At 42.7% G+C, this 46,318-nt stretch carries 45 protein-coding genes; 31 read left to right on the top strand and 14 right to left on the bottom strand.

The annotated features are described in order from the left end of the window. The 3 genes from Xinn_RS12145 to tmaR form a co-directional block, all read left to right on the top strand. The coding region (locus Xinn_RS12145; protein ID WP_169923571.1) for a tail fiber assembly protein at positions 1–262 on the top strand (262 nt) is incomplete at its 5' end. Positions 263–562: 300 nt separating this feature from the next. Next, positions 563–970 carry a GNAT family N-acetyltransferase gene (locus Xinn_RS12140; RefSeq protein WP_086953538.1) on the top strand — a complete coding sequence of 136 codons (408 nt, stop codon included), beginning with the start codon at positions 563–565 and terminating at the stop codon, positions 968–970. A gap of 112 nt (positions 971–1,082) precedes the next feature. Continuing rightward, the gene (gene tmaR, locus Xinn_RS12135) at positions 1,083–1,403 is read left to right on the top strand and encodes a PTS system regulator TmaR (protein ID WP_038260346.1); all 321 of its coding nucleotides are present in this window, start codon (positions 1,083–1,085) and stop codon (positions 1,401–1,403) included. 61 nt (positions 1,404–1,464) lie between these two features. Here tmaR and Xinn_RS12130 read toward each other — a convergent pair whose 3' ends face one another. Beyond that, the gene (locus Xinn_RS12130; RefSeq protein WP_086956444.1) at positions 1,465–2,091 is read right to left on the bottom strand and encodes an SDR family oxidoreductase; all 627 of its coding nucleotides are present in this window, start codon (positions 2,089–2,091) and stop codon (positions 1,465–1,467) included. Between the two features lie 177 nt (positions 2,092–2,268). After that, positions 2,269–5,502: a ribonuclease E gene (gene rne / locus Xinn_RS12125; protein WP_086953537.1), complete on the bottom strand. Its 3,234-nt coding sequence runs from the start codon at positions 5,500–5,502 to the stop codon at positions 2,269–2,271. Positions 5,503–6,069: 567 nt separating this feature from the next. Between rne and rluC the strand changes: the two genes are divergently transcribed. Then, positions 6,070–7,020 carry a 23S rRNA pseudouridine(955/2504/2580) synthase RluC gene (rluC, locus tag Xinn_RS12120; protein WP_086953536.1) on the top strand — a complete coding sequence of 317 codons (951 nt, stop codon included), beginning with the start codon at positions 6,070–6,072 and terminating at the stop codon, positions 7,018–7,020. Between the two features lie 16 nt (positions 7,021–7,036). Here rluC and Xinn_RS12115 read toward each other — a convergent pair whose 3' ends face one another. Further along, a complete protein-coding gene (locus Xinn_RS12115; protein WP_086953535.1) occupies positions 7,037–7,627 on the bottom strand; it encodes a Maf family protein in 591 nt (196 codons plus the stop codon). Positions 7,628–7,771: 144 nt separating this feature from the next. On the opposite strand from Xinn_RS12115, the gene yceD reads away from it, so the two are divergent. The 19 genes from yceD to umoD all read left to right on the top strand — a co-directional run bounded on the left by yceD (position 7,772) and on the right by umoD (position 23,988). After that, the gene (gene yceD, locus Xinn_RS12110) at positions 7,772–8,296 is read left to right on the top strand and encodes a 23S rRNA accumulation protein YceD (RefSeq protein ID WP_086953534.1); all 525 of its coding nucleotides are present in this window, start codon (positions 7,772–7,774) and stop codon (positions 8,294–8,296) included. 12 nt (positions 8,297–8,308) lie between these two features. Beyond that, entirely contained in the window at positions 8,309–8,479 is a 171-nt protein-coding gene (rpmF, locus tag Xinn_RS12105) for a 50S ribosomal protein L32 (protein ID WP_086953533.1), read from the top strand. Between the two features lie 28 nt (positions 8,480–8,507). Beyond that, on the top strand, positions 8,508–9,545 hold the full coding sequence (gene plsX, locus Xinn_RS12100; protein WP_086953532.1) for a phosphate acyltransferase PlsX: 1,038 nt from the start codon (positions 8,508–8,510) through the stop codon (positions 9,543–9,545). Between the two features lie 6 nt (positions 9,546–9,551). Continuing rightward, a complete protein-coding gene (locus tag Xinn_RS12095) occupies positions 9,552–10,505 on the top strand; it encodes a beta-ketoacyl-ACP synthase III (protein ID WP_086953531.1) in 954 nt (317 codons plus the stop codon). Between the two features lie 18 nt (positions 10,506–10,523). Next, a complete protein-coding gene (gene fabD, locus Xinn_RS12090; RefSeq protein WP_086953530.1) occupies positions 10,524–11,453 on the top strand; it encodes an ACP S-malonyltransferase in 930 nt (309 codons plus the stop codon). An 11-nt stretch (positions 11,454–11,464) separates the two neighbouring features. Next, a complete protein-coding gene (gene fabG, locus Xinn_RS12085; protein ID WP_086953529.1) occupies positions 11,465–12,199 on the top strand; it encodes a 3-oxoacyl-ACP reductase FabG in 735 nt (244 codons plus the stop codon). Positions 12,200–12,350: 151 nt separating this feature from the next. Continuing rightward, entirely contained in the window at positions 12,351–12,587 is a 237-nt protein-coding gene (acpP, locus tag Xinn_RS12080; protein ID WP_012989255.1) for an acyl carrier protein, read from the top strand. A 74-nt stretch (positions 12,588–12,661) separates the two neighbouring features. Beyond that, positions 12,662–13,903: a beta-ketoacyl-ACP synthase II gene (gene fabF / locus Xinn_RS12075; protein ID WP_086953528.1), complete on the top strand. Its 1,242-nt coding sequence runs from the start codon at positions 12,662–12,664 to the stop codon at positions 13,901–13,903. A 119-nt stretch (positions 13,904–14,022) separates the two neighbouring features. Next, positions 14,023–14,847: an aminodeoxychorismate lyase gene (gene pabC, locus Xinn_RS12070; protein ID WP_186435686.1), complete on the top strand. Its 825-nt coding sequence runs from the start codon at positions 14,023–14,025 to the stop codon at positions 14,845–14,847. 65 nt (positions 14,848–14,912) lie between these two features. Continuing rightward, on the top strand, positions 14,913–15,938 hold the full coding sequence (gene mltG / locus Xinn_RS12065) for an endolytic transglycosylase MltG (RefSeq protein WP_086953526.1): 1,026 nt from the start codon (positions 14,913–14,915) through the stop codon (positions 15,936–15,938). Then, positions 15,935–16,576: a dTMP kinase gene (gene tmk, locus Xinn_RS12060; protein WP_086953525.1), complete on the top strand. Its 642-nt coding sequence runs from the start codon at positions 15,935–15,937 to the stop codon at positions 16,574–16,576. The genes mltG and tmk overlap by 4 nt, the downstream gene beginning before the upstream one ends. Continuing rightward, a complete protein-coding gene (gene holB / locus Xinn_RS12055) occupies positions 16,573–17,562 on the top strand; it encodes a DNA polymerase III subunit delta' (protein WP_086953524.1) in 990 nt (329 codons plus the stop codon). The genes tmk and holB overlap by 4 nt, the downstream gene beginning before the upstream one ends. Before the next feature lie 22 nt (positions 17,563–17,584). Then, entirely contained in the window at positions 17,585–18,364 is a 780-nt protein-coding gene (locus Xinn_RS12050) for a metal-dependent hydrolase (protein ID WP_086953523.1), read from the top strand. A gap of 18 nt (positions 18,365–18,382) precedes the next feature. Then, positions 18,383–18,733 (top strand): purine nucleoside phosphoramidase, encoded by a 351-nt coding sequence (hinT, locus tag Xinn_RS12045; protein WP_086953522.1) that lies wholly within the window; start codon positions 18,383–18,385, stop codon positions 18,731–18,733. 81 nt (positions 18,734–18,814) lie between these two features. Continuing rightward, positions 18,815–19,384, top strand: coding sequence for a penicillin-binding protein activator LpoB (lpoB, locus tag Xinn_RS12040; protein WP_086953521.1), 570 nt, complete (start codon positions 18,815–18,817; stop codon positions 19,382–19,384). 19 nt (positions 19,385–19,403) lie between these two features. Next, a complete protein-coding gene (locus Xinn_RS12035; RefSeq protein WP_244590192.1) occupies positions 19,404–20,234 on the top strand; it encodes a phosphotransferase in 831 nt (276 codons plus the stop codon). Between the two features lie 77 nt (positions 20,235–20,311). Then, positions 20,312–21,331: a beta-N-acetylhexosaminidase gene (nagZ, locus tag Xinn_RS12030; protein ID WP_086953519.1), complete on the top strand. Its 1,020-nt coding sequence runs from the start codon at positions 20,312–20,314 to the stop codon at positions 21,329–21,331. A 410-nt stretch (positions 21,332–21,741) separates the two neighbouring features. After that, positions 21,742–23,046 (top strand): NAD(P)/FAD-dependent oxidoreductase, encoded by a 1,305-nt coding sequence (locus Xinn_RS12025; protein ID WP_086953518.1) that lies wholly within the window; start codon positions 21,742–21,744, stop codon positions 23,044–23,046. 474 nt (positions 23,047–23,520) lie between these two features. Next, a complete protein-coding gene (gene umoD, locus Xinn_RS12020; RefSeq protein WP_086953517.1) occupies positions 23,521–23,988 on the top strand; it encodes a UmoD family flagellar biogenesis regulator in 468 nt (155 codons plus the stop codon). A 112-nt stretch (positions 23,989–24,100) separates the two neighbouring features. Here umoD and mfd read toward each other — a convergent pair whose 3' ends face one another. Continuing rightward, the gene (gene mfd, locus Xinn_RS12015) at positions 24,101–27,541 is read right to left on the bottom strand and encodes a transcription-repair coupling factor (RefSeq protein ID WP_086953516.1); all 3,441 of its coding nucleotides are present in this window, start codon (positions 27,539–27,541) and stop codon (positions 24,101–24,103) included. 421 nt (positions 27,542–27,962) lie between these two features. On the opposite strand from mfd, the gene lolC reads away from it, so the two are divergent. From lolC to cobB, 4 genes are all read left to right on the top strand, one after another. Beyond that, positions 27,963–29,165 carry a lipoprotein-releasing ABC transporter permease subunit LolC gene (gene lolC / locus Xinn_RS12010; protein WP_086953515.1) on the top strand — a complete coding sequence of 401 codons (1,203 nt, stop codon included), beginning with the start codon at positions 27,963–27,965 and terminating at the stop codon, positions 29,163–29,165. After that, positions 29,158–29,874 (top strand): lipoprotein-releasing ABC transporter ATP-binding protein LolD, encoded by a 717-nt coding sequence (gene lolD / locus Xinn_RS12005; protein WP_086953514.1) that lies wholly within the window; start codon positions 29,158–29,160, stop codon positions 29,872–29,874. Before lolC ends, lolD begins: the two co-directional genes overlap by 8 nt. After that, the gene (gene lolE / locus Xinn_RS12000; RefSeq protein ID WP_086953513.1) at positions 29,874–31,121 is read left to right on the top strand and encodes a lipoprotein-releasing ABC transporter permease subunit LolE; all 1,248 of its coding nucleotides are present in this window, start codon (positions 29,874–29,876) and stop codon (positions 31,119–31,121) included. Before lolD ends, lolE begins: the two co-directional genes overlap by 1 nt. 167 nt (positions 31,122–31,288) lie before the next feature. Further along, positions 31,289–32,110, top strand: a complete 822-nt coding sequence (gene cobB / locus Xinn_RS11995; protein WP_086953512.1) for a Sir2 family NAD+-dependent deacetylase — start codon at positions 31,289–31,291, stop codon at positions 32,108–32,110. A gap of 112 nt (positions 32,111–32,222) precedes the next feature. Here cobB and Xinn_RS11990 read toward each other — a convergent pair whose 3' ends face one another. The 8 genes from Xinn_RS11990 to rluE form a co-directional block, all read right to left on the bottom strand. Then, complete coding sequence (locus tag Xinn_RS11990) at positions 32,223–33,344, bottom strand: ribosomal protein uL16 3-hydroxylase (protein WP_086953511.1); 1,122 nt, start codon at positions 33,342–33,344, stop codon at positions 32,223–32,225. A gap of 185 nt (positions 33,345–33,529) precedes the next feature. Next, on the bottom strand, positions 33,530–34,990 hold the full coding sequence (gene phoQ / locus Xinn_RS11985; protein ID WP_086953510.1) for a two-component system sensor histidine kinase PhoQ: 1,461 nt from the start codon (positions 34,988–34,990) through the stop codon (positions 33,530–33,532). Between the two features lies 1 nt (position 34,991). After that, entirely contained in the window at positions 34,992–35,663 is a 672-nt protein-coding gene (gene phoP / locus Xinn_RS11980; RefSeq protein WP_086953509.1) for a two-component system response regulator PhoP, read from the bottom strand. A 289-nt stretch (positions 35,664–35,952) separates the two neighbouring features. Continuing rightward, the gene (purB, locus tag Xinn_RS11975) at positions 35,953–37,323 is read right to left on the bottom strand and encodes an adenylosuccinate lyase (protein WP_086953508.1); all 1,371 of its coding nucleotides are present in this window, start codon (positions 37,321–37,323) and stop codon (positions 35,953–35,955) included. Positions 37,324–37,412: 89 nt separating this feature from the next. Next, the gene (hflD, locus tag Xinn_RS11970; protein ID WP_086953507.1) at positions 37,413–38,039 is read right to left on the bottom strand and encodes a high frequency lysogenization protein HflD; all 627 of its coding nucleotides are present in this window, start codon (positions 38,037–38,039) and stop codon (positions 37,413–37,415) included. A gap of 2 nt (positions 38,040–38,041) precedes the next feature. Continuing rightward, positions 38,042–39,145: a tRNA 2-thiouridine(34) synthase MnmA gene (gene mnmA / locus Xinn_RS11965; protein ID WP_086953506.1), complete on the bottom strand. Its 1,104-nt coding sequence runs from the start codon at positions 39,143–39,145 to the stop codon at positions 38,042–38,044. A gap of 110 nt (positions 39,146–39,255) precedes the next feature. Then, positions 39,256–39,708, bottom strand: a complete 453-nt coding sequence (locus tag Xinn_RS11960) for an NUDIX hydrolase (RefSeq protein WP_086956443.1) — start codon at positions 39,706–39,708, stop codon at positions 39,256–39,258. Beyond that, a complete protein-coding gene (gene rluE, locus Xinn_RS11955) occupies positions 39,701–40,330 on the bottom strand; it encodes a 23S rRNA pseudouridine(2457) synthase RluE (RefSeq protein WP_086953505.1) in 630 nt (209 codons plus the stop codon). The genes Xinn_RS11960 and rluE overlap by 8 nt, the downstream gene beginning before the upstream one ends. Before the next feature lie 139 nt (positions 40,331–40,469). On the opposite strand from rluE, the gene icd reads away from it, so the two are divergent. Further along, a complete protein-coding gene (gene icd / locus Xinn_RS11950) occupies positions 40,470–41,723 on the top strand; it encodes an NADP-dependent isocitrate dehydrogenase (protein WP_086953504.1) in 1,254 nt (417 codons plus the stop codon). 710 nt (positions 41,724–42,433) lie between these two features. On the opposite strand, the gene yiaA is transcribed toward icd, so the two are convergent. Further along, on the bottom strand, positions 42,434–42,895 hold the full coding sequence (gene yiaA, locus Xinn_RS11945) for an inner membrane protein YiaA (RefSeq protein WP_244590191.1): 462 nt from the start codon (positions 42,893–42,895) through the stop codon (positions 42,434–42,436). A gap of 143 nt (positions 42,896–43,038) precedes the next feature. Continuing rightward, on the bottom strand, positions 43,039–43,635 hold the full coding sequence (locus tag Xinn_RS11940; RefSeq protein ID WP_086953503.1) for a glutathione S-transferase family protein: 597 nt from the start codon (positions 43,633–43,635) through the stop codon (positions 43,039–43,041). Between the two features lie 641 nt (positions 43,636–44,276). On the opposite strand from Xinn_RS11940, the gene Xinn_RS11935 reads away from it, so the two are divergent. From Xinn_RS11935 to Xinn_RS11925, 3 genes are all read left to right on the top strand, one after another. Further along, the gene (locus Xinn_RS11935) at positions 44,277–44,759 is read left to right on the top strand and encodes a hypothetical protein (RefSeq protein WP_086953502.1); all 483 of its coding nucleotides are present in this window, start codon (positions 44,277–44,279) and stop codon (positions 44,757–44,759) included. Positions 44,760–44,812: 53 nt separating this feature from the next. Next, complete coding sequence (locus tag Xinn_RS11930; protein WP_086953501.1) at positions 44,813–45,268, top strand: GNAT family N-acetyltransferase; 456 nt, start codon at positions 44,813–44,815, stop codon at positions 45,266–45,268. 140 nt (positions 45,269–45,408) lie between these two features. Further along, positions 45,409–45,807 (top strand): VOC family protein, encoded by a 399-nt coding sequence (locus Xinn_RS11925; RefSeq protein ID WP_086953500.1) that lies wholly within the window; start codon positions 45,409–45,411, stop codon positions 45,805–45,807. Positions 45,808–46,318: the final 511 nt, after the last annotated feature.

Here is a 46,318-nt window from a genome sequence, read left to right as displayed (position 1 = left end):
CGAATGGGTCTTTGACGGTCAGGCGGTCAGGAAAAAGGTGAAATTACCGGAGCAACACCTGACTGAAGCCGAAGCGAAAAAAAAGTTTCTGATTGCGCAGGCGTCAAGGGTTATCGCCCCCCGTCAGGACGCGGTTGACCTCGACATGGCGACGGAGGAAGAGAAAGCGGCACTGCTGGTCTGGAAGAAATACCGGGTGCTACTCAACCGGGTGGATTGCTCGACCGCACCGGAGATTGACTGGCCTGAACAGCCGGAGTGAGGACAGGGGCGGAGTGCCCCTGATTATGAAGAATTAGAAAGCCATTAATTAAACATTATCGGAATTGATAATTGAGTACAAAATTGAGTACATAAATAAAAATACAAAAATAAATACTATTTAAATACAGGGTATTAATTTCATATTCACATAATCGTGGACGTAGAAAGTGATTTCTTTATTGTTACTCAAGGCAATTCTGTATCCGTTGGTTGTGGTTTTTCGTGAAGTCAGGCAAGGACATGGTAAACCATATTTGAAACAATCTGAACACATTATAATGGGTTCAAGGCAAGAGAAATGATAGAAATTACCGAAGCACTGCCGACACCACACGAATATCTCATGTTGCGAGAATATGCAGGTATGTCACCTAAATCCATTGAGGCTGCAGAGAAAGGATTACCGAATTCGCTGTTTATGATTTGCATTCGTGATGAGGGGAAATTGGTTGGCATGGGCCGGGTTATTGGTGATGGGGCTTGTTTCTTTCAAATCGTCGATATTGCGATTGCTCCTGATTATCAGGGAAAGGGATTAGGGAAAGCAGTAATGACTCGCATTGATGCCTGGCTGGAAACTCAGGCTTTGCCGGGTTCTTTTGTTTCCCTGATCGCTGATGAACCTGAGTTTTATGAAAAGCTGGGCTATAAACTGACAGAACCAGAAGCCATGGGAATGTATCGTAGGTTAAATTTGGTGAAATGAATCAAAAAAATATTCAAATATTATTGAAACTAGCTTGTTTATATATTGCCTGAAATTGTATTGTGTAATCAGCATAAAAAATTGTCGTTCTGATTAAGTAAAGGTGTAAAAAATGGACAACGCGAATAAGCCAACATTCCATAATGTTTTAGAGTTTGTACGTATCTTCCGTCGAAAAAATAAATTGCAGCGTGAAATCGTAGATAATGAGAAAAAAATCCGTGACAACCAAAAACGTGTATTGTTACTGGATAATCTCAGTGATTACATTAAACCGGGAATGTCAGTTGAAGATATTCAGGGAATCATCGCTCATATGCGTAGTGATTATGAAGAGCGGGTTGACGAATATATCATCAAAAATGCTGAGTTATCTAAAGAACGCCGGGAGTTATCTAAAAAACTCAAGGCAATGGATGGCGGGGTAAAATAAAGGTTTTATTGTCCAGTGAATAAATTTGTTAACCACGCCATCATCAGGCGTGGTTACTTTATCAGTTCCAGTTGGGCTTTAATTCCGGATCAACCAGAGCATAAATCTGGGAATAAGTCTTTTGATCTTCAGCCATTTGTGACAATTCTTGCGCGACATCTTCGCGGCTTACCAGACCATGCACTTCTCCCTGATAACGTTGGCAATGCCCAGTGCCAGCCTGATCAGTCAATCCTCCCGGACGAATAATAGTGAAATCTAACCTGCTGGTTTGCAGATAGCTTTCTGCCAGTGATTTAAGTCTGACAGACTGTCCGAATAATGACTTAGCTCGTGCTGATAAAGTATGCCAGCTATCGCCGCATCCGATGGATGTAACTAAAAGCATTCGTGAAATCTGAGACTTTTCCAGTGCATCAATAATAGCCATATTGCCAAGATGATCTGAATTACCTCCACCAATAGTTGAAAAAACAATCGGGTTTTCTCCGGCTTGCTCAATCACTTTTTCTATACTTCTGTTGTCACAGGCATCACCCTGTACCACATTCACACCCATTTTACTCAGTATTGCAGCCTGCTCTTCATTACGGATCAATGCTGTAACGGGACGATTTTGTTTGAGCGCGATATTAACCAGATGACGACCGATACCTTTACCTGCACCAAAAATTAACCAAGGCCTCACAGATGCGACTTCACTCATAATAATCCACCAATTTAAATGATAATTATCTGAGTTTATTGGAATCAGGGTTCAAAGGAAATCAAACAGACAGGCTTTTTGAAATGTTTGTGGCGTCAGGAATAAAAATGGCTCCGAAAACAGGAGCCATTTGATTTTACAAGTAATTACAGCATGTAATTACTCGAAAGCCTGTGGTTTTGACATTGCAGATGTTGCGATACTCGTTGCCGAGTGACCACCTGCTCCACCTTTCCCTTTAAAGAGATGATGAGCTGGGCGTTCCCATTCACTAATAATGACCGGCTGTGCAGCAACCATATCAGGGGCCGGAGCCTTAGTCATTGGGGAGTAAGCGTGATGATTTTTTGCCATGATAACCTGAGGCTCAGTAGCTTTTGTCTCTTTCGCTTTAACTTCTGTTGCCTGAGAGCATGCTTCCGTTGCGACAATCGGCTGTTCTTCATGATGTTCCTGTTCAGCGATAGAGGCCACGAGGATAGGTTCTGCTCCGCCGTGGCTCACTTTTTCCTCAGAGTCATGTTGTACTGTGTCATGTTCGGTTTCAGTCTGATGTGAAACATCATGGCTGACAACAGACTTGGCTGCTTCTTGCACAGGCGCATCCGCCAGTTCAGAAACCGGCTTATCAACTGATTCAGCCGGAGAAGGGCGCTCTGATTCATTTTTTACATCTTCATTAGCAACTGTGGCCTGCTCTGTAGTTTTAGTTTCTGCAACAACAGATGTTGGTTCAGCAGTTTTTGCAGCAACAGGTACTGGCATAATTTCAACTGATTGTTCCGAAATTGTTTCTTCAACAACAGGCACTTCTGGTTCAGAAGCAGTAGCTACTGGTGTGACCGGATAACGAACCCAAACTTTACCTGATGCCAGTTCAGGTGAGGCGACCGCTATTGCCAGAGGTACTGGTGATTGGCTCAGATTGCGTTCATCGCGATAACGGCGGCGGCGTTGTCCGCTGACCCGCAAATGACGCGGTGAACGGCGGGAACGACGTGGCATGGTGCTATCTTGCTGTTCGTTATTTTGCTGAGAGCCAGATACCGCAGTATTTTGTTCAACAGTATCCTGAGTGCCGGATTCATTTGCCGCAGCTGGCTGAGCTGTTACTTCAGTTTCGGTATTGATAACAGCAGGTACAGAAACTTTTTTCTCTTTTTCCACGATCACAGGGGCAGAATCAGATGCGATTACCGGAAGGCTAGCAACAGTAGCTTCTTCTTTCACACTATCTGTAATACGAATTTTCTGCTCAAGGTGACGACGTTGACGTCGAGGCATAACAGGCTGGCGTTCCTCGATTTCTTCTTCCGGAACTTCAGGTTTAATTACCTGTTGTGCTTTACTTTCCAATTGTTGCTGGCGTTTTTCTTCCTGACGACGACGCTGGCGCTCTGCACGTTGTTCGCGACGCTGTTGCTGCTGAGCTTCACGCGCTTCGTTATCTACCGCTGTATTATCCTGAGCGTTGTTTTTTGCCTGAGCATTACGTCCTTTACGCTGTTCATCACGTTCACGATTGTTACGGTTTTCATTCTCGTTACGATCACGACGTTGGTTTTGGCGGCGTGGATTACGACGATCAGATGAACGGCGGCCATCATTACCTGCTGGTCTCTTGCCTTTTTCCTGAGGTTGTTTCTCTTCTTCGGCACTGAAGACTTTTTTCAGGGCATTTAAGAAACGGCTGAATAGACCCGGTTTTGCCGCTTTTTGTTGATTATTTGCTTTTACTGCTGCTTTCTTCTCTTTTGCTTTCGCTGCGGCAGGAGCTGGTGCTTCAGCAGGTAAATCAAAAGTTGAAATAGCGGGTTGTTCAGGGCGCTTGCGCTCATGCTGCACATCTTCCTGAATGCCTGCCATTTCTGTTTCGTGAATTTGTGGCAACTGATAACTCAGGGCAGAAATTTCCTCGCCTTTACGAACACGTAAAACAGAGAAATGAGGTGTCTGCATCTGATCATTTGGTACGATAACAATACCAACGCCACCCTGACGGTGCTCAATTGCACTGACAGCCTTACGTTTTTCATTCAACAGGTAAGAGGCGATCTGCACAGGAACAATAGCATGAACCTGATGCGTATTTTCTTTCAGAGCCTCTTCTTCAATCAGGCGAAGAATGGACAGAGAAAGTGACTCATTATCACGAATAGTTCCTGTGCCGCTACAGCGAGGACAAACATGATGGCTGGATTCACCCAGAGACGGACTTAAACGCTGGCGTGACATCTCCAGTAAACCGAAACGGGAAATACGACCAATCTGAATTCTGGCTCTATCCTGACGTACTGCGTCACGCAGGCGATTTTCAACTTCGCGCTGATGACGAACCGGCGTCATATCAATAAAATCGATAACAATCAGACCACCAAGGTCACGCAGGCGCAATTGGCGGGCAATTTCATCTGCCGCTTCCAGATTCGTATTAAAAGCCGTTTCTTCAATATCGCCGCCACGGGTTGCACGGGATGAGTTAATATCAATGGCAGTCAGGGCTTCGGTGGTATCGATGACGACAGAACCACCGGAAGGCAATCTCACTTCGCGCTGGAAAGCTGACTCAATCTGCGATTCGATTTGGTAGTGGCTGAACAGTGGGACTTCACCGCTATACAGTTTAATTTTGCTGGCAAAGTCAGGGCGACCGAGAGCGGTGATATGCTGGCGTGCCAAATCGAGAATTTTCGGGTTATCGATAAGGATTTCACCAATATCCGGACGCAGGTAATCACGGAAAGCCCGTACAATGACGTTACTTTCCTGATGAATCAAAAACGGAGCAGGATGGCTGTTAGCCGCTTTTTTAATAGCTTCCCAATGTTTCAGACGAAAATTCAGGTCACCCTGAAGGGCTTCTGCGGATTTACCGACTCCGGCAGTACGAACGATAAGGCCCATGCCTTCGGGGACATCAAGGGAAGAGAGTGCTTCTTTTAATTCGATACGGTCATCGCCTTCGATGCGGCGTGAAATACCGCCAGCTCTCGGATTATTCGGCATCAGAACCAGATAACTGCCCGCCAGACTGATAAAGGTCGTCAAAGCAGCACCTTTATTGCCCCGTTCTTCTTTATCTACCTGAACGATGACTTCCTGACCTTCTTTAAGAATATCCTTAATGTTAGGGCGGCCATGGGCATGATAATTACTGGGGAAATATTCACGGGCAATTTCTTTTATGGGTAGGAAGCCGTGTCGCTCAGCACCATAATCAACAAAAGCGGCTTCAAGGCTAGGTTCAATCCGTGTAATTTTACCTTTATAGATATTGGCCTTTTTTTGCTCGTGTCCAGGACTTTCAATATCCAGATCATAAAGACGTTGCCCGTCAACAAGGGCAACACGCAACTCTTCCTGTTGGGTTGCGTTGATTAACATTCTTTTCATTCTAACTTACTCATTATTTTTTACATTAGTATAGAGCCATGAGTAAAAAAAGAGCACTACTGGTAACCGATGGCCTCGTGTCTTTTACAAAACCGTCAGCCTCACGGCTATCGTTTGTATAGAGGCGCCTAATTGTCGGCAAGCCTGAATTTCATTTCTTTGTAAGAAACGCAGCGCTCTTTGTTGGGGGATACTGTAATAAATTTAGTACAGGTTTTACCCAATCCAGTAAGTAGCAACTCACAGCCCATAAATTGTTTGATTAAACATTACGTCTTACGCCATTGCTGCGTTTTTGTTCAAACAAACAGATAACAAACAATATTTCAATCTGCCATTCATAGTTTAGTAAACTGTGGCCGGAAAGCATTATTCCATTGCTATTGGGGTGATAGCAAGGTGACTTTATCTCTTTAAGAGTTTTTTATCATGAAATAGTGATAAGTTGTTCATCTTTAGCCTTTATTCTAAGACAATTTAATAATAAAGAATAAAAATGTGGATATTATTTATACATGATTTAAAAATGAGTGGCACTCTGTTTGCGGGATAATTAAAATTGTACCCATGAAAACAAATAATCAAGTTGTACAATTTGTCACTATTGATGACGATGAAGCAGGCCAGAGAATTGATAACTTTTTGCTGGCTCGATTAAAAGGTGTACCTAAGAGCATGATCTATCGGATCTTGCGCAAAGGTGAAGTTAGAGTCAATAAAGGAAGAATTAAGCCTGAATATAAATTGACTGCAAACGATGTTGTCAGAATTCCACCTGTCAGGGTGGCAGAAAAACAGGAAACACCGGTTTCTGCCAAGCTGGATAAAGTTGCGGTACTGGCAGAGTGTATTCTGTATGAGGATGATTATATATTGGTCATCAATAAGCCTTCAGGAACTGCTGTGCACGGTGGGAGTGGCTTAAGTTTTGGGGTTATTGAAGGACTGCGCGCGTTACGTCCCGAAGCCCGCTTTCTTGAACTGGTTCACCGTCTTGATCGTGACACTTCCGGGGTCTTACTGGTCGCGAAGAAACGTTCCGCGCTGCGCTCACTGCATGAACAATTACGTATGAAACAAATGCAGAAAGACTATCTGGCTTTGGTGCGTGGGCAGTGGCAGTCTCACTGCAAAGTAGTGCAGGCACCTTTATTAAAGAATCTGCTGCAAAGTGGTGAGAGAGTCGTTAAAGTCAGCAGCGAAGGCAAACCTTCTGAAACGCGTTTTAAAGTGGAAGAGCGCTATGAGTTTGCCACATTGGTACGAGCCAGCCCAGTAACCGGACGTACTCATCAGATTCGTGTACACACCCTGTATGCGGGTCATCCGATTGCCTTCGATGATCGCTATGGTGATAAAGCATTTGACGGGCAGCTTGCAGAAACAGGGATCAACCGGCTGTTTCTGCATGCCAGTTCATTGAAATTCACGCACCCGTCAACCGGTGAAACCCTGCGTTTTGAGGCACCAATGGATGCTGCGTTACGGCAATGTTTAAAAAAATTGCGACAGATATAATGCTCTAATCATTGGGTTAATCATGTGCCGTCAGTGGGTTTACCCCCTGACGGATAAGCATTTCAGTCAGTGTGATTAATGGCAGGCCAATTAATGTGTTGGGATCTCTGCCGTCAAGTTTTTCAAATAGCGTAATCCCTAAACCTTCACTTTTAAAACTCCCGGCACAATTAAGCGGTTGTTCTTTTTTCAGATAACTGATGATTTCAGTATCAGTAAGTACCCTGAAATGAACATTAAATAGTTCACAGCGAGTATCTGTACTTCCGGTTTTGCTATTGAATAATGTAATTCCTGTGTAAAAAGTAACACATTGACCACTGGCTTTTTTTAACTGTGCGAAAGCATTCTCAAAATTATGCGGTTTTCCTGTTAGCTCGCCATTTAAAATACAAACCTGATCTGAACCTATAATAAGGTGACTGGAATAATGTGGCTGTAATGCGATAGCCTTTTCTTGTGAAAGCCGCATAACTAATTGTTCAGGCGTTTCATTCTCCTGCGGGCTTTCATCAATATGAGGTGCTGCACAGGTAAAAGGCAGGCCAATTTTTTCCAGTAATAAGCGGCGATATATCGAAGTTGATGATAAAACAATCGGAAGCATCATTTTTCCATAAAATACGTAGAGAAATATTTGCAGGCATTTTAAACTATACACCGCTTATTAAGCGAATATTTGGTGGAAAGGTGCAGATGTGTGGCCTTTTTCTTTGACTATATCCCTTTACAAAGATAATATGCGCGCCTTATGCAGAAGGTAAAATTACCCCTGACCATTGATGCACTTCGTGCAGCCCAGAAAAGATTAGATTACACAGGCAGTTATACTGCTGAACAGATGTCTCGTCTTATAGAGTCTGTGGTCAGTGTGGATAGTGATGTAGATAACTCATTATCATTTCAGATTGATAATCAGCGTCTGGCAGTTGTAAAAGGACATTCAGATGTGGATGTTACGCTTACCTGTCAGCGTTGTGGCAGTAATTTCAGTCATCATGTTCACACAACGTATTGTTTTAGCCCGGTCGTCGATGATGAGCGGGCTGAAGCATTACCGGAAGAGTATGAGCCAATTGACGTTAATGAATTTGGCGAAATAGATTTACTGGCAATGATTGAAGATGAAATAATTCTTTCTCTGCCAGTAGTTCCGGTACATGATTCTGAACACTGTGAAGTGTCCGACACGGATATGGTGTTTGGTGTACTGCCTCCTGAAGCAGAGAAACCAAACCCATTTGCCGTATTAGCCAGTTTAAAGAAAAGTACTTAAGGAGTAAGGTCAATGGCCGTACAACAGAATAAACCAACTCGTTCTAAACGTGGTATGCGTCGTTCTCATGACGCACTGACTGCAGCACACGTCTCTGTAGACAAAACTTCTGGTGAAACTCACCTGCGTCACCATGTGACTGCCGATGGCTACTACCGTGGCCGCAAGGTAATCAACAAGTAATTCAGCTAGTTATTAGCAAGTTGATATCTTGGCTAATCTAACCTTAGCGTTAGATGCTATGGGCGGGGACTTTGGTCCTCGCGTCACGGTGCCTGCTGCATTGCAGGCACTGGCATCTAATCCGCGATTAAAACTATTGTTGGTCGGTGATCCCGAAGCCATTTCTCCTTTGCTTGCAAACAAAAATGCTGAGCAGCTCGATCGTTTGCAAATTATTCCTGCGGAACATGTCGTTGCTAATGATGTCAAACCATCTCAGGCAATCCGTTCCAGTCACGGTACTTCAATGCGTATTGCACTAAATCTGGTGAAATCCGGTGAAGCGCAGGCGTGTGTCAGTGCAGGAAATACAGGGGTATTAATGGGGCTGGCTAAGATGATGCTGAAATCGATAGAAGGAATTGAGCGGCCAGCTTTGGTAACAGCTATACCAAATCTGAAACAACAAAAAACGGTCATATTGGATTTGGGCGCTAATATTAATTGTAATAGTCGTATGTTAGTGCAATTTGCCATTATGGGCGCTGTAATGGCTGAAGATGTTGCGGGTGTAAAAAATCCACGTGTAGCATTACTTAATATCGGGGAAGAGGAATCCAAAGGGCTGGATAATATCCGCGAAGCCGCCATGACCTTACGGAATAGTGAGTTAATCAACTATATAGGCTATGTGGAAGGAAATGAGCTGTTAACGGGGAAGACTGATGTCCTCGTGTGTGACGGCTTCGCAGGTAATGTTACGCTGAAGACAATGGAAGGCACAATCAGAGTGATTCTGTCTCTGCTTAAGTCACCGGAAGGGCAGAAGAAAAAATCGTCATGGCTGATGAAAATATTCAGGAAGCTTTTGCTTAAACTAATAGCAAAACGCTTCGGTCATCTAAACCCTGATCAGCATAACGGCGCAACACTATTAGGATTGCGTGGTATTGTCATAAAAAGTCATGGTGCTGCAAATGAAAATGCATTCAAAGCTGCTATTGATCAAGCTGTTCAGGCGGTAGAAAAGCAGGTTTCTGAAAAAATTGCGGTCCGACTGGATGCAGTATTACCCAAGAGTGAATAAGCATAAATGTATACAAAGATCTTAGGCACGGGCAGTTACTTGCCTTCTCAGGTGCGTACTAACGCAGATTTAGAAAAAATGGTGGATACGACTGATGAGTGGATTGTCACTCGCACAGGTATCCGTGAACGCCGTATAGCCGATGAAGGTGAAACGGTAGCAACCATGGGATTCAGTGCTGCAGAGCAAGCCATAGAAATGGCTGGTATCGATAAAACGCAAATTGATTTAATTGTTGTTGCAACCACAACGGGAACCCATGCTTTTCCCAGCAGTGCCTGTCAGATCCAACAACTGTTGGGTATTAACGGTATTCCGGCTTTTGATGTTGCGGCTGCCTGTGCCGGGTTTACATATGCATTGAGTGTCGTTGATCAGTTTATAAAAACGGGTGCAGCCAAATGCGCACTGGTTATTGGTGCTGATACGCTTTCCAAAACTGTTGACCCGCAAGATCGCGGCACTGTTATCCTTTTTGGTGATGCCGCGGGAGCAATGATCGTAGGGGCTTCTGAAGAACCGGGCATTCTGTCAACCCATCTGCATGCGGATGGCCATTATGGCGAATTGCTGTCGGTAGCTCATCAGGATCGCCAAAAAATGGATACGCCAGCATACCTTACGATGGTTGGCAATGAAGTATTTAAGGTTGCCGTGCGAGAATTAGCGAATATTGTTGATGAAACATTGACAGCTAATGGTTTGGCTCATTCCCAGCTTGATTGGCTGGTGCCCCATCAGGCGAACTTACGCATTATTTCAGCGACAGCTAAAAAACTGAATATGACGATGGATAAAGTTGTTGTAACACTGGATCGTCATGGTAATACTTCAGCCGCATCTGTCCCGACTGCATTTGACGAAGCGATCCGTGATGGGCGAATTCAGCGTGGCCAACTTGTTTTACTTGAAGCATTTGGCGGTGGCTTTACCTGGGGCTCAGCGCTAGTACGTTTTTAACTTAACAGGAAGATAAACATGTCTGATTTTGCAATGGTATTTCCCGGCCAAGGTTCTCAATCTCTTGGCATGCTAGCTGGCTTAGCCACAGAATTTCCGCTTGTAGAGCAAACTTTTGCAGAAGCTTCTGCGGTTTTGGGATACGATTTATGGGAATTAGTCCAGCAGGGGCCAGCTGAAGAACTGAATAAAACGTGGAAAACACAGCCTGCATTGCTGGCTGCTTCTGTTGCTATTTGGCGGGTTTGGCAGCAACAGGGAGGAAAAAATCCTTCCATGATGGCTGGGCATAGCCTTGGCGAATATTCAGCACTGGTTTGCGCTGGTGTGATTGAATTCCAACAGGCAATTAAGCTGGTCGAATTACGTGGAAAGCTGATGCAGGAAGCTGTACCTGAAGGGCAGGGTGCTATGTATGCCATTATTGGTCTGGATAATGACTCCATTGCAAAAGCATGTGAAGAATCAGCACAGGGGCAGATTGTCTCCCCCGTGAACTTTAATTCTCCGGGGCAGGTCGTTATTGCTGGTGAAAAAGAGGCTGTAGAGCGAGCGGGTGCTGCATGTAAAGCAGCGGGAGCTAAACGTGCTCTGCCTTTATCTGTCAGTGTTCCTTCACACTGTGCATTAATGAAATCCGCAGCAGACCAGTTAGCAGATGCATTACAGTCTGTTGAGTTTAACCAGCCGCAATTCCCTGTTGTCAATAATGTTGACGTAAAAGCACAAGAATCTGCTGATGCAATCCGGGATGCACTGGTGCGTCAGTTGTATAATCCGGTACGCTGGACAGAATCTGTTGAGTATATTGCCTCTCAGAATATTGATAACCTGTTGGAAATAGGGCCGGGTAAGGTACTGACTGGCTTAACAAAACGAATTGTTGATACGCTGAGTGCTGTAGCAGTGAATGATGTATCATCACTTACAATTGCTCTGAATAAATGACTGAGGAAAACATGGGCTTTGATGGAAGAATTGCACTAGTTACTGGTGCCAGCCGTGGCATAGGTCGAGCGATTGCAGAATTATTGGCTGAACGTGGAGCGCTTGTCATTGGTACAGCGACCAGTGAAAACGGAGCCGAGGCAATCAGTGCCTATCTGGGCGATAAAGGCAAAGGTTTTGTACTGAATGTCACAGATTCAGCATCCATTGAACAAGCACTATCGAATATTCGTGCTGAATTTGGTGAAATAGACATTCTGGTTAATAATGCGGGCATCACACGTGACAACTTGTTGATGCGCATGAAAGATGATGAGTGGCAAGGTATTGTTGACACTAATCTTTCTTCGATTTTTCGTCTGTCAAAAGCAGTAATGCGTTCTATGATGAAAAAACGTTATGGGCGTATTATTTCCATTGGCTCGGTTGTTGGAACAATGGGAAATGCAGGGCAGGCGAATTACGCGGCAGCGAAAGCAGGGGTCATTGGTTTTAGTAAATCACTGGCTCGTGAAGTCGCTTCTCGTGGCATTACCGTCAATGTTATTGCTCCCGGTTTTATCGAAACGGATATGACCAGAGCGTTGACAGACGAACAACGAGCAGGCATTTTATCTGATGTTCCTGCTAATCGTCTCGGTAATGCAAATGAAATTGCCAGTGCTGTAGCGTTTCTTGCTTCTGATGAGGCCGCTTACATTACGGGTGAAACATTACATGTCAATGGTGGCATGTACATGATATAAAAAATGAGCGAACCCACTGTTTTTGATGTGTTTATTATACAAAATAAGCAGTTGGTGGTTCGACCAGCCGGGATTTGGTTGCATCTTTTCCTGTATTTTATAAACTACGAAAACCATCGCGAAAGCGAGTTTTGATAGGAAATTTAATAGTATGAGCACTATCGACGAACGCGTTAAGAAAATCATCGTTGAACAACTGGGTGTTAAAGAGGAAGAAGTTGTAAACACAGCTTCATTTGTTGATGACTTGGGCGCTGATTCTCTTGACACAGTTGAACTGGTAATGGCTCTGGAAGAAGAGTTCGATATTGAGATCCCAGACGAAGAAGCTGAAAAAATCACTACAGTTCAGGCTGCTATTGACTACGTTGAAAACGCAGGTAAATAAGCATATATACCTAGGCGGTCGCTCGACCGCCTATGTTTTTTGTCTTACATTTTTTCCCTCCCTGGAGGATAACCGTGTCTAAGCGTCGAGTAGTCGTGACCGGACTAGGCATGGTATCTCCTGTCGGCAATACAGTAGAGTCTTCTTGGAACGCTGTTTGTACCGGACAGAGTGGTATCGGCCTTATCGAACATTTCGACACCGTTAATCATGCAACTAAATTTGCTGGTTTGGTGAAGAATTTTAATCATGAAGATTTCAATATTTCGCGCAAAGATGCACGAAAAATGGATTTGTTCATTCAGTATGGTATTGCTGCAGGTATTCAAGCTTTTGAAGATGCAGGAATCGAAGTAACAGAAGCCAATGCTGGCCGTTTTGGTGCTGCTATTGGTTCTGGTATTGGTGGTCTGGGTCTGATTGAAGAGAACCACAGAACGTTGCTTTCTGCCGGTCCTCGTAAGGTCAGCCCGTTCTTTGTACCTTCAACCATTATCAATATGGTATCTGGTCATCTGAGCATACTATATGGTCTTCGTGGCCCTAGTATCTCTATTGCAACAGCCTGTACTTCTGGTGTGCACAACATTGGTCATGCAGCGCGTATAATTGCTTATAATGATGCTGATATCATGTTGGCAGGTGGTGCTGAAAAAGCAAGTACAGAATTTGGTGTTGCCGGGTTTGGTGCAGCCCGTGCCCTGTCGACGCGTAATGACGATCCTCAAAGTGCAAGCCGCCCTTGGGATAAAGATCGTGACGGGTTTGTGCTGGGTGACGGTGCTGGTGTTGTTGTTCTTGAAGAATACGAACACGCCAAAAAACGCGGTGCAAAAATTTATGCTGAAGTCGTTGGCTTTGGTATGAGTAGTGACGCGTATCATATGACATCTCCGCCTGAAGATGGGGCAGGAGCTGCACTTGCTATGGAAAATGCTTTGAGAGATGCAGGCATTTCTTCAGAACAAGTGGGCTATATTAATGCTCATGGTACTTCAACACCGGCGGGCGATCTTGCTGAATCTCTGGCTGTGGAATCTGTCTTTGGTCAAGACACTAAAGTATTAGTGAGCTCAACCAAGTCAATGACAGGTCACCTGTTGGGCGCAGCCGGTGCGGTAGAATCTATTTTCACAGTACTTTCTCTGCGGGATCAGATTGTTCCTCCAACTATTAACCTGGTTAATCAGGATGATAATTGCCGTCTGGATTTCGTTCCAGGCGAAGCACGTAAAGTTGAAGGAATGGAATATGCGTTGTGTAACTCTTTCGGCTTCGGTGGGACTAACGGTTCACTGATTTTCCGTAAGATGTAAGACACTCTGTTTTCCATAAAAAGCCTCAACTCGTGTTGAGGCTTTTTTTATACTATTATAGCCCTCCTTATAACCTGAGGTTTTCACGCCTTTTTATTTAAGAATCAGAAAGTAAGATGATGTATTGGATTAACGGCAAACCGCACGATCAACTTCCTGTTAATGATCGCTCGATACAATATGGTGATGGTTGTTTTACTACAATCAGAGTGGAACAAGGTCAGGCGGCTTTTTTGCCTTTGCATATAAAACGATTACAAAAAGGCGTTGAAAAACTGTTTATGCCAGTACCGGATTGGTCGCAACTGGAAAACCATATAAAACAAGTTATAACAGAATGTGAGTCAGGCGTTTTAAAAGTACTCTTATCCAGAGGGACAGGGGGACGCGGTTACAGCATGGCTGGCATTAGCGGGCCGAATCAGATCCTTTCATTGAGCTCATATCCTGAACAATACTATCAGCAGCGGAAAAATGGTGTTGCATTGGGGCTTAGCCCTGTTGCAATGGGAATTAATCCTTATCTGGCGGGAATCAAGCATCTGAACCGGTTAGAACAGGTTCTGATAAAACGGCTTATTGAACAGGAAAAAGTCGATGAAGCGTTAGTGCTTGATAGTGATGGTTTATTAGTTGAATGTTGTAGCGCTAATATTTTCTGGCGCAGAGGCAAAAATATCTATACTCCGGATTTAAGCCAGTGTGGTGTGGAGGGCGTTATGCGACAGAAGATAATCCAGTTATTGGAAGGCAGTGATTATAACTTGTCGTGTGTTATGCGTTATCCTGAAGCATTGGCTCACGCTGATGAAGTCATTATTTGTAATTCACTGATGCCTATAATGGCTGTTAATCAGATTCAGGCACATAAAAATCAGCCAGCATGGAAATATCACTCCAGAGAACTCTATGAATATTTATTGCCTGAATGTTTAAGTCTGTAGCTTTGAGGGTAATTAAACTGTAGTGATTCAGCAAGCCATTGAAAGCAGATGAAAGTGGTAATCGAATGAAACTCAAAAAACGCATTCTTATTTTACCTGGATTGATTATTTTTATTGCAGCAATAGCATTTTTCTTTTTTATCAAAAAAGTGGAAAACTTTTCTGCACAGAAGGTTAATCTGGATCAGGATCTCATTTTTACATTACCAGCCGGAACGGGGCGTCTCGGCTTAGAGACGTTGTTGATTCAGCATAATTTAATTAAAGATAACGGATTGTTGCCGTGGGTATTCCGATTAGAACCAGAATTGCTCAAGTTTAAGGCGGGAACTTACCGGTTACAGAAAAATATGTCGGTAGAGGAAGTTCTGCGGTTATTTGCCAGCGGTAAAGAAGTTCAATTTGCTATTCGTTTTGTTGAAGGCAGCCGTCTTTCTGATTGGTCAAAAATATTGCAGAATGCGCCATACTTAAAACATGTCGCAGAAGATAAACCCCCCCAAGAGCTGGCAGAACTGCTGGGTATGAAAACTGAGAGTTCTCTGGAAGGGTGGTTTTATCCTGATACTTATCTCTATACCGCAGGTACAAGCGATACAGAGTTACTCAAACGTGCTCATCAAAAAATGGTGATGGCGGTAGATCAGGAATGGAAAGGCCGGGCTGAAAATCTGCCTTATAAGAGTGCTTATGAGATGTTAATTATGGCATCTATCATCGAAAAAGAGACTGCCGTAGAGTCTGAGCGCGCTAAAGTAGCTTCTGTATTTGTTAATCGGTTGCGTTTAAAGATGCGGTTACAGACAGATCCGACAGTGATATATGGGCTGGGGGATAAATACAGCGGCACTATTTTCCGTAGCAGTCTGAGCACCTTTACGCCATACAACACTTATATGATTGAGGGGCTGCCACCCACACCAATTGCCATGCCGGGGCTTGCCTCACTTAAGGCAGCAGCCCATCCGGCGGTCACAAACTATTTATATTTTGTCGCAGATGGTAATGGCGGCCATACTTTTACCACAAATTTAGTAGAGCATAATAGAGCGGTAAGCCTTTATCGCCAGAGATTAAAGCAGGATAAATGAACAGCAAATTTATTGTTATTGAAGGGCTTGAAGGCGCAGGAAAAACCACGGCTATCCAGACAGTGTCTGATACACTGAAGCAATCCGGAATTTCTGATCTTGTTTTTACCCGTGAACCGGGTGGAACACCATTAGCAGAAAAATTACGCCAGATGATCAAACAAGGGATAGAAGGTGAAATCTTGACGGATAAAGCAGAAGTTCTGATGCTTTATGCTGCCAGAGTTCAGCTTGTGGAAAATGTAATCAAGCCTGCACTGGCAAAAGGTTGCTGGGTTGTTGGTGATCGCCATGATATGTCATCACAGGCATATCAGGGAGGCGGGCGTAATATTGACAGACATTTACTGGCTTCACTACGTGAAGCGTCGCTCGGTAGCTTTTCCCCTGATTTGACGATTTACCTTGATTTGCCGCCAGAGGTTGGCTTACAGCGAGCTAGAGAACGTGGTGAGCTGGATCGCATTGAAAAAGAATCATTAGATTTTTTCCATCGTACCCGTACAAGGTATCTTGAATTGGTCGCACAGGATAAGTCCATCATAAAAATAGATGCAACGCAGCCATTGGAAAAAGTACAGGCTGATATACGTCAGGCACTGCAACATTGGCTGAAACAACAGGAAATGCAGGCATGAGTTGGTATCCGTGGCTTAACCATGCATATCGTCAGCTGATTGAATCCCACCAACAGGGGCGCGGTCATCACGCTCTTTTGCTCCATGCTTATGAAGGAACCGGTGCTGATGCGCTGCTTTATGGATTAAGCCGCTGGCTAATGTGTCAGGATAAACAGGGAATAAAAAGTTGCGGTAAATGCCACGGCTGTCATTTGATGTTGGCAGAAACACATTCTGACTGGCATGTTCTTGCCCCTGAAAAGGGAAAAAGCACAATTGGTGTAGATGCAGTACGGCAACTTAGTGAAAAGCTTTATGAATATTCTCAACAGGGCGGCGCAAAGATTGCTTGGATACCATCAACAGAAGCACTGACTGATGCAGCCTCAAATGCGTTGTTAAAAACGCTGGAAGAGCCACCCGGCAATACCTATTTCCTGTTGAGATGCCAGCAGCCCGCCAGCTTACTGGCAACGCTACGAAGCCGCTGTTTTTATTATTTTCTGCCTGTTCCTGATAACCAGACTGGTTTGTACTGGCTGCAAAATCAGCTTCCGGCAATATCACCACAGGATATCCAGACAGCCTTAAAATTGTCTCAGGGAGCACCACTGGCGGCAAAACAGTTACTCCAGACCGAAAAATGGCAGCAGAGAAATGCATTTTGTCAGGCTATCACTCAGGCATTGCATAAATGTGATACCTTGTCACTTTTGTCATTATTGAATCGTGATGATGTGCAACAATCTTTATACTGGCTGATCAGTCTGTTGTCTGATGCGGTGAAATGGCATCAGAAGGCACAAAATTACTGTATCAATCAGGATCAGCAGATGTTGGTTTACCATCTGGCCTCCAGTCAAAGTATGGAAAAATTGTTAAATACAGCTGATGATTGGGTACGCTGTCGTCATCAATTAATATCCGTAGCGGGTATCAATCGGGAATTGTTATTGACTGAACAATTACTCAATTGGGAAAAGCAGCTTTGCTCCACTCGGTAATATATTTAAATATGGGCATATTATGTTTTTAGTTGATTCACATTGTCATCTCGATTGTTTAGATTATGAAACACTGCATAAAAGTGTGGATGATGTAGTGGCTAAAGCCGCAGAAAGGGATGTTAAGTATCTGCTGGCAGTTGCGACTACATTACCCGGCTTCCTGCAAATGAAAAACCTGATTGGTAAACGTGATAATGTTGCGTATTCCTGTGGTATTCATCCGTTAAATTTGGATGAAGGTTATGATTTTGATGAACTTGCACGTTTAGCCGCAGATAATGATGTTGTCGCAATGGGCGAAACTGGGCTTGACTATTATTATCAGAAAGATAATGCAGAATTGCAGAGAACTTCATTCCGCCAGCATATTCGCATTGGTCGTGAATTAAATAAGCCGGTAATTGTTCATACCCGTGAAGCAAAAGATGACACCCTGCTAGTGTTGCGGGAAGAAAAAGTGCAGGATTGTGGCGGGGTTTTGCATTGTTTTACCGAAGATAAAGATACAGCGCGGGATTTACTGGATCTTGGCTTTTATATTTCCTTTTCGGGTATTGTGACATTCCGCAATGCTGAACAAATTCGCGAAGCAGCCAGATTTGTCCCGCTCGATCGTATTCTGGTAGAGACTGATTCACCTTATCTGGCACCGGTTCCTCATCGTGGCAAACAAAATCAGCCTGCTTATGTACGTGATGTTGCTGAGTATATGGCAGTATTGAAAGGAGTCAGTATTGAGGAATTAGCCGAAGTGACAACAAGAAATTTTTGTGATTTGTTTCATATCGACATTAAATGATAATAAAGGAGAAATGAGATGGCAGAAGAAACTATTTTTAGCAAAATTATCCGCCGTGAAATTCCATCTGATATCGTATATCAGGATGAGCTGGTGACTGCATTCAGAGACATTACCCCTCAGGCACCGACTCATATTCTGATTATTCCTAATGTACTTATTCCAACAGTTAATGATGTTATTCCAGAGCATGAAGCTGCATTGGGTCGCTTGTTCACGGTTGCTGCAAAGATTGCAAAGCAAGAAGGAATTGCCGAAGATGGCTACCGCCTCATCATGAACTGTAATCGTCATTCAGGTCAGGAAGTATTTCATATTCATATGCATCTGGTTGGTGGGCAACCGTTAGGTCCGTTACTGGCAAAGTAATATTACTCATTGCTTTTTTGTTAATGCGGCTACGTTTAAGAAGAAAGGTAAGCATGGCAGCGTTGTAACTGGAGTAGATTAATGAAAAGAGTTTTCTTGGTTGTATTATCAGCAATGTTGCTGGCGAGTTGTACATTGACACAAACACAACCGCCTGCTCCTGTTACACCTGTTGAACCGGTTAAACCTGAGCAAAAAACAGAACCTCCATTACAGAAAGTTCCTCAGCCTCCGAAACTCCAGTCAATTAACTGGGATAATATCGTTCAGCCATTAGTAGCTCAGATGGCGAAAGCTCATGGTGTAGAAGCCGGAAAGTTACTGCTTGTTGATACTGTCAAAAATAATACGAACAGTTCACTGAGAACGCTTAAGGCAACTGATGCAATTACCGATGTGGTCAATAATACGCATGTTTTTCAGGTTGTGCCGAAAAATCAGGTATATTATGCCCGGCAGGCACTGGGGCTGTCATCAGAAGACAGTCTGGTATCACGCAGTAAAGCTATCGGTCTGGCCCGTTATTTACACGCTGATTATGTGGTTTATTCAGTAGTATCTGGTGATAACCAACAGCGTAAGATAAACATGCAGCTTATGCTGGTTAAAACGGGCGAGATACTCTGGTCTGATAGCAGTGATATTAACTAATAATGAAACTTTATCTGGAATGTTGCGTCAGAAATGGCCTGACATTCCAGCAGAAAATTGGGAAATCAGGCCATTAACAGGGCTGACTCAGGGCAGTCACTATATCACCGATGGCGTGTGTCAGATGGTAGGGCGCAAACACACATGGCATAGTGGTGCTCTGGGTGTCAACCGTCAGCGGGAACAGCGGATATTACGTAAATTATCTTTGACTGGCATAGCTCCTGATGTGATCGCAATGCACGGTGATTGGCTGTTACTGGAATGGTTGGCAGGAACAAAAATTTCAGCAGAAGAATTCGGTTTACCGGCATTTCAGCAATCACTGGCGAAAACCATCGCTACTCTCCATAACCACGCACCATTGGGGTATTCCTTCCAGCTCAAACAACAATTAGCATCTCAGTGGCAACAAATTGATAAAACCCGGCTTTCTCCCCGTTGGTTACGGCTGCATAAATTTTTTATATCAGCGAAAATGCCAGTTCCTTTGAAAATAGCACCGGCTCACATGGATATTCATCCTGATAATCTGGTAATGACATCGGATGGGGTGAAACTGATTGACTGGGAATATGCAACGGATGTTGATATTGGTTTTTCATTAGCGGCGCTGTTTGAAGGAAATCAATGGAGTGACATACAACAGGAATTTTTTTTGAATTATTATTGTACTGAGGCGTCAGGATACAGTGATATCGTTTTATTACAGCAGAAAATTAAGCAGTGGAAACCGTGGGTCAGGTACATGATGCTGATGTGGTATGAAGTACGCTGGCAGCAGACAAAAGATCCGCAATTTTTAGCGCTGGCTTATCCTTTGCGTCTACGCTTTAAGCTGACGCTTTAACATGCAGGTCGGCAATTAATAAGATGGCAACCAATAGGTCACCAATAAACAGGTAACCAATAAGAAGTGAGGAATGTATGGGTCCGGTAATGTTAGATGTTGTTGGTCATGAACTGGATAATGAAGAGCGTGAAATTTTACAGCATCCATTAGTGGGCGGTTTGATCCTGTTCACCCGCAATTTCGATGATACTCAGCAGTTGCGTGACTTAATCCGCCAAATCCGCGAAGCCTCCCGCCACCGTTTAGTCATTGCTGTTGATCAGGAAGGAGGCCGGGTACAGCGTTTTCATGAAGGGTTCACGCGATTGCCTGCGGCTCAGTCATTTGCCTGTTTACATGACGATCTTATGGGAGGGCATTTGGCAGAAGAATCTGGCTGGCTGATGGCATCAGAAATGATTTCAATGGACATTGATATCAGCTTCGCGCCTGTACTGGATTTAGGTCACAAATGCACTGCCATTGGTGAACGTTCGTTTCATGAAGAGCCTGAACCCGCGATGGTGATGGCAGAGCGATTTATCAGGGGAATGCATTCTGCTGGGATGAAATCAACGGGTAAACATTTCCCCGGACACGGAGCAGTAATAGCGGATTCACATAAAGAAACACCCGTGGATAATCGCTCAATGGATGCAATTAGCTGTCACGACATGCTGATTTTCCGCGATTTTATTCAACGAAACCTGCTTGATGCGATTATGCCTGCGCATGTTATCTACCCCCAGATTGATGATCGTCCGGCAAGCGCTTCTCCATACTGGCTGAAAAACGTTTTACGTCAGCAACTGGGGTTTAATGGCGTTATTTTTTCAGATGATCTATCTATGGAAGGCGCGGCTGTTATGGGAGGGTATGCTGATCGGGCAAAAGCCTCACTGGAAGCGGGTTGTGATATGATTCTGGTGTGTAATAACCGTCAGGGAGCAACTCATGTACTGGATAACTTACCGATAGTTAACTCAGATAAGGTAACTCGGTTATATCATCAGGGTGGGCAGTTCAGTCTGGAAGAACTGAAAAAATCAGAACGCTGGCAGCGGGCAAATAGGCAATTAAATAATTTATGTGAACATTGGCTAAGCTGTGGTTAATCATTTCTGATTTATTACACCAAACACAAGACAGGACTGTTATTTTATGAGCCTGTCTTTTTGTATCTCCTTTTATTTATTACTTTTTACTTTCCATTTTAAGTTAGTATGCTCCCATGTATTTCATCAAAAAAATGCCGTTAATCACATATAATTAACATTGTAAATTATAAATATTAATAAATTGGATTTGAGTCAGGCTTATTCGTATTAAGCAAGTAAATTTTGTGATTGGCGTCTAATTAATCAAAAGAATTTAGCAGGGGCATTTTTGGTATGACCTACTGACCAGCCGTGATATTCTGACGATATTTTCAGTATAAAAGTTATCACTGATGTTATTTAAGAACGTTGGTCAAAAAATTTTTAGCGCTTTACATAACATTAGTTGTATTTTCAGTGGGGTAGTCATGACAACGCCAAAGACAAGAATTGTCATCATTGGTGGGGGTGCTGGCGGTTTAGAACTGGCAACACGTTTGGGACATAAATTAGGGCATAAGCAAAAAGCCGAAATCACTTTGGTGGATCGCAACAACAGCCATTTATGGAAGCCATTATTACATGAGGTAGCAACAGGATCTCTCGATGATGGTGTTGATGCATTGAGCTATCTTGCTCATGCAAGCAATCATTACTTCAACTTCCAATTAGGTACACTTACCAATATCAATCGTGAAGAGAAGAAAATCACACTGGCTGAAATTCGCGATGAAAGTAGAGATCTGCTGGTACCAGAGCGTGAGTTAGCTTATGACATTCTTGTTATGGCACTGGGCAGCCAGTCGAATGATTTCGGTACGGCTGGTGTAAGAGAAAATTGTATTTTCCTTGATAACCCGCAGCAGGCACATCGTTTCCATAATGAAATGCTGAATCTGTTCCTGAAATATTCCGCGAATCAATGCCCGGAAGAAAAAGTGAATATAGCGATTGTTGGTGGCGGAGCAACAGGCGTTGAGCTATCCGCAGAGCTATACAATGCAGTTAAGCAGCTGAACAGTTATGGTTTTGAAAGCCTGAATTCAGACGCACTGAATGTGACTTTGGTTGAAGCTGGCGAACGCATTTTACCTGCATTGCCACCACGTATCTCCGGTGCTGCACATCAAGAGCTGACTAAACTTGGTGTTAAAGTCTTAACCAAGACTATGGTAACCAGTGCAGATGAAAATGGTCTGAATACTAAAGATGGCGAGCAGATCAAAGCCTCTTTGATGGTCTGGGCTGCCGGAATTAAAGCACCAGATTTTATGAAAGAGATTGGCGGGCTGGAAACAAACCGTATAAACCAGCTGGTGGTGAAGCCGACTTTACAGACAACACTGGATGATACTGTCTTTGCTATCGGCGACTGTGCATCCTGCCCGAAAAAAGAGGGTGGTTTTGTTCCTCCACGCGCTCAGTCTGCTCACCAAATGGCGAGCCGCTGCTATGACAACATTCTGGCTTTACTGAGTGAAAAGCCGTTGAAAGAATATGAATATAAAGATCACGGCTCTTTGGTGTCTTTATCTAAATTCAGCACCGTTGGCAGCCTGATGGGTAACCTGATGCGTGGTTCTATGATGGTGGAAGGCCGTATTGCACGTATGGTTTACATCTCGCTGTACCGTATGCATCAGGTAGCATTGCATGGGTATATTAAAACCGGCTTAATGATGCTGGTTGGTGGAATAAATCGTGTTATCCGCCCACGATTGAAATTGCACTAACTGAACAAGAGTGGTTTATCTGAATTTGATTAATGATATATTCAATAAATTTCAGGTGAACCACTAAATTTTTCATTATTTTTACTCAATATCATTATATTTTTTGTTATACCCATCATAATTTATTCCTTTCTCATTTTTTGAATATGGCTAATCCTTATAATAAAGCTAATTTTAGTTAGATAACCATGGCATAAAAAGTTATGTTTATCTGTTAGGATCAGGAAGGGTAAGTGGTGATGAAAGTTTTACATCGTAATAAAATATATAATATGAAGTGAGTTTTAACTTCCTGTTTTATATATTTTAAATGATAATTAAATCAGTTGATTGAGAGTGTAATTGAAGTTTGATTTTTTTATAAAATAAGATTTTTCTTAATAACCAATTGAGCGAGTTTTTAGTTGCCAAAAATAGTTCATAGGAATATTTAAGTAAGGAGTGTATAAAATTATTAGTGTAATAAGGTGCTGCGTGAGTAAAATAAAGACAAGGCAGTGTGGGATTTATTCTCTTATTGTTATTATTACTATTGGTATTTACGCAATGCTTTTCCCTAAAAACCCACAGCCTAAGCATGCACAGGTGCTCTCTTCTGAGCCTATCATAACAATAGATTCAGCTCCAAAATATTATTGTAATGGAATGTTGCTGCCATTACTGACCATATTTGTTAATACCGAAAATAATCACTCATCTGTATATGAAAATAGTATATTTTCTTTCATTGAATTATTAAATATAACAAAAAAATATTACTCTCTGAGCTATTATGAATTAAAAAATTGTATTACATTTCAGAATCGGGAGCTGCGTATTATTGGGTATGATGTCATTTATACTATTGGTAATAAACCGGGAAAAGTAAGGGTGATACATAAACCAGATCAATTGATCCCTCTGGATGGAAAAGGAAAATTGATCCTTGCACCGTATTTATAGAAAGAGCCAGAAAAATATCTCCAGTCACATAATTATTATGTTCCCGGAGATAAGTATATAATCTGTTGATATTCTAACTGCGTTAGAAAAACAGCCAGCCTTACTGACACTGTTATATCTGATGTTGCCCGAATGCCTCCAATAATGTCTGTACGAATGATAAGCGTATCGTTCTTTCGGTTAACTCAGTGATAAATTTCAACTTAGAAGGCCCATCCAACCGATAGATATTAGGCTGGGTCTGCAATAAGCTGATGAGATAGTGAGGGTCTACCTTATTACTCCGACTAAATTCAATAAAGCCGCCTTTTTCATGGGCTTCGATACGTTTTATTCCCAGTTTCTGAGCCGTAAGGCGGATAGAGGCAGATTGCAGTAAATGCCGGCCCGGATCAGGTAAGGCACCGAACCGATCAATGAGCTCAACTTTTAACTCTGTCAGCTCACTATCATTTTGGGCGCTGGCAATACGCTTATAGAAAGACAGACGCATATTGACATCCGGGATATAATCATCAGGCAAAAGCATCGGTAGACGTAGTTCTATCTCGGTTTGATTGGTGGTTAAATCCTCCAGTGAGGGTTCCCGCCCATTTTTGAGTGCATCAACGGCGCTTTCCAGCAGCTCCATATAGAGCGTGAAACCGATACTTGCCATTTGACCACTTTGATCTTCACCCAGAAGCTCACCGGCGCCTCTGATTTCCAAATCATGAGTTGCCAGAGCAAAACCTGCTCCCAGATCTTCAAGTGAGGCAATTGCTTCCAGTCGCTTTTGAGCATCCTTAGTCATTGCTTTGGGGTGAGGAGTTAACAAATATGCATATGCCTGATGGTGAGAACGACCGACACGTCCGCGTAATTGGTGTAACTGAGCCAGCCCGAAGTGATCCGCCCGTTCGATAATAATGGTATTGGCTGTCGGAATATCGATACCGGTCTCAATAATTGTGGTGCATATCAACACATTAAAACGCTGATGATGGAAATCCGCCATGACACGTTCCAGATCACGTTCACGCATTTGTCCATGACCGATAGCCATTCTGGCTTCAGGGACTAATTCTTCCAGACGACTTTTGGCTTTTTCAATATTTTCGACATCATTATAGAGATAATAAACCTGACCACCGCGCAAGATTTCACGCAGAATAGATTCCCGAACAACTAAACTGTCATATTCGCGTACAAAAGTTTTTACCGCCAGACGGCGGGCTGGAGGGGTAGCAATAATCGACAGATCGCGCATCCCGCTCATTGCCATATTGAGCGTCCGAGGAATTGGGGTTGCAGTCATCGTCAGAACATCAACATCTGCACGGATAGCTTTAATGCGCTCTTTATGGCGGACACCGAAACGGTGCTCTTCATCCACCACCAATAAACCCAAATCTTTCCAGCGAATTTCACTCTGCAACAGTTTATGCGTACCGATGATGATATCGACTTTCCCTTCTGCTGCCATATCTATAACTTGTTGCTGTTCTTTGGTACTGCGGAACCGTGACATCATTTCAATATGTACAGGCCAGTTCGCAAAGCGATCGCGGAAATTATCATAGTGCTGTTGGGCTAACAGCGTCGTCGGAACTAAAATAGCAACCTGTTTATTATTATTGATAGCGGTAAAAGCGGCTCGCATTGCGACTTCTGTCTTACCGAAACCGACATCACCACAGACCAGCCTGTCCATTGCAATTGGCTGGCACATATCACTCAGTACTGCATTAATGGCCTGCTCCTGATCGGGTGTTGTATCGAATGGGAAACTCTGGCAGAACAATTGATACTGTTCCCGATCGTGCTTAAACGCAAAACCCGGTTTAATGGCTCGCTGCGCATAGATATCCAGCAATTCAGCCGCAACATCCCGGACTTTCTCTGCCGCTTTCTGGCGAGCTTTATTCCATGCTTCACCACCAAGCTTGTGCAGAGGCGCACTTTCCTCCGCTCCTCCGGCGTAGCGGCTGATTAAATGCAGAGATGAAACGGGCACATACAGTTTATCTTCTCCGGCATAAATCAGGATGAGATATTCAGCCTTAATACCACCGGCCTCCAGAGTTGTTAACCCCTGATAGCGCCCGACGCCATGCTCAAGATGTACGACTGGCTGCCCGGGACGAAGTTCGGCTAGGTTACGAATCAGGGTATCGGTGTTAATTGTGCGCCGGTTATCCTGACGACGGCGAGTTACGCGCTCACCAAGCATGTCACTTTCACAAATCAGCGCGAGCTTTTTCTCTTCATCAATAAAGCCCTGTTCGGCGCTGCCCACCATTAAAAAACACCCAGTTTCTTTAGCATCTGCTAGCTGGTGTATGGTGACCGGGTGAATTTTGACTCGGGATAGCAATTCATTTACAGATTCCCGGCGTCCCTCACTTTCCACTGAGAAAATGATTTTGCCGTCGAACTGCTCAATAAAGCGTCTCACTTTATCTAATGGTGCTTTATGATGTGCGGCAATGGAAATATCAGGTAAAGGCTGATAAGCGAGATTAGTATTTCCGGCTTTTGGTGTCAGTTCTTCATTCTTGATCTGGATGCGGGGCCATTTTTTCAGTTCGGCGAACAGCCTGTCGACGGGAAGCCAAATTTGGTCGGGAGGAAGCAATGGTCGCATTGGGTCAATTTTACGGCTTTCAAAGCGTTGCTCGGTATCCTGCCAGAAACGTTCTGCCGCACTCATTAAATCCTGTACAATAATCAGTGTGTTTTCAGGCAGGTAATCAAATAATGTAGACAAAGGCTGTTCAAAGAATAATGGCTGCCAGTATTCAATGCCTGCTGGTAACATTTTTTTACTGACTTGCTGATAAATGTGTTCAGCATCCCGTCGGACATCAAATTTTTCACGCCACTGGCTGCGGAACAGTTCAATGGCTTCTTTATCTGTCGGGAACTCATGGGCAGGTAACAGACTGATTTTCTCTACTTCCTCCAGCGTCCGCTGGCTATCGACATCAAAAGTGCGCAGACTGTCAATTTCGTCATCAAAGAAATCGATACGATAAGGATGTTCACTTCCCATCGGAAACAGATCAAACAAGGCTCCGCGTGTGGCAAATTCACCATGTTCAAGAACCTGTTCAACACTGCGATAACCGGCCTGTTCCAGATTTTTCCGTAAGTTATTACGGGAAATACGCTGCCCTTTATGCATGATCAAAGCGTGCCCTTGGAGATACTTATGAGGGCAAACACGTTGCATCAACGTATTAACAGGCAGAATAAGCGTACCTTCTGTCATAAAAGGTAACTGATACAAGGTAGATAAACGATTTGAAATGATTTCCTGATGAGGAGAAAAGCTATCGTAAGGTAATGTTTCCCAATCGGACAGGATGTTTATTGAAGTACGGGTAAATTGTGGAATTTCATCACGCAGCCGTAAGGTGTTCTGCATATCTTTTGTCACTAGCAGCACAGGCCCGGGGTGGCGTTCAATGATTTCGGCGCATTCAATGGCACTGGCAGCACCGATCAGGTTACCCAGTTGTCGGGTATCACCACGGCGTTCAGGAAGTTGATAACGATATTTTGCGGACATAAGCGTTTGATGTGTTCTCTAAGATTCAGTCCAGTCCCAACACACAGTTAACCCAGAGGTTTTTACAATAAATACGCTGGCAGGTTGAGAGAAAGTAAAAAAACAGAACCGGAATGTGAATGGCTCCATCCATATAGTACGGCTACTCTTTATTATCCCCGAACACTTTACTTTGGCAACTGCTGAATAGCAGATTTGCGTCTGGAATGATGCGACATATTAGTTTGCGTTAATGAACAGGTTTTTTTATCTTCAATTTAACAGTAGCTAATTAAAACTGAATTAAACGGTGATAACATGTAATCAGCAAATGGGACCGATTGAATTTCGTATAAAATACCTATGCAAAAACAGAGATAAAATATGATTTTTTTTATTGATTTAATATATTCAACTAACCCTCTTTGATACGGCGGTTCCTATGTTTCAGTCTGTTTCATTATTTATCGGATTGCGCTACATGCGCGGACGGGCGGTTGATAAGTTTGGCCGTTTTGTTTCCTGGCTTTCAGCCATTGGTATTACTTTAGGGGTGGCGGCATTAATTACCGTGTTGTCAGTAATGAACGGTTTCGAACGTTCATTAGAAGCCAGTATTCTGGGCTTTATGCCTCATGTCATTATCACTTCAGAAAATGCCTCGATTAATCCTGTTGAGCATCCGAGCAGTCAGCTCTCTGGCTTAAAAGATGTGACCCGCATTGAGCCGATTGTTCAGGGAGATGTTGTACTGCAAAGCGCCCATAATGTGGGTGTCGGTGTGATGTTGGGCATTAAGCCGGATGAATATACTCCATTGGCGGAATATACCGTTAATGTTGATACAAGCCAGTTACAACCCGGCCGTTATTTTGTGATTTTAGGTGAACAGTTGGCATCAAGACTGGGAGTCAGGCGGGGTGATCAGATCCGCATTATCGTTCCGAGTGCCAGCCAGCTTACTCCAATGGGCAGGATACCCAGCCAGCGTTTATTTACCGTCGCCGGAACATTTTTGGCTAACAGCGAAGTTGATGACACTGAGATGTTGGTCAATCAGCAGGATGCAGCCCGCCTTTTACGTTATCCCATTAACAATATTACTGGCTGGCGTTTGTTCCTCAGTGAACCATTAAAGGTAGATGAATTAAGTCAGCAACCGCTTCCGAAAGGTTTAGTCTGGAAAGACTGGCGTGAACGCAAGGGGGAGTTTTTTCAGGCTGTACGTATGGAGAAAAATATGATGGGGTTACTGCTTAGCCTGATCATTGCAGTTGCTGCGTTTAACATTATCACTTCTCTTTCTTTATTAGTGATGGAAAAGCAGGGTGAAATCGCTATTTTGCAGACACAGGGGTTAACCCGTAGGCAAGTTATGACTATTTTCATGATTCAGGGAGCCGGAGCCGGAATTATTGGTGCTTTATTGGGGACGGGGTTGGGAATACTGCTTTCCAGTCAGTTAAATAACTTAATGCCCGTTATCGGCCTTCTGACCGAAGGTATTCAGTTACCTGTTGCCATTGAACCTGCTCAGGTGGCGATAATTGCCATCAGTGCCATGCTAATTTCTCTATTATCCACGTTATATCCTTCCTGGCGCGCTGCTGCCACTCAACCTGCTGAGGCTTTACGTTATGAGTAATCAACCTTTATTGCTATGCCATCACTTGTATAAAAAATATCAGGAAGGGAAGGTTTCTACCGAGGTATTAAAAAACGTCACATTCTCTATGCAGCAAGGCGAAATGATGGCGATTGTCGGCAGTTCCGGTTCGGGTAAGAGTACCCTTTTACATTTATTGGGAGGGTTGGATTCACCCACTGCCGGTGAAGTGATTTTCAAAGGGGAATCACTTAACAGCATGTCTGCTTCCGGTCGGGCAGAATTGCGGAACAGGGAAATTGGTTTTATTTACCAGTTTCACCATCTACTGCCGGATTTTAATGCACTGGAAAATGTTGCTATGCCGCTATTGATTGGCAGTAAAAGGCTGCTTGGCGGGAAGAAGCAAGCTGAAAAAAAAGCGCGGGATATGCTGGCCGCAGTCGGGCTGGAAAACCGGGCACACCATCGACCTTCTGAATTATCAGGGGGAGAGCGCCAGCGGGTTGCTATCGCTCGTGCTCTGGTAAATGAACCATCATTGGTACTGGCGGATGAGCCGACAGGCAATCTTGATCAACGTAATGCTGATAGTATTTTTGAACTTTTGCAGGCATTGAACCAACAGCAGGGCACGGCATTTTTGGTAGTGACTCACGATCTGAAACTAGCTGACAGACTGGCGCGTCAGGTAGAAATGCGTGATGGATATTTACAGGATGAATTAACCCTGACGGGAGGGGTGTAATGGCAAATCTGCCTCTTGCATTACTTACTGCAATACGCTTCAGTCAGGGACGTCGCCGTGCCGGAATGGTTTCTCTGGTTTCAGTTATTTCAACACTGGGGATTATGCTTGGTGTTGCGGTGCTGATCATTGGTCTGAGCGCGATGAATGGTTTTGAGCGTGAACTGAAAAACCGGATACTTTCTGTGGTCCCTCATGGGCAGATTTATACTGTAGAACAACCTTTTCAGCACTGGGAATCGGCGCTAAAAGAAATCAGACAAACGCCGGGTATTGCAGGAGCATCTCCTTATATTGAGTTTACCGGTCTGATGGAGCGGGGAGATAAACTTCATGCTGTTCAGGTTCGCGGTGTTGATCCTGTGACTGAAGCTGACGTCAGCACTTTGTCTAAGTTTGTCCGTGGCGACGCGTGGCAAACATTTCAGGCCGGGGAAAATCAGGTAATTCTGGGGCAGGGAGTAGCAAATTCACTGAATGTGAAAAAAGGTGATTGGCTGACCGTTATGATCCCAAACAGCGACCCAAGCCTGAAATTATTGCAGCCTAAGCGGATACGTTTGCAAGTTACCGGAATTTTTCAGTTAAGTGGCTTGTTAGATCACCGTCTGGCTCTCGTTCCGCTATCTGATGCACAACAGTATCTGGATTATGGCAATGCGATTACCGGCGTTGCTATTAAAGCAGACAATGTCTTTGCCGCAGAAAAGCGGGTTATAGCTGCCGGTAATGCAACGGGCAGGTATGTCTATATCAGTACGTGGCTGAAAGATTACGGTTATATGTACAACGATATCCAGATGATACGGGGTATCATGTACTTAGCCATGATTTTAGTCATTGGAGTCGCCTGTTTTAATATCGTTTCAACACTGATTATGGCAGTTAAAGATAAAAGCAGTGATATTGCTATTCTGCGTACTCTGGGGGCAAAAGATGGTCATATCCGGTCAATTTTCTTGTGGTATGGATTACTGACAGGAATGGTTGGCAGTATTATCGGCGCTATTGTCGGAATTTTCATGGCGCTTAATTTGACAGCTATCATTAAATGGATAGAGAGGCTGTCCGGGCATCAATTCCTTTCCGGTGATATCTATTTTATTGACTTTCTGCCGTCAGAATTACACATCATGGATATTTTCTATGTTTTGTTAACGGCACTGCTCCTGAGCTTGTTGGCCAGTTGGTATCCGGCTCGTCGGGCCAGTAAACTTGATCCAGCGCGGATTTTGAGTGGTCAATGATAGCCCAGTGTATTCACTATATTACTTAAGCGCGCTATCTTACGGAGTGAACTGAGCAGAAACGATGAGCCACACACTATGAATGAAATAGTGGTTAGTGAACGCAGTCAGAAAAGAGGCAGTTTGAAATACGACGAGTAAAAAGGATTATTCTAAGGAGAGGTTATATGCGTTTTATTCATCGGCTCAGTAAATTCTGTAAGAGTAGGCGACTACGGAGTCAGAGGTTCCATCGACAAATTTTTTACAGGGATATCCGTGTGGCAAATAAAATAAAGAAACCCCATGTGGTAGTTCTGACCGGAGCGGGTATTTCCGCTGAATCAGGTATCAGAACGTTTCGTTCTTCCGATGGGCTATGGGAAGAGCATCGTGTTGAAGATATTGCGACACCGGAAGGATTCAAACGTGATCCCGAGTTAGTTCAGGAATTTTATAATGCGCGAAGAGAGCAGCTACAGCTGGCGGAAATTAAGCCTAACGCTGCACACTATGCTTTGGCAGAGCTTGAGCAAAAAATTGGCGATAATTTTCTGTTAGTCACACAGAATATTGATAATTTGCATGAGCGTGCAGGAAGTCAGCGTGTTGTTCATATGCACGGTGAACTGCTGAAGGTTCGTTGTTGTCAGTCTGGGCAGGTTATCGAGTGGACCTCCAAACTGACGATGGATGATCGCTGTCATTGTTGTCAGTTTCCTTCGTTACTGCGCCCTCATGTCGTGTGGTTCGGTGAAATGCCGTTAGGGATGGAGCAAATTTATTCTGCTTTATCTGAGGCGGATATTTTTATCGCCATTGGCACTTCCGGTCATGTGTATCCTGCGGCGGGGTTTGTGCATGAAGCGAAATTATCGGGAGCGCATACTGTAGAACTTAATCTGGAACCCAGTCAGGTTGAGAGTATGTTCGATGAAAAGCATTACGGCAATGCCAGCCAAATAGTTACGCAATATGTCCAGTCATTACTTCATCAGGTGTCTGAATGATATATCTGCCCCAGTTACTTTGCAGTCATGCGACTTGTTAGTTATGTGGCTGGGGCAAATATTCAGGCGCCTGAATATGACTTAGGACCTATTCTATTTATCTGCGTGGTGGTTAATCATTAAAATACCAATAACCGCTGTTCACCAGCGCGGTAAGCAGGCTGATAAACCGGACATCATCAATAGCATCGCCCAGAATAGCCGCATTAACAGCATCATACTGACAAAGTGCATCAGCTGCCTGCAAATGAGATGTTTCCATCAGTTCACCATTAACGAAGCATTGATCACCCACACGTAAAGCACGTAGTCCATTCAAACGATTCAGGCTTTCACCCTGTTTGAGTAGATCATAGATTTCATCACTTTCATAAGGTGGTTCTGGTGGCGCGATATCCAGCTCATGGCGTGACTGAGAAATAAATTCACCAAACCAGTTCTGGAAAGTTTCCGGTTGTTCCAGCAAATTCTGCATCATGGTGCGCAGAGTGGTAAGCTCGTTTGTCTGAATGAGTGCAGGGTTATCACGGAATGCCAAATCAGGGTCACTGTAACGATGGCTTCCTAATTCATTTGCCAGAACATAATCGGCAAAACCACTGAACAATTCACGTGCATTCGGAGCACGGAAACCTACTGAATAATTCAGTGATTGTTCAATGGCATATCCTTCATGCGGAAATCCGGGTGGAATATAGAGAATATCTCCCGGTAGCATTTCTTCATCAATAATGGCTTCGAAGGGCTCAACCTGTAATAAGTCAGGATGAGGACAATGTTGTTTCATCGGGATCTTGTCGCCCACACGCCAGCGTCTGCGCCCCTGACCTTGAATGATAAAAACATCATATTGATCAAGATGCGGGCCGACACCACCACCCGGAACGGAAAAAGAAACCATCAAATCATCCATTCTCCAGTCTGAAAGGACACGGAATGGCTTCATGAGGGCAGAAGAGGGATGATGCCAGTGATTAACGGCCTGTACAAGTAACGACCAGTTCTGGTCGCCTAAATGATCATAACTTTCAAATGGCCCATGAGAAACTTCCCAACGCTCTTTTTTTTGGCTGACTAAGCGGCTGTCAATTTCATTTTCCATCGCCAATCCCGCCAGCTCATCGGGAGAAAGTGGGTCGGTAAATTGCTGGAAACCCTGTTTGATTAGCAGCGGGCGTTTTTGCCAGTGATTCTGCAAGAACGCCTGCCAATCCAGATTCAGCTGATAATTCATGGTGATATCCTGAGTGACAAGAGAATTTCCGGCCATTATAACGGATAGTCAATAGAGTTATCAGATTCGGATGAAATATTTCGAGGCCGCTCCCATTCTGTATTCATTACGAGTATCCCGGCCACTGGTTAAGCTGCCGTCATTTTGACATCCAAAAGAGGGGAGAAACGCTGTTAACGCAGATTTCAGGTAACTTGCTGCTTGCGGAAGGTCACACTTATTTTTGCACCTCCCAGATGGCTATCGTCAATGCTGATATCACCATCATATTGCGCCACAATTTCTGAGGCGATCGACAATCCCAACCCTTGTCCGGGGCGCAGTGTATCGGCTCTTAATCCACGTTCGAAAACGATATGACGTTTATTAGGGGGAATGCCGGGGCCGTCATCATCAACAATGATGGTGAGGGAGTTTTCATCCATCAGGGCTGAAACCTGAACAAATTCCAGACAATATTTACAGGCATTTTCCAGAATATTCCCCATTACTTCCAGAAAATCATTTTTTTCACCTAACCAGGTTAATTCAGGAGAAATATCCAAGGTAACATTGATACCTTTATGCTGATAAACTTTAGTCAGTGCGCTGACAAGGCTATCAAGCAGAGTTGGCACGGAAAAAATTTTTTTCAGTATAAGATTGTGGTCATTGTATATATTAGCTCGGTGTAAATAGTAGCCGATTTGTTGAGAAATCCGGTCAATCTGTTCAAGCATGATCGGTTCAGCTTGCTTTATGGTCATCTGTTTATTTGAACGCAGCGAGCGTAATGTGGACTGAAGTACAGCCAGAGGGGTTTTCAGGCTATGTGTCAGGTCTGATAATGTTGTCCGGTACTTTTTATAACGTTGACGCTCATTATCCAGTAACGCATTCAGGTTTTTAATCAGGCCTTTTAACTCGGCTGGTGGGTTTTCATCTAACTCTTGCCGCTCACCTTTTTCCAGAGACCGTATCTGAGTGATTAATGCTTTAATGGGTCGTAAACTCCAGTCCGCAGCGAGCCAGATTAATGGAATGATGAGGAACAGGTTGGCAATCAAAACATATCCAAACCATTCCCAGATTTTTTCTGACGGCTGAATATTTTGAGGTAGGGTATTGATAACTACAATGGTTATTGCTGGTAGCTTATCTGTTGCCGGGTAAATATTGACAACTACAGAATAAATCAGAAGCCTCTTATCGGTCTCGTGACTGGTATCAGTTTTATTATTAACCGGATGTTGACTCTGTGATTCAGAATACAGAGCAGGATTTATATAGGGATAATAAGTTTCTAATTCATATAAGCCATTTTTTTTCAGCCAGTCAGGGGAAATTTTTTTTTCAAGGGCTGGCACATGATTTTGACGCCAGAGTATATCGTTTTTATTGTTATAGATCAGTGTTAATGAGTGATTTTCCATATGAAAATTATCAGGAAGGTTGATAAATAATTTATTTTTTTTCCAGCTGGCAAGAGAATAAAATAAATTACTCTGACTACTGAGCATTGCATAAGTGTCATTATCAAGACGCATTAAATAGCCAACAATTGCGACTATCCCATAGGGTAGAGTCAACACGAGAATAATGACTGTCGCCGCCATAAGAAATCGTGCTCTCAGGGAGAAGAGATGAGTTCTCAGAAAATCAAACATTTTATTTCACATCAAAGCGGTAGCCCTGGCCACGGACTGTGACAATCACTTCGTCAGGCCATTCATGCAGTATTTTTTTTCTCAAACGTCCCATTAATACATCAATTGTATGGCTTTCACGTAATTCAGCGTCAGGATATAACTGCCTCATTAATAATTCCTTACTGACCACTTTGCCATTATTACGCATCAGAGTTTCAATAATCGTATATTCGAAAGCTGTTAATTTTATTTTTTTACCATTAACCGAAAACTCTTTACGTGAAAGATCAATCAGAAAAGGTGGTAATTCCGCAACTTGAGATGCCAACCCACTATTACGACGCATTAATGCTTGTATACGTGCATTAATTTCCTCCAGTTGGAAAGGCTTCGTTACATAGTCATCTGCACCGGCATTTAATACCGTGACTTTTTCCTGCCAGCTTTCACGGGCAGTAAGAATGAGTATGGGAATATTTATATGATCGCTGCGCCAGCGTTTAATTAGGCTTAAACCATCTTCCCCCGGTAACCCCAGATCAATGATTGCAACATCAGGATGATTCTCTTTCAGGTAATAATCAGCTTCTTTTGAGTCTTCAGCCGCATCCACCTGATGGCCAATATCTCGAAGCTGTACTTTTAAATGATGACGAAGCAACGCATTATCTTCAACTATTAATATTCGCATAATGGTTCCTTATGCTAACCAGTAAAATTTATCAAATAAATCTTAAATAGCTAGATAGTCAACTTTATGAATGGATTTAAGTAAATTATAGATATGTTGTTATGATTAAACCAAGTATAGTAACTATTTAGTCTATTGTTGGTATGTTAATGAATGAATTGCTAAAAACAATAAGATAAACCGAAAATAGTATATAACTTTGCGATTTATTTATATTTCATATAAGGTTAATTTGTTTCACAATATGTGAACGGGAAATTCCCGTTCACTATATATAAATAAAATCGTTTTATTTTAATTCATCAACCAGTAATTCAGCGTAACCGATATAATTTGCAGGAGTCATTAACTTCAGACGAGTTTTTTCTTCTTCTGGAAGTTCAAGACCATCAATGAAGTTTTTCATTCCTTCTGCATCAACACGTTTACCACGAGTAAGCTCTTTTAATTTTTCATAAGGCTTCTCAATACCATAACGGCGCATAACTGTTTGAATAGGCTCAGCCAGTACTTCCCAGTTTTGATCCAGTTCGCCTAATAAATGTTTCTCGTTTACTTCCAGTTTATTCAGGCCTTTCATTGTTGATTGGTATGCAATTAACGCATATCCCAGACCAACACCCAGATTACGTAATACCGTTGAGTCAGTCAGGTCACGTTGCCAGCGGGAAACAGGCAGTTTACTGGCAAGATGACCGAAAACTGCATTTGCCAGCCCTAAGTTTCCTTCAGAATTTTCAAAATCAATCGGATTAACTTTATGTGGCATGGTTGATGAGCCAATCTCACCCGCAACTGTTTTCTGTTTGAAGTGGTTAAGAGCGATATAACCCCAGATATCACGGTCAAAATCAATCAGGATAGTATTGAAACGAGCGATACAATCAAACAGTTCTGCAATGTAATCATGTGGCTCGATCTGGGTGGTATATGGATTCCATTGAATACCCAGTGAAGTCACAAATGATTCGCTGAACTGAGGCCAGTTAACATGAGGATAGGCTGACAGATGGGCATTGTAGTTACCAACTGCACCGTTGATCTTACCCAGAATTTCAATTTGACCAAGCTGACGGAACTGGCGCTCCATACGGTAAGCGACATTAGCAAACTCTTTCCCTACCGTTGAAGGTGTCGCTGGTTGCCCGTGTGTACGTGACAGCAAAGGCAGTTCACGATATTCATGAGCCATACGTTTAATGGTGTCGATTAACTGACGCCATTGTGGCTTCAGCACTTCCTCACGGGCAGTTTTAAGCATCAATGCATGTGACAGGTTATTGATGTCCTCGGAAGTGCAGGCAAAATGGATAAACTCAGCAACCTGATGTAAGGCAGGAATATGGGCGACTTTTTCTTTCAGAAAATATTCGACGGCCTTAACATCATGGTTAGTGGTACGCTCAATTTCTTTAATGCGTAATGCATCCTGCTCATTGAAATTTGCAACAATTTCATTCAGGTAAGCGTTTGCGTTTTCATCAAAAGCAGGAACTTCTGTGATTTCTGCTGTGGCGGCCAATTTTTGCAGCCAACGTACTTCAACTTGCACGCGGAATTTCAGTAAGCCGAACTCACTAAAAATAGCGCGCAGTGCGCTAACTTTATCGCCGTAACGGCCATCAATCGGAGAAACAGCAGTCAGTGAGGATAATTCCATTGGTAGAAACTCCCGGATTTTATTTAACGATTTATTTAACAATTAATTCAATTAATAACGCGTTATTCAATTAATAACGCGTTATTCAATTAACAACGCGCAAGAATGTCTTTTGCCTGCCGAACCAGTCTTTGTCGGGAAAACATAAATTGCAGGCGGCTACCACCAACTTGTTGCCACAATACGGTGCTGCGAATACCTGCCAGTAATGCCGCACGGACTTTTGCCTGCACCAATGTATTGCGCAGAATATCCGGTGAACCTGTAACTTGGATACGAGGCCCCAGCGGGCTAATCACATCAACATAAATACCGGCAAGAGAATTGAGCATTCCCTCAGACATAGGTTCAAAATAAGCCTGCTGACGTTCCAACTGGCTTATGCGTTTAGACAGTTCATCTGCTGCTGCCGGATTCTTACTGAGGCGTCGCTCCAGTGCCATCAGGCTTAAAGTATAGCGGGTAAGCTCTGCGGAAAGTCCGCTATTTGTACCATTAAGCATCCCCATAACAGCATCAAGGCCGGTACGCAGGTTACCTGCTTCATTGCCAAAGACATCCAGAGTTGATGTCGGATTCATATTCAGAACACTATTGAGAGTTGCCTCAAAAGCATCGGCATCACATTGCCCTTCATGAGCCAGTTGTTGTACCAGACGTGCTGACTGGCAGATACCTGCCAGTGCTAATGTAATGTCGTAATAATTTTTCGCCACAATTACTCCTGTATGCGTTGTTCGATCACGCCACCGCCGAGACAAATTTCGCCTTGATAAAATACGGCTGATTGACCGGGAGTGACAGCGGCAACGGGGCTATCAAAACGAACCTCAATTTTATCTTCACTCAAAGGAATGACTGTGCAAGGAATATCCTGCTGACGATAGCGTGTTTTGACCATGCAGCGGATTTCTGTTTTCAGTGATTGGCGATCAACCCAATGCAGTTGTTGTGCAATTAAACCGACAGACATCAGGCGGGGATGCTCATGACCCTGTGCAACAACCAGTGTGTTATTCGCAACATCTTTATCAACAACATACCAGGGATCTTCATTACCGGATTTAGTCCCTCCGATACCTAACCCTTTTCGCTGACCAAGTGTGTGGTACATCAGGCCGGAGTGTTGCCCGATAGTTTGCCCGTCAACGGTAACAATCGGGCCGGGCTGGGCTGGCAGATAGCGCCCCAGAAAATCACGGAACTTACGTTCACCAATAAAACAGATACCGGTAGAATCTTTTTTCTTCGCTGTCACCAGACCAATTTCTTCGGCGATGCGGCGAACTTCAGATTTTTCCAGCTCTCCGACAGGGAATAAACTTTTTGCAACCTGCTGATGGCTCAGAGTATATAAGAAGTAACTTTGATCTTTATTGCCATCAAGACCACGAAGCAACTGGCTGACACCATCCACATCCCGACGACGGACATAATGACCGGTTGCAATGTAATCAGCGCCTAAGTCTTCAGCCGCAAATTCTAAAAATGCTTTGAACTTAATTTCTTTGTTACAGAGAATGTCCGGGTTTGGTGTTCTGCCCGCCTTATATTCAGCAAGGAAAAGCTCAAATACATTATCCCAATACTCGGCTGCAAAATTAATGGTATATAATTCAATACCCAGCTTGTCACATACTTCCTGAGCATCCTTCAGATCATCTGCGGCTGAACAGTACTCTTCATCGTCATCTTCTTCCCAGTTTTTCATAAACAGGCCAGCTACCTGATAACCTTGTTGTTGTAGCAGGTAAGCGGAAACGGATGAATCAACACCACCGGACATTCCGACGATGACTTTTTTCTGGCTGTTATCTGACATGGGCATATCTCACTGCGGAAAAAAAGAAACGCAATACTTTAGCATGTTGACAGGCAAGGTGCACCAAACGTCTTCATACTCTTGTGATTTGCGTTTCATTTAATAAAAAATTATTTGATGAAAGGTGGGCCATAACTATCCAGTATTGATAAGGGATAAACCTGATTTTCCAAATAATTACGGATACTTTCAGCAACTAAAGGTGAGCGTAGTTGCCGGCTGTTAATGATTTCTTCTGCACTCAGCCAATGGCAGCAGTGGATATCACTATCTTGAGGTACAGTATCCAGCGTTTTCTCTAATTCAACCAGAAACAGAAAGCGGATAAAAGGGGTTCCATCCGGGGCGATCCACTGGTGTAACTTCAGTAATCCTTGTGGTTTAGCTCGAATTCCTGTTTCTTCCCATAATTCCCGTTCAGCCGCTTCCAGTAATGTTTCGTTAGCTTCAAGGTGACCGGCAGGTTGGTTCCAGCGAGGTTTACCATCAATAAACTCCTCAACAACCAAAAATTGATTGTTGGCATGTACTAAGCAGGCAACAGTGATATGTGGACTAAACACAATCAATTTCTCTCCATTCTCCGGGGGACAGATCCCCTAACTGTAATGAACCCATACTAAACCGGATAAGTCGTAATGTTGGAAAACCAACATGGGCGGTCATTCTGCGGACCTGACGGTTGCGACCTTCAAAAAGAGTAATTTTCAACCAACTGACCGGAATGGTTTTTCGCTCCCTGATTGGCGGAGTACGCTCCCAAAGCCACGCTGGTTCCTCGACTAATTCTGCTCCGGCAGGCAGGGTTGGGCCATCTTTCAGGGTAATACCATTACGAAGCTTGCTTAGTGCAACTTCATCCGGTATTCCTTCTACCTGAACATAATAGACTTTGGCTGTTTTCTTGTTGGGCTGTGTTAATTTGGCCTGTAACTTTCCATCATTAGTCAGAACCAGCAACCCTTCACTATCCCGATCCAGCCGACCAGCGGCATAAACATCACTGAAAGGAATAAAATGCTTTAAAGTTGTTCTTCCCATGTCGTCTGTGAACTGGGGAAGAACATCGTAAGGCTTATTAAATATCAATAACCGGTGCGGGCCCGTCATTTTGTTGGCGGTATTGTTATTTTTTCTTTGACTGAATCGATTAAGTCTTCGTTTTTTAAAAGAGAAATTTGTCATGATAAGTTATTGCACAAAGTGAAGGGCAATATTATACCTGAAATCTGCGTCATTGGCGTTTGCAGAATATTCAAGTAATATTGACACGTCCCTTACAAAAAATTAACAAGGCATTGCGCTTACTTGAAAGGAGAGGTTAATGGAAAGCAAAGTAGTTGTTCCGGCGGAAGGTAAAAAAATTACTATTGATACCAAAGGTAAATTAAATGTTCCGAATAACCCGGTAATCCCTTATATCGAAGGGGATGGGATTGGTGTTGATGTAACGCCGGTCATGCTTAAAGTTGTTGATGCTGCGGTTCAGAAAGCATATAGCGGTGAGCGCAAAATTTCCTGGATGGAGATTTATACGGGTGAAAAATCGACACAGGTTTACGGTAAAGATGTCTGGTTGCCGGAAGAGACGCTTGATTTGATCCGTGAATATCGAGTTGCCATTAAAGGCCCTCTGACAACACCTGTTGGCGGTGGCATCCGCTCTCTGAATGTGGCCCTTCGTCAACAGCTGGATTTGTATGTCTGTCTGCGTCCGGTACGTTACTATCAGGGAACCCCGAGTCCTGTAAAACACCCTGAATTAACTGACATGGTGATTTTCCGTGAAAATGCGGAAGATATTTATGCGGGCATTGAGTGGAAAGCCGGGTCTGCGGAAGCCGATAAGGTAATTAAATTCCTACAGGATGAAATGGGTGTTTCTAAAATCCGTTTTCCTCAACAGTGTGGTATTGGCGTAAAACCATGCTCGGAAGAGGGTACTAAGCGTCTGGTGCGTTCTGCGATTGAATATGCCATTGATAACGATCGTGAATCAGTGACTCTGGTGCATAAAGGCAACATCATGAAGTTTACTGAAGGTGCTTTTAAAGACTGGGGTTATGAGTTAGCGCGTACCGAATTTGGCGGTGAGCTGCTGGATGGCGGCCCGTGGGTGAAGATCAAGAACCCTAAAACCGGCAAAGATATCATCATCAAAGATGTGATTGCAGACGCGTTCCTGCAACAAATCCTGCTGCGTCCGGCTGAATATGATGTCATCGCGTGTATGAACCTGAACGGTGACTATATTTCTGATGCTCTGGCAGCACAAGTTGGTGGTATTGGTATTGCACCGGGTGCAAACATTGGCGATGAGTGTGCTCTGTTTGAAGCAACACACGGCACTGCACCCAAATACGCAGGTCAGGACAAAGTAAACCCAGGTTCAGTAATCCTCTCCGCTGAGATGATGCTGCGCCACATGGGTTGGTTTGAAGCCGCAGACTTAATCGTTAAGGGAATGCAAGGTTCGATTGCCGCGAAGACCGTAACTTACGACTTCGAGCGCCTGATGGAAGGGGCTAAGCTGCTGAAATGCAGTGAATTCGGTGACGCTATTATTTCACATATGTAATAGTGACTGGTTGAGATAAATAACGGGGGCTTAATAGTTCCCGTTGTTTTATTCTCATGTGAGAAATGTTTATCAAAAAGTCATCAAAACTAGCCTAGTTTTGAACGCTTCAAATAATAATTTATTGTTATTGCATTCAAAGAGGAGGTTGGAGAATTCCAGCCCTCCTCGGTTTTACATTATAAACAAGCCCCGCCTGGATATAATGTGCATGCAAGTATACAGTCTTTATATGTCTGACTACCAGGAGCGTACATATCTGAACAAACCCTAGCATAGGTTTGCATTGAAGCTAAAAGAGCCGAACTTGCCAACAGGCAAAGAAGAAGGCGTTTTTTCAAAGTTATTCTCCACATCGTTTACATCATTACTACCAAAAAACAGGTAGATTTAATAATCCCATCTTCACTCAACAACAAGCGAATAATTCTTAACAATTTATTACCCTTTGAAACTAAAGTGAATGTTTTTTGCTCGTTATCTGAGTTGTTAATGGAATACGGATAACACATGCTGGAGCTTTGTTTCTGCTGTGTACCTACATATTCATTTCATACTGGATAGTACCGAGATGATATTCCTGATTGAAAAAGAGGTCAGGGAGCACTACCAGAAAGGCGTTCAGATGGATTTTAGAGAGGATTACGGCAGAGCCGTGCTATTTTGTCAGTAGGCAGCGGCCAGCTTAATGCTGGCCGCTGGCCTTTTCTTTAATCATCTTCACTGATTGATTTAGTATTAAATTCTTTTTTTATTGGTGACTTAGTGAGTTCCATATCTCTGATGTTTTTTTGTACAGAAATAGAGCCGAATAAACATAAGAAAAAAGCAATCCCATAAAATCCCTTTTCACTTGGTAGTAAGTCAGCATTAAACAAACCAATAACTATTAATGCTATCGAAGCAAAAAACGCGATAATACAGGTAATATAATATGCTTGTGTTGTAGGTATGTTATCAGCTTTATCTCTTACAGTTTTTTGTATTGAAATTGAAGAAAATAATCCTAAAAGGAGTATTGCAAAATAATATCCTTTTTCATTTAATTGCATATCTGAACGCCAAAGCCCTGCAAGATAAACACCTGTACCACCAATAACAGCAATCCAGGAAATTAAGTTAAAAGCATTAAATCCTGTAGATTTATTGTCTAACGAAGCGCTATCCTTCACGAAAGTCATCTCCATAATTTATCAATTAAATTTAAACTATCTTATACCATAGTGATTAAAATTAAAAAATACGTGGTGTGATTTTATATTTCTTATAAATGCTGTTAACAGCCCTACCAACGATAGGACTCTTTTCTGCAAGTTTACTGATTGTTTTTCTCTTGAGCCTTTAGATATGATGCACGATTAGTTGCTCTATTAATGTAATCGTTGATAGTGGGACTTATACTGATGCTACAAAATTTAGCCCAAAGAAGTATATGTGACATAAATATATCGGCTAAAGTAAAGTTATTACCTGTAATCCACTCAAAATCCTTATCAAGTTTCAGTTGGCTAATCACTTTCTCGGATTCCTTTCTAAAATAATTAACTAATTCTGACGATCGTTTTTCTTCGGGGATAAAAATCAGTTGTTTTAGTAAATTCCAGATTGGTGATTCTAAGTCTGTAAGCGCAAAACTAAGCCAGGAATTGATGTTTGATTTTTCTTTTAAATCAGTTGAATAAAGACCTTTTTCAGGGTGTTTTTCACATAAATAAAGACATATCGCTAATGTTTCTTCTACCGATACATTGCCATCTACCATAAAAGGGACTTTTCCCCGAGGGTGGGGGGAGGTAACATTAGGATTATCGTTAAGTAAATCAACTCTAACTGTATCGTACGATACGCCAAGCTCTTCTAGTGCCCATAAAACTCTTAATGAGCGACTTTTAGGGAAGGTATATATTTTCATGTGAGATAAAGATCCGTAACTGAAAATGTAAAACTAGCATACACACTCTAAAATTGAGATACAAATAAGAGCGTATTTGTAACAGGTTGTAATTAAAAACAGTTTTGCTCGTACTTATCCGATTTTTTCCGGTTGGACGTCCGTGTCCAGATGCGGAAAGGTTCAATGTGGAAAAATAGTAAAGATTATTTCTGATGGTGGGTGGGCTGAACTGAGTTATGATTAATTTATAGCGAGAGATGAGGTTAAATAACTATAAGGCTGGAAACCACCTTTTGTATTTTTTGTAGAGGGCATCAGTTATAGGTTCTTTTTTTGTTTTATTGGTTTTTAATTTATCAAATTTAATAGGATAGAACTTGTCATCAGGCAGTAAGTATCTAATATAGGGTGGAAGTAATAGCTCCGCACCCCGAGGGGGTTTATAATGCCCGCTGGCATTTGATCATTGCTGTAATTCACCTTGTCTAAATAATAAGTTTCCAGCGAAATATACAGACTCTCTAGTATTGTCTGGTTTCAGTCTATAACAGTAATTTAGTATTAATTATAGAGAATAGTGTTAGCGTTTGGTGATGTGCTATTTGAGTATCAAAGCTATACTTGAATCACGCTAATCATGACAGGAGACAGGAGGTAATATGATGTTAAAGAAGATTGCCACTGTTTTATTGTTGTTTCCAAGTTACTTGCTGGCAGATAGCGGGGTTTATTCCATTGAAGATGGTAAACTCGATATCCGTGATGGTAGCTATTTATGTTATTTGTACCCTGCATATATATTCAGGGAAGCCAAAATTCCCAAAGAGTTTCCCAGAGGGTATTTTCCGAAAATTATGATGAAGGTGAGAGCCGATGGAAACGGAAAATACTTAGGTGTCAGCCTTTACCCTAATATGCCATCTGGTGCAAAACCAGAAGGCTCGTGGGGTTACTTTGGTGTTAATATGGCTCTTGACTCAAGAAACAATAAGGAAGTTATTTATGATTCTGTTAAGGACAATATAAATTTTTCTTATCTGGTAGGTACTAAACAATCGGGAGTAGTAGCTACGTTGAGTAGTAATGATCCTTTTAGTCCGGTGAATGCGGTATTAGGAAGGTGTAAAAGAGTGAGTTCTTAAAAAGTTACTTTTCAGTCTTGAAAGATGAAGAGGATAAAAAACGGAGTATTATAATGAATCTGAGCCATGTTCGGAAAAATAAATCGCTCTGCATCCGGCTTGCTGATCTTCCTGATATCGATATTCTTACCAGAATCGATCCGGTTGTTTTGTATGATAATCGTCGTGCAGGGAAAATTAAAAATTGGGTTAAGAAGCAGTTTTGTTATGTGGTTGATATAGATGGTGAAGTAATTGCTTATGGTGTACTGCATTATGATTTTTTTGATTGTGGCTTTATTGAAATGCTTATGGTTGGAGAAAATAGCAGAAGGAAGGGGGTTGGTTTACAACTTATTAATTACCTTAAATCAATTTGTTCTTGTCCGAAGTTATTCGCATCTACAAATCAATCTAATCAGCCGATGAGATTATTATTAAAAAATGCAGGTTTCAGGAGTAGTGGCTATATAGAAAATCTTGATGAAGATGATCCTGAGTTAGTGTTTTTCTGGCAAAAAAATAATTGAGGTTTAAAGAGTAAATATTTTATTCCCTGTGTATTAAAAAATATCTTGGTGAATGTGGCTTGACCTAAAGTTAAATTGAGGTTTTAAAGTTAGCATGTTCATCAGCTAAAAAAATAAAAGTAAATTACATGGAGAATATAATGATCCCAAGAACATCAATATTAAGAATAGCCAGACCCACTGATAATCTTAAACAAATTACAGAGATGTATGTTAATGGATTAGGGTTCAAGCTATTAGGTGAATTTCAGGGGCACGATGGTTTTGATGGTTCAATTATTGGTCATGAAAAACACAGCTATCATCTGGAATTTACGCACCATCAAGGAACGGTCGTTGGGAAAGCCCCCACAAAAGATAATCTACTGGTTTTTTACTTTAGTGAAAATAGTGTTTGGGAACAATGCTGTCAGCGCATGGTAAATGCGGGTTTTGAAATAGTTCAATCATATAATGGTTATTGGGATGTGGTTGGAAAAACTTTTGAAGATATAGATGGTTATAGGGTTGTCCTACAAAATCAGGAATGGACTGATTAAAGTCTGTATTTTATTAATCTCAGTGTCCGGAAGCATAAAATTATGTTTCCGGTTATATATTGATATTATTAGCCAGTATTATTTTTAAATAATTCAGGGTGAACTAAATAAATTACTGGCAATCTGTATTATATCTGGAGTATGATGCGTTGGTTTTAAATAGAGATATTTACTAATCCCAAATTAACGACTGAAAGGAGAAAATATGATGACAATGCTAATAATAAATCTTTTCAGGCCAGCCTGTAGCTAATTACTAAGATCTTTTATATCTGGTATTGCTTTGGCTAGGACAGCCTGAACCATAACTCTTATTATTTTTTATCGATCATAGGATTGATCTATGGGCAATCATAGACAGGATCTTAAGAATTAAGCCTTTCAAAACACGCATCCAATGTTTTGTTTTTACATGATTTTCTTTGTGGTGTTTTGAACGCGTTCTGGCATAAATATTCTTGTGCTTTTTCCAGCCAAAAATACGTTTCCGACCACGCCTTTTGGAGCAGGT

The sequence above is a fragment of the Xenorhabdus innexi genome (genome assembly GCF_002632485.1).
GTDB lineage: Bacteria > Pseudomonadota > Gammaproteobacteria > Enterobacterales > Enterobacteriaceae > Xenorhabdus > Xenorhabdus innexi.
This window is presented reverse-complemented; position numbering and strand designations above follow the sequence as displayed.

Coding starts and splice junctions, on each gene's coding strand:
- Xinn_RS12140 (WP_086953538.1), top strand. CDS start 563: ATGATAGAAATTACCGAAGCACTGCCGACACCACACGAATATCTCATG.
- tmaR (WP_038260346.1), top strand. CDS start 1,083: ATGGACAACGCGAATAAGCCAACATTCCATAATGTTTTAGAGTTTGTA.
- rne (WP_086953537.1), bottom strand. CDS start 5,502: ATGAAAAGAATGTTAATCAACGCAACCCAACAGGAAGAGTTGCGTGTT.
- rluC (WP_086953536.1), top strand. CDS start 6,070: ATGAAAACAAATAATCAAGTTGTACAATTTGTCACTATTGATGACGAT.
- Xinn_RS12115 (WP_086953535.1), bottom strand. CDS start 7,627: ATGCTTCCGATTGTTTTATCATCAACTTCGATATATCGCCGCTTATTA.
- yceD (WP_086953534.1), top strand. CDS start 7,772: ATGCAGAAGGTAAAATTACCCCTGACCATTGATGCACTTCGTGCAGCC.
- rpmF (WP_086953533.1), top strand. CDS start 8,309: ATGGCCGTACAACAGAATAAACCAACTCGTTCTAAACGTGGTATGCGT.
- Xinn_RS12095 (WP_086953531.1), top strand. CDS start 9,552: ATGTATACAAAGATCTTAGGCACGGGCAGTTACTTGCCTTCTCAGGTG.
- fabD (WP_086953530.1), top strand. CDS start 10,524: ATGTCTGATTTTGCAATGGTATTTCCCGGCCAAGGTTCTCAATCTCTT.
- fabG (WP_086953529.1), top strand. CDS start 11,465: ATGGGCTTTGATGGAAGAATTGCACTAGTTACTGGTGCCAGCCGTGGC.
- acpP (WP_012989255.1), top strand. CDS start 12,351: ATGAGCACTATCGACGAACGCGTTAAGAAAATCATCGTTGAACAACTG.
- pabC (WP_186435686.1), top strand. CDS start 14,023: ATGTATTGGATTAACGGCAAACCGCACGATCAACTTCCTGTTAATGAT.
- mltG (WP_086953526.1), top strand. CDS start 14,913: ATGAAACTCAAAAAACGCATTCTTATTTTACCTGGATTGATTATTTTT.
- tmk (WP_086953525.1), top strand. CDS start 15,935: ATGAACAGCAAATTTATTGTTATTGAAGGGCTTGAAGGCGCAGGAAAA.
- holB (WP_086953524.1), top strand. CDS start 16,573: ATGAGTTGGTATCCGTGGCTTAACCATGCATATCGTCAGCTGATTGAA.
- Xinn_RS12050 (WP_086953523.1), top strand. CDS start 17,585: ATGTTTTTAGTTGATTCACATTGTCATCTCGATTGTTTAGATTATGAA.
- hinT (WP_086953522.1), top strand. CDS start 18,383: ATGGCAGAAGAAACTATTTTTAGCAAAATTATCCGCCGTGAAATTCCA.
- lpoB (WP_086953521.1), top strand. CDS start 18,815: ATGAAAAGAGTTTTCTTGGTTGTATTATCAGCAATGTTGCTGGCGAGT.
- Xinn_RS12035 (WP_244590192.1), top strand. CDS start 19,404: ATGTTGCGTCAGAAATGGCCTGACATTCCAGCAGAAAATTGGGAAATC.
- nagZ (WP_086953519.1), top strand. CDS start 20,312: ATGGGTCCGGTAATGTTAGATGTTGTTGGTCATGAACTGGATAATGAA.
- Xinn_RS12025 (WP_086953518.1), top strand. CDS start 21,742: ATGACAACGCCAAAGACAAGAATTGTCATCATTGGTGGGGGTGCTGGC.
- mfd (WP_086953516.1), bottom strand. CDS start 27,541: ATGTCCGCAAAATATCGTTATCAACTTCCTGAACGCCGTGGTGATACC.
- lolC (WP_086953515.1), top strand. CDS start 27,963: ATGTTTCAGTCTGTTTCATTATTTATCGGATTGCGCTACATGCGCGGA.
- lolD (WP_086953514.1), top strand. CDS start 29,158: ATGAGTAATCAACCTTTATTGCTATGCCATCACTTGTATAAAAAATAT.
- lolE (WP_086953513.1), top strand. CDS start 29,874: ATGGCAAATCTGCCTCTTGCATTACTTACTGCAATACGCTTCAGTCAG.
- cobB (WP_086953512.1), top strand. CDS start 31,289: ATGCGTTTTATTCATCGGCTCAGTAAATTCTGTAAGAGTAGGCGACTA.
- Xinn_RS11990 (WP_086953511.1), bottom strand. CDS start 33,344: ATGAATTATCAGCTGAATCTGGATTGGCAGGCGTTCTTGCAGAATCAC.
- phoQ (WP_086953510.1), bottom strand. CDS start 34,990: ATGTTTGATTTTCTGAGAACTCATCTCTTCTCCCTGAGAGCACGATTT.
- phoP (WP_086953509.1), bottom strand. CDS start 35,663: ATGCGAATATTAATAGTTGAAGATAATGCGTTGCTTCGTCATCATTTA.
- purB (WP_086953508.1), bottom strand. CDS start 37,323: ATGGAATTATCCTCACTGACTGCTGTTTCTCCGATTGATGGCCGTTAC.
- mnmA (WP_086953506.1), bottom strand. CDS start 39,145: ATGTCAGATAACAGCCAGAAAAAAGTCATCGTCGGAATGTCCGGTGGT.
- rluE (WP_086953505.1), bottom strand. CDS start 40,330: ATGACAAATTTCTCTTTTAAAAAACGAAGACTTAATCGATTCAGTCAA.
- icd (WP_086953504.1), top strand. CDS start 40,470: ATGGAAAGCAAAGTAGTTGTTCCGGCGGAAGGTAAAAAAATTACTATT.
- Xinn_RS11940 (WP_086953503.1), bottom strand. CDS start 43,635: ATGAAAATATATACCTTCCCTAAAAGTCGCTCATTAAGAGTTTTATGG.
- Xinn_RS11935 (WP_086953502.1), top strand. CDS start 44,277: ATGATGTTAAAGAAGATTGCCACTGTTTTATTGTTGTTTCCAAGTTAC.
- Xinn_RS11930 (WP_086953501.1), top strand. CDS start 44,813: ATGAATCTGAGCCATGTTCGGAAAAATAAATCGCTCTGCATCCGGCTT.
- Xinn_RS11925 (WP_086953500.1), top strand. CDS start 45,409: ATGATCCCAAGAACATCAATATTAAGAATAGCCAGACCCACTGATAAT.